The organism is Variovorax sp. J2L1-78, assembly GCF_030317205.1.
Classification (GTDB): domain Bacteria; phylum Pseudomonadota; class Gammaproteobacteria; order Burkholderiales; family Burkholderiaceae_C; genus Variovorax; species Variovorax arabinosiphilus.
Genome location: NZ_JASZYB010000003.1, coordinates 507,446 through 564,131 on the forward strand (window position 1 = coordinate 507,446; position 56,686 = coordinate 564,131).

At 63.5% G+C, this 56,686-nt stretch carries 54 protein-coding genes (2 of these 54 cut by a window edge); 21 read left to right on the forward strand and 33 right to left on the reverse strand.

The features are described 5' to 3' along the window. From QTH86_RS20880 to QTH86_RS20890, 3 genes are all read right to left on the reverse strand, one after another. Positions 1-329 carry the 5' portion of an aminotransferase-like domain-containing protein gene (locus tag QTH86_RS20880; protein ID WP_286648064.1) on the reverse strand. It extends 913 nt beyond the left edge of the window, so only the first 329 of its 1,242 coding nucleotides appear in the window; its start codon is at positions 327-329; the stop codon falls past the left edge of the window. Positions 330-394: 65 nt separating this feature from the next. Next, entirely contained in the window at positions 395-1,330 is a 936-nt protein-coding gene (locus tag QTH86_RS20885; RefSeq protein WP_286648065.1) for a DMT family transporter, read from the reverse strand. After that, entirely contained in the window at positions 1,327-1,926 is a 600-nt protein-coding gene (locus QTH86_RS20890) for a LysE family translocator (RefSeq protein ID WP_286648066.1), read from the reverse strand. The genes QTH86_RS20885 and QTH86_RS20890 overlap by 4 nt, the downstream gene beginning before the upstream one ends. 97 nt (positions 1,927-2,023) lie before the next feature. Here QTH86_RS20890 and QTH86_RS20895 point away from each other — a divergent pair, with 97 nt between their 5' ends. Then, positions 2,024-3,454, forward strand: a complete 1,431-nt coding sequence (locus QTH86_RS20895) for an aminotransferase-like domain-containing protein (RefSeq protein WP_286648067.1) — start codon at positions 2,024-2,026, stop codon at positions 3,452-3,454. Positions 3,455-3,469: 15 nt separating this feature from the next. Here the strand turns inward: QTH86_RS20895 and QTH86_RS20900 are convergent, their stop codons facing one another. Next, a complete protein-coding gene (locus QTH86_RS20900; protein WP_286648068.1) occupies positions 3,470-4,594 on the reverse strand; it encodes an ABC transporter substrate-binding protein in 1,125 nt (374 codons plus the stop codon). 85 nt (positions 4,595-4,679) lie between these two features. Here QTH86_RS20900 and QTH86_RS20905 point away from each other — a divergent pair, with 85 nt between their 5' ends. Both QTH86_RS20905 and QTH86_RS20910 read left to right on the forward strand, forming a co-directional pair. Then, positions 4,680-6,731 carry a molybdopterin-containing oxidoreductase family protein gene (locus QTH86_RS20905; RefSeq protein ID WP_444814007.1) on the forward strand — a complete coding sequence of 684 codons (2,052 nt, stop codon included), beginning with the start codon at positions 4,680-4,682 and terminating at the stop codon, positions 6,729-6,731. Between the two features lie 128 nt (positions 6,732-6,859). Then, entirely contained in the window at positions 6,860-7,954 is a 1,095-nt protein-coding gene (locus QTH86_RS20910; protein ID WP_286648070.1) for an aminopeptidase, read from the forward strand. Here QTH86_RS20910 and QTH86_RS20915 read toward each other — a convergent pair. The 9 genes from QTH86_RS20915 to QTH86_RS20955 all read right to left on the reverse strand — a co-directional run bounded on the left by QTH86_RS20915 (position 7,940) and on the right by QTH86_RS20955 (position 15,965). Continuing rightward, positions 7,940-8,197 (reverse strand): acyl-CoA-binding protein, encoded by a 258-nt coding sequence (locus tag QTH86_RS20915; RefSeq protein ID WP_286648071.1) that lies wholly within the window; start codon positions 8,195-8,197, stop codon positions 7,940-7,942. The two genes, QTH86_RS20910 and QTH86_RS20915, sit on opposite strands and share 15 nt — an antisense overlap. Before the next feature lie 66 nt (positions 8,198-8,263). After that, positions 8,264-9,100: a tetratricopeptide repeat protein gene (locus tag QTH86_RS20920; protein ID WP_286648072.1), complete on the reverse strand. Its 837-nt coding sequence runs from the start codon at positions 9,098-9,100 to the stop codon at positions 8,264-8,266. Positions 9,101-9,140: 40 nt separating this feature from the next. Continuing rightward, positions 9,141-9,815 (reverse strand): TetR/AcrR family transcriptional regulator, encoded by a 675-nt coding sequence (locus tag QTH86_RS20925; RefSeq protein WP_286648073.1) that lies wholly within the window; start codon positions 9,813-9,815, stop codon positions 9,141-9,143. A gap of 125 nt (positions 9,816-9,940) precedes the next feature. Continuing rightward, positions 9,941-11,965, reverse strand: a complete 2,025-nt coding sequence (locus tag QTH86_RS20930; RefSeq protein WP_286648074.1) for a hypothetical protein — start codon at positions 11,963-11,965, stop codon at positions 9,941-9,943. 14 nt (positions 11,966-11,979) lie between these two features. Next, the gene (locus QTH86_RS20935) at positions 11,980-12,573 is read right to left on the reverse strand and encodes a hypothetical protein (protein WP_286648075.1); all 594 of its coding nucleotides are present in this window, start codon (positions 12,571-12,573) and stop codon (positions 11,980-11,982) included. Next, complete coding sequence (locus QTH86_RS20940; RefSeq protein WP_286648076.1) at positions 12,570-12,980, reverse strand: GtrA family protein; 411 nt, start codon at positions 12,978-12,980, stop codon at positions 12,570-12,572. The genes QTH86_RS20935 and QTH86_RS20940 overlap by 4 nt, the downstream gene beginning before the upstream one ends. Next, positions 12,977-13,933, reverse strand: a complete 957-nt coding sequence (locus tag QTH86_RS20945; protein WP_286648077.1) for a glycosyltransferase — start codon at positions 13,931-13,933, stop codon at positions 12,977-12,979. The genes QTH86_RS20940 and QTH86_RS20945 overlap by 4 nt, the downstream gene beginning before the upstream one ends. 117 nt (positions 13,934-14,050) lie before the next feature. Further along, a complete protein-coding gene (locus tag QTH86_RS20950) occupies positions 14,051-14,515 on the reverse strand; it encodes a phasin family protein (RefSeq protein ID WP_286648078.1) in 465 nt (154 codons plus the stop codon). Between the two features lie 16 nt (positions 14,516-14,531). After that, positions 14,532-15,965 carry a mannose-1-phosphate guanylyltransferase/mannose-6-phosphate isomerase gene (locus QTH86_RS20955; RefSeq protein WP_286648079.1) on the reverse strand — a complete coding sequence of 478 codons (1,434 nt, stop codon included), beginning with the start codon at positions 15,963-15,965 and terminating at the stop codon, positions 14,532-14,534. Positions 15,966-16,220: 255 nt separating this feature from the next. Between QTH86_RS20955 and rfbB the strand changes: the two genes are divergently transcribed. The 11 genes from rfbB (at position 16,221) to QTH86_RS21010 (ending at position 25,448) form a co-directional block, all read left to right on the forward strand. Continuing rightward, complete coding sequence (rfbB, locus tag QTH86_RS20960; RefSeq protein ID WP_286648080.1) at positions 16,221-17,300, forward strand: dTDP-glucose 4,6-dehydratase; 1,080 nt, start codon at positions 16,221-16,223, stop codon at positions 17,298-17,300. Continuing rightward, entirely contained in the window at positions 17,297-18,187 is an 891-nt protein-coding gene (rfbD, locus tag QTH86_RS20965) for a dTDP-4-dehydrorhamnose reductase (RefSeq protein WP_286648081.1), read from the forward strand. The genes rfbB and rfbD overlap by 4 nt, the downstream gene beginning before the upstream one ends. 16 nt (positions 18,188-18,203) lie before the next feature. Then, entirely contained in the window at positions 18,204-19,091 is an 888-nt protein-coding gene (gene rfbA / locus QTH86_RS20970; RefSeq protein ID WP_286648082.1) for a glucose-1-phosphate thymidylyltransferase RfbA, read from the forward strand. Continuing rightward, a complete protein-coding gene (gene rfbC, locus QTH86_RS20975; protein ID WP_286648083.1) occupies positions 19,088-19,636 on the forward strand; it encodes a dTDP-4-dehydrorhamnose 3,5-epimerase in 549 nt (182 codons plus the stop codon). Before rfbA ends, rfbC begins: the two co-directional genes overlap by 4 nt. A 52-nt stretch (positions 19,637-19,688) precedes the next feature. After that, on the forward strand, positions 19,689-20,771 hold the full coding sequence (gene rfbG / locus QTH86_RS20980) for a CDP-glucose 4,6-dehydratase (RefSeq protein WP_286648084.1): 1,083 nt from the start codon (positions 19,689-19,691) through the stop codon (positions 20,769-20,771). Continuing rightward, positions 20,768-21,601 (forward strand): NAD-dependent epimerase/dehydratase family protein, encoded by an 834-nt coding sequence (locus QTH86_RS20985; protein ID WP_286648085.1) that lies wholly within the window; start codon positions 20,768-20,770, stop codon positions 21,599-21,601. The genes rfbG and QTH86_RS20985 overlap by 4 nt, the downstream gene beginning before the upstream one ends. 4 nt (positions 21,602-21,605) lie before the next feature. Further along, positions 21,606-22,577: a glycosyltransferase family 2 protein gene (locus tag QTH86_RS20990; RefSeq protein ID WP_286648086.1), complete on the forward strand. Its 972-nt coding sequence runs from the start codon at positions 21,606-21,608 to the stop codon at positions 22,575-22,577. A gap of 11 nt (positions 22,578-22,588) precedes the next feature. After that, on the forward strand, positions 22,589-23,359 hold the full coding sequence (rfbF, locus tag QTH86_RS20995; protein ID WP_286648087.1) for a glucose-1-phosphate cytidylyltransferase: 771 nt from the start codon (positions 22,589-22,591) through the stop codon (positions 23,357-23,359). Further along, on the forward strand, positions 23,349-24,074 hold the full coding sequence (locus QTH86_RS21000; RefSeq protein WP_286648088.1) for a class I SAM-dependent methyltransferase: 726 nt from the start codon (positions 23,349-23,351) through the stop codon (positions 24,072-24,074). The genes rfbF and QTH86_RS21000 overlap by 11 nt, the downstream gene beginning before the upstream one ends. Further along, entirely contained in the window at positions 24,071-24,466 is a 396-nt protein-coding gene (locus QTH86_RS21005; protein ID WP_286648089.1) for a GtrA family protein, read from the forward strand. The genes QTH86_RS21000 and QTH86_RS21005 overlap by 4 nt, the downstream gene beginning before the upstream one ends. Positions 24,467-24,551: 85 nt before the next feature. Next, positions 24,552-25,448, forward strand: coding sequence for an FkbM family methyltransferase (locus tag QTH86_RS21010; protein WP_286648090.1), 897 nt, complete (start codon positions 24,552-24,554; stop codon positions 25,446-25,448). 591 nt (positions 25,449-26,039) lie between these two features. Here QTH86_RS21010 and QTH86_RS21015 read toward each other — a convergent pair. From QTH86_RS21015 to QTH86_RS21030, 4 genes are all read right to left on the reverse strand, one after another. Further along, positions 26,040-27,572 carry a hypothetical protein gene (locus QTH86_RS21015; protein ID WP_286648091.1) on the reverse strand — a complete coding sequence of 511 codons (1,533 nt, stop codon included), beginning with the start codon at positions 27,570-27,572 and terminating at the stop codon, positions 26,040-26,042. A gap of 1 nt (position 27,573) precedes the next feature. Next, positions 27,574-28,134 carry a hypothetical protein gene (locus tag QTH86_RS21020; protein WP_286648092.1) on the reverse strand — a complete coding sequence of 187 codons (561 nt, stop codon included), beginning with the start codon at positions 28,132-28,134 and terminating at the stop codon, positions 27,574-27,576. Between the two features lie 266 nt (positions 28,135-28,400). Continuing rightward, entirely contained in the window at positions 28,401-29,546 is a 1,146-nt protein-coding gene (locus tag QTH86_RS21025) for a glycosyltransferase (RefSeq protein ID WP_286648093.1), read from the reverse strand. Positions 29,547-29,549: 3 nt separating this feature from the next. Then, a complete protein-coding gene (locus QTH86_RS21030; protein ID WP_286648094.1) occupies positions 29,550-31,139 on the reverse strand; it encodes a glycosyltransferase in 1,590 nt (529 codons plus the stop codon). 616 nt (positions 31,140-31,755) lie between these two features. On the opposite strand from QTH86_RS21030, the gene QTH86_RS21035 reads away from it, so the two are divergent. Next, complete coding sequence (locus tag QTH86_RS21035) at positions 31,756-33,327, forward strand: hypothetical protein (RefSeq protein ID WP_286648095.1); 1,572 nt, start codon at positions 31,756-31,758, stop codon at positions 33,325-33,327. Positions 33,328-33,457: 130 nt separating this feature from the next. Here QTH86_RS21035 and rffA read toward each other — a convergent pair whose 3' ends face one another. The 12 genes from rffA to gmd form a co-directional block, all read right to left on the reverse strand. Beyond that, a complete protein-coding gene (gene rffA, locus QTH86_RS21040) occupies positions 33,458-34,615 on the reverse strand; it encodes a dTDP-4-amino-4,6-dideoxygalactose transaminase (RefSeq protein ID WP_286648096.1) in 1,158 nt (385 codons plus the stop codon). Positions 34,616-34,646: 31 nt separating this feature from the next. After that, positions 34,647-36,734, reverse strand: coding sequence for a hypothetical protein (locus QTH86_RS21045; protein WP_286648097.1), 2,088 nt, complete (start codon positions 36,732-36,734; stop codon positions 34,647-34,649). 19 nt (positions 36,735-36,753) lie between these two features. Continuing rightward, the gene (locus QTH86_RS21050) at positions 36,754-37,629 is read right to left on the reverse strand and encodes a class I SAM-dependent methyltransferase (protein WP_286648098.1); all 876 of its coding nucleotides are present in this window, start codon (positions 37,627-37,629) and stop codon (positions 36,754-36,756) included. After that, positions 37,626-38,009, reverse strand: coding sequence for a GtrA family protein (locus tag QTH86_RS21055; protein WP_286648099.1), 384 nt, complete (start codon positions 38,007-38,009; stop codon positions 37,626-37,628). The genes QTH86_RS21050 and QTH86_RS21055 overlap by 4 nt, the downstream gene beginning before the upstream one ends. Before the next feature lie 44 nt (positions 38,010-38,053). Next, positions 38,054-38,965, reverse strand: coding sequence for a glycoside hydrolase family protein (locus QTH86_RS21060; RefSeq protein WP_286649393.1), 912 nt, complete (start codon positions 38,963-38,965; stop codon positions 38,054-38,056). A 5-nt stretch (positions 38,966-38,970) separates the two neighbouring features. After that, positions 38,971-39,636: an acetyltransferase gene (locus QTH86_RS21065; protein WP_286648101.1), complete on the reverse strand. Its 666-nt coding sequence runs from the start codon at positions 39,634-39,636 to the stop codon at positions 38,971-38,973. Next, positions 39,633-40,271, reverse strand: coding sequence for a class I SAM-dependent methyltransferase (locus QTH86_RS21070; RefSeq protein ID WP_286648102.1), 639 nt, complete (start codon positions 40,269-40,271; stop codon positions 39,633-39,635). The genes QTH86_RS21065 and QTH86_RS21070 overlap by 4 nt, the downstream gene beginning before the upstream one ends. Continuing rightward, positions 40,264-41,145, reverse strand: coding sequence for a phytanoyl-CoA dioxygenase family protein (locus QTH86_RS21075; RefSeq protein WP_286648103.1), 882 nt, complete (start codon positions 41,143-41,145; stop codon positions 40,264-40,266). Before QTH86_RS21075 ends, QTH86_RS21070 begins: the two co-directional genes overlap by 8 nt. Beyond that, positions 41,142-42,086 (reverse strand): glycosyltransferase family 2 protein, encoded by a 945-nt coding sequence (locus QTH86_RS21080; protein WP_286648104.1) that lies wholly within the window; start codon positions 42,084-42,086, stop codon positions 41,142-41,144. Before QTH86_RS21080 ends, QTH86_RS21075 begins: the two co-directional genes overlap by 4 nt. Further along, positions 42,083-42,781: a WbqC family protein gene (locus QTH86_RS21085; RefSeq protein ID WP_286648105.1), complete on the reverse strand. Its 699-nt coding sequence runs from the start codon at positions 42,779-42,781 to the stop codon at positions 42,083-42,085. The genes QTH86_RS21080 and QTH86_RS21085 overlap by 4 nt, the downstream gene beginning before the upstream one ends. Positions 42,782-43,038: 257 nt before the next feature. Continuing rightward, a complete protein-coding gene (locus QTH86_RS21090) occupies positions 43,039-43,689 on the reverse strand; it encodes an FkbM family methyltransferase (protein WP_286648106.1) in 651 nt (216 codons plus the stop codon). Between the two features lie 17 nt (positions 43,690-43,706). Further along, positions 43,707-44,744 (reverse strand): GDP-mannose 4,6-dehydratase, encoded by a 1,038-nt coding sequence (gene gmd, locus QTH86_RS21095; RefSeq protein ID WP_286648107.1) that lies wholly within the window; start codon positions 44,742-44,744, stop codon positions 43,707-43,709. A 399-nt stretch (positions 44,745-45,143) separates the two neighbouring features. Here gmd and QTH86_RS21100 point away from each other — a divergent pair, with 399 nt between their 5' ends. Genes QTH86_RS21100 through QTH86_RS21115 form a run of 4 tightly spaced genes read left to right on the forward strand, consistent with a single transcriptional unit; the run spans position 45,144 to position 51,816 of the window. Next, a complete protein-coding gene (locus tag QTH86_RS21100; protein WP_286648108.1) occupies positions 45,144-47,546 on the forward strand; it encodes a glycosyltransferase in 2,403 nt (800 codons plus the stop codon). Between the two features lie 5 nt (positions 47,547-47,551). Continuing rightward, the gene (locus QTH86_RS21105) at positions 47,552-48,670 is read left to right on the forward strand and encodes a glycosyltransferase family 4 protein (protein ID WP_286648109.1); all 1,119 of its coding nucleotides are present in this window, start codon (positions 47,552-47,554) and stop codon (positions 48,668-48,670) included. A 46-nt stretch (positions 48,671-48,716) separates the two neighbouring features. After that, the gene (locus QTH86_RS21110; RefSeq protein WP_286648110.1) at positions 48,717-49,673 is read left to right on the forward strand and encodes a GDP-L-fucose synthase family protein; all 957 of its coding nucleotides are present in this window, start codon (positions 48,717-48,719) and stop codon (positions 49,671-49,673) included. Continuing rightward, positions 49,666-51,816, forward strand: coding sequence for a glycosyltransferase family 4 protein (locus tag QTH86_RS21115; protein ID WP_286648111.1), 2,151 nt, complete (start codon positions 49,666-49,668; stop codon positions 51,814-51,816). Before QTH86_RS21110 ends, QTH86_RS21115 begins: the two co-directional genes overlap by 8 nt. A 22-nt stretch (positions 51,817-51,838) precedes the next feature. Here the strand turns inward: QTH86_RS21115 and QTH86_RS21120 are convergent, their stop codons facing one another. The 3 genes from QTH86_RS21120 to QTH86_RS21130 are packed head-to-tail and all read right to left on the reverse strand — an operon-like array spanning position 51,839 to position 54,822. Continuing rightward, a complete protein-coding gene (locus tag QTH86_RS21120; protein ID WP_286648112.1) occupies positions 51,839-52,540 on the reverse strand; it encodes an ABC transporter ATP-binding protein in 702 nt (233 codons plus the stop codon). A gap of 12 nt (positions 52,541-52,552) precedes the next feature. Continuing rightward, positions 52,553-53,356, reverse strand: a complete 804-nt coding sequence (locus QTH86_RS21125) for an ABC transporter permease (RefSeq protein ID WP_286648113.1) — start codon at positions 53,354-53,356, stop codon at positions 52,553-52,555. Continuing rightward, complete coding sequence (locus tag QTH86_RS21130) at positions 53,353-54,822, reverse strand: mannose-1-phosphate guanylyltransferase/mannose-6-phosphate isomerase (protein WP_353506011.1); 1,470 nt, start codon at positions 54,820-54,822, stop codon at positions 53,353-53,355. The genes QTH86_RS21125 and QTH86_RS21130 overlap by 4 nt, the downstream gene beginning before the upstream one ends. Before the next feature lie 25 nt (positions 54,823-54,847). Between QTH86_RS21130 and QTH86_RS21135 the strand changes: the two genes are divergently transcribed. After that, positions 54,848-55,849: a glycosyltransferase family 2 protein gene (locus QTH86_RS21135; protein ID WP_286648115.1), complete on the forward strand. Its 1,002-nt coding sequence runs from the start codon at positions 54,848-54,850 to the stop codon at positions 55,847-55,849. A 1-nt stretch (position 55,850) separates the two neighbouring features. On the opposite strand, the gene QTH86_RS21140 is transcribed toward QTH86_RS21135, so the two are convergent. Next, positions 55,851-56,633, reverse strand: a complete 783-nt coding sequence (locus QTH86_RS21140) for a glycosyltransferase (RefSeq protein WP_286648116.1) — start codon at positions 56,631-56,633, stop codon at positions 55,851-55,853. 47 nt (positions 56,634-56,680) lie between these two features. Here QTH86_RS21140 and QTH86_RS21145 point away from each other — a divergent pair, with 47 nt between their 5' ends. Next, a protein-coding gene (locus QTH86_RS21145; RefSeq protein WP_286648117.1) for a glycosyltransferase family 4 protein crosses the window boundary here: on the forward strand, positions 56,681-56,686 show its 5' end (the start). 1,089 nt of this gene lie beyond the right edge of the window; 6 of the gene's 1,095 nt are visible here — the first part of the coding sequence; its start codon is at positions 56,681-56,683; its stop codon lies beyond the right edge, outside the window.

The following is a 56,686-nucleotide window of genomic DNA, read 5'->3' on the forward strand; positions in this document are numbered from 1 at the left end:
ATCAGCACCTTGGCGACCAGGTCGAGGCCCTGCTGCGAGCCGGTGGTGATCAGTACCTGCGCCGGGTCGACGTCCCAGGGCAGCATGTCGGCCACCGCCTGGCGCAGCGGGCCGTAGCCTTCGCTCGCGGCGTACTGCAGCGCGGCCGCGCCGTCGTTGGCCAGCACGTGGGCGCAGGCGTCGGCGAAGGCGCTGATCGGGAAGGTCTTGGGCGAGGGCAGGCCGCCGGCCAGGCTGATGATGCCGGGCAGATCGGTCACCTTGAGGATCTCGCGCAGCACCGAGGGGTTCATCTTCTCGGCGCGTGCGGCCATCTTCCATGTCGTCATGATTTTTCCTGGAGGCGAGGGGGGAGGGTTGTCGTGGTCGGAGGGGAATCGAAAAGTGTGCCGCGTCAGCGCGGGCCTTGCGAGAGTTTCTTGCCGATGAGCACCGTGGCGACCACCGCGAGTGCGAAACCCAGTGTGACTGCATCGAGCGGCTCGCCCAGCAGCGGCACCGCCGCGAGGATCGAGAGAAAGGGTTGCAGCAACTGGGCCTGGCTCACTCGCAGCGCACCGCCCATGGCGAGGCCGCGGTACCAGGCGAAGAAGGCGATCCACATCGAGAACACGCCGACGTAGGCCAGGCCGGCCCAGGCTGTCCACGCGACCGGCTGCGACGGCCAGGTCAGGAGTGCCCCGGGCAGCGTCACCGGCAGTGCCATCACGCAGACCCAGCAGATCACCCGTTCGGCACCGAGCGCGGGCGTGACCTGGGCGCCGTAGATGTAGCCGAACGATGCGGCGAGCACCGCGCCCACCAGCAGCAGGTCGGCCCACTCGAAGCCGAAACCGTGGCCCTGCTGCCCGGCCCGCAGCAGCGAGAAGGCCACCACCAGCCCGCTGCCGACCACGGCGCAGACCCAGAAGCCCAGCCGCGCGCGCTGGTGCAGCACCCAGGCCGCGATGGCGGCGGTGGCCAGCGGCAGCAGGGCGGTCACCACGGCCGCATGGCTGGCGGTGACGGCGCGCAAGGCAAAGCCGAGCAGCAACGGGTAGCCGATCACGTTGCCGAGCACCGCCATGCCCAGCGGCTTCCACTGGTGGCGTTCGGGCCGCGGCGCGCGCGTGGCGAGCAGGAACAGGATCGACAGCGCCCCGGCCAGCGCCGCGCGGCCGAGGGTCATGAACCAGGGCGAGAGCTGCGGCGCAGCCTGCGTGCCGGTGGCCAGCCGTGTCATCGGCAGCGTGACCGCGAACAGCGCGACGCCGAGCACGCCCAGCCACATGCCCAGCGTCTCGCGGCGCATGCCGAGGGGGCGGTCTTGATCGACCGGCAAGGCGCTCATACCTTCACCATCCAGGCGGCGGTCAGCACCAATACGGCGGCCATCGCGCGGTTGAACCACAGCAGCCGGCGTCCGGTGGCCAGCCAGCCGCGCAGCAGCGCGCCGACCAGTGCGTAGGTGAAGTTGCTGGCGAAGGCGTAGACGAGCATCACCGAGGCGACGATGGCGAAGCGTTGCAGCGCATCGGCGTGGCCGGCGATCCATCCCGCCACCAGCGTCAGCGCCAGCAGCCACGCCTTGATGTTGAGGAACTGCAGCATCACACCCTGCACGAAGCCCACGCGGACGGCGGCGTCGCCGGCTTTGCCGAGCGTGGCGCTGCCGCTGAGCTTGAAGGCGAGCCACAGCAGGTAGGCGATGCCGAGCGCCTTGATGACCCAGCGCAGCGCGGGCACCGCCACCACCAGCGCGCCGATGCCGGCCGTGCACAGCGCGAGCAGCACGGTCCAGCCGATCGGCACGGCCAGCACGAAGCGCATCGCGCGCGGCAGGCCGCCGTTGGCGGCGAGGGCGGTGGAGAGCGTGGTGTTCGGTCCGGGCGAAAAACTCATCGCCGTGGCCAACACCAGCAGCGCCATGAATTCTTGCCAGGTCATGGCACACACTCTAGACTGATGACCATTACAGTGCCAATACAGTTAGTCGGACATGGACGTCGACTGTATCGGCCGACTGCACGACACAGAGCCCCCGATGCTGACACGAACCTCCACCCAGTCCCTGACCAGCCAGTTGGCTGACCGCTTCGCCGAGCGCATCCGCACCCGGCTGCTGCCGCCCGGCGCGCGCCTGCCGTCGGTGCGCGAATGCGCGCGGCAGCAGGGCGTGAGCCCGCACACCGTGGTGGCCGCCTACGACCAGTTGCTGGCGCAGGGCCTGGTGGAGGCGCGGCGCCAGCGCGGCTTCTTCGTGCGCGACGCGGCACCGACGCCCTCGACATCGGCTTCCGCGATGGCGCCCCGGCCCGCGCGCGACGGCGTGCCGGCCAGCACCGTCCGGGTGGGAGGCGTGCCGGCGGATGCCAGCTCGCTCATCCGCGGCATGTTCCACCGCCAGAGCGACAAGCCGCAGCCCGGCATGGGCGTGTTCCCGCCCGACTGGATGGATTCGACCTTCATGCCGACCTCGCTGCGGCGGCTGACCGGCACCCGCGCGCTGCAGGAGATCTCGCTGCAGTACGGCGAGCCGGCCGGCGACAGCGCGCTGCGCCGCAGCCTGTCGCAGAAGCTGATGGGCATCAACATCCCGGCGGCACCGGAGCAGATCCTCACCACCATCGGTGCCACGCACGCGCTCGACATCGTGAGCCGCACGCTGCTGCGCGCCGGCGACCCGGTGATGGTCGAGGAGCCGGGCTGGGCCATCGAGTTCGCACGGCTCGAAGCGCTGGGCATGCGCATCCTGCCGGTGCCGCGGCGGGCCGACGGGCCCGACCTGGCGGTGATGGCGCAGTACTGCGAGACGCACCAACCCAAGCTCTTCGTCAGCGTGAGCGTGCTGCACAACCCGACCGGCTACAGCCTGTCGCCCGGCAGCGCGCACCGGGTGCTGCAACTGGCCAACCAGCACGACTTCCACATCGTCGAGGACGACACCTACAGCCACCTCGCGCCCGAACACGCCACGCGCCTGTGCGCGCTCGACGGGCTGCAGCGCACGATCTACGTGAGCGGCTTCGCGAAGATCCTCGCGCCCAACTGGCGCATCGGTTTTCTGGCGGCGGCGCCGGCGCTGTTCGGCCGGCTGCTGGAAACCAAGCTGCTGGCCACGCTCACCACGCCGGCGCTCTTCGAGCGGGCGCTGGCCTGGTGCATCGACCAGGGCCAGCTGCGGCGGCATGCCGAGCGCGTGCGCGTGCGGCTCGACGGGGCGCGCGCGCGCACGGTGAAGCTGGCGCTGGCGCACGGCTGCCGCTTCGAGTCGGAACCGGCGGGGCTGTTCGGCTGGGTCGACACCGGCGTCGACACCGACGCGCTGACCCAGCGCATGCTCGACGAGGGCTACCTGCTGGCGCCCGGTTCGCTGTTCCATGCGCGCCGGCCGCCGAGCACGCTGATGCGCATCAACTTCGCGACGGCGCAGGACGCCGCCTTCTGGAAGGTGTTCGCGAAGGTGCGGGGCTGAGCCGCGCAGGGCCGATCAGGTGCGGATGCGCCCGTCGCCCGTGATCATCGACAGCTCGACGAACTTCGACGCCACATGGTTCTTCGGCGAGAACGACACCTCGAAGCCGCCGAACTGCTGGCGGTCGATGCTCTCCAGGCCCTGGATCAGCCCGTCGCGCGTGAGCTTGCCCGGCGCGCGGCGCAGGCCTTCGGTCAGCACCTTGGCCGCGAGATAGCCTTCCATGCTCGAGAAGTTCGGCTTGGTGGCGCCGCCGGACTTTTTCGCGGCGTCGCTGAATTCGCGCGTGATCGCGTTGGCCGGGCTGTAGGGCGAGGGCACCACCTGCGTGACGACCACGCCGGCGCCGTCCTTGCCGAGCGCGTCCGCCAGCGCCTGCGTGCCGACGAAGGACACGTTGTAGAAGGTGCCGCCGAAGCCGACCTTGCGCGCCTCGCGGATGAAGGCGGCGCAGGAGTTGTAGGCGCTGACCTGGATCACCGCGTCGGGCTTGGCGGCGGTGATCGTCTTCACGGCGGCGGCCACGTCGACCGAGTTGCGCTCTACGGTCGCCAGGGCGGCGGGCTTGAGGTCGAGCTGCGCCAGCGCCAGCGTGGCGCCGTCCAGGCCGGCCTTGCCGTAGGCGTCGTTCTGGTAGAAGACCGCGATCTTCTTCAGGCCCAGGTTGGTGAGCTGCTTGACGATCAGCGCGGTCTCGTCGTTGTACGACGCGCGCAGGTGGAACACGTTGCGGTTGAAGGGCTCGCGCAGTGCCATGGCGCCGGTGAAGGGCGCGATGAAGGGCACCCGGTCCTTCACGGCCAGCGGCAGTGCCGCCAGGCTGGTCGGCGTGCCGATGTAGCCGAACAGCGCGAAGGCGTCCTCGGTGATCAGCTTCTGCGTGTTGGCGACGGTGCGGTCGGGCTCGTAGCCGTCATCCAGGAACTTGATCTCGACGTCGCGGTGGCCCGGCACGGCGTTGTACTGGTCCAGGTACAGCTTGGCGCCTTGGTAGAACTGGATGCCCAGTTGCGCGGCCGGTCCGCTGAACGGGGCCGACTGGCCCAGCACGATCGGCGTCTCGCTCTGCGCGCGCGCCAGCTGAAAACCACCGAGTGCGGCCGCACCGGCCGCCATCGAGAAATGCCTGCGATTGATCATGGGTCGAACCTCCGCGCGTGCTCGCGCCAACAACAAGGACTGGAACTAGACTCGGCCGATGGTCGCTGCCACCGCTTCTTCTTCGATGTCTCCCACCCCCTCGGTCACCGTGCTCGGGGCCTGTCCGCACGACTGCCCCGACACCTGCGCACTGGTCACCACCGTGCAGGACGGGCAGGCCGTCAAGCTGCAGGGCAACCCGGACCATCGGCATACGGGCGGCGTGCTGTGCACCAAGGTGTCGCGCTACCTCGAGCGCACCGCGCACCCCGATCGGCTGCTCTACCCGATGAAACGCGTCGGCCCCAAGGGCGCCGGCCAGTTCGAGCGCGTCAGCTGGGACACCGCGCTCGACGACATCGCGCACCGGTTGCAGAATCTAACCGAAGGTAACAGTTCTGAAACTATTTTGCCTTACAGCTACGCCGGCACCATGGGTTTGGTGCAGGGCGAATCGATGGACCGTCGTTTTTTCCACAAGCTCGGCGCCTCGCTGCTGGACCGCACGATCTGCTCCACCGCCGGGGGTGAGGCCCTAAGTCTTACCTTGGGCGGCAAGGTGGGCATGCGGGTCGAATTCTTCGCCGAGTCGAAACTGATCCTCATCTGGGGCAGCAACTCGATCGCCAGCAACCTGCACTTCTGGCGCCACGCGCAGGCGGCGAAGCGCGCCGGGGCGAAGCTGGTGTGCATCGACCCGCGCAAGACCGAGACCGCCGACAAATGCGACGAACACATCGCGCTGCTGCCGGGCACCGACGGCGCGCTGGCGCTGGCCCTGATGCACGAGCTGATCGTCCACGACTGGCTCGACCACGACTACATCGCGCGCCACACCGTCGGCTGGGACGCACTGCGCGCGCGCGCCCTGCAATGGCCGCCGGCCCGCGCCGCCGCGGTGTGCGGCGTGCCCGAGGCGCAGATCGTGGCGCTGGCACGTGACTACGGGCAGACGAAGCCCGCCGCCATCCGGCTGAACTACGGCATGCAGCGGGTGCACGGCGGCGGCAACGCGGCGCGCGCCATCGCCTGCCTGCCGGCGCTGGTCGGTGCCTGGCGGCATCGTGCGGGCGGCCTGCTGCTGAGCAGCTCGGGGGCGTACCCGGTCGACCGCGCCGCGCTGCAGCGGCCCGACCTGCTGGCCGGGCGCCGGCCGCGCACCATCAACATGAGCTGCATCGGCGATGCGCTCACCGGCGACGCGCCTGCGCTGTCGAACGGGCCACCGGTGAAGGCGGTGGTGGTCTACAACAGCAACCCGGTTTCGGTGGCGCCGGAGTCGGGCAAGGTCGCCGCCGGCTTTGCGCGCGAGGACCTGTTCACCGTGGTGCTCGAGCAGTTCCGCACCGACACCGCCGACTACGCCGACTACCTGCTGCCGGCCACGGTGCAGATCGAGCACTGGGACATCCACACCAGCTACGGCCACACCGACGTGCTGCTCAACCGCCCGGCCGTGGGGCCGCGCGGCGAGGCGCGCAGCAACGCCTGGGTGTTCCGTGAGCTGGCGCGCCGCATGGGCTTCGACGAGCCCTGCTTTCGGGACGACGACGAGGCGCTGTGCGCCGCCGCCTTCGCGCCCGGCGCGATCGATGTCGCGCAGCTGCACGCGCAAGGCTTCACCACGCTGCGCCTGCCCGACGCGCCCTACGCCGAGGGCAACTTCCCCACGCCCACGGGCCGCTGCGAGTTCTTCAGCGAACGCCTGGCCGCGCAGGGCATGGACGGGCTGCCCAACCACGTGCCGAACCACGAGGCGGTGGGCAGCTCGACGCAGTTTCCGCTCGCGATGATCTCGCCGCCGGCGCGCAACTTCCTCAACTCGACCTTCGTCAACGTGACCAGCCTGCGCGCCATCGAGGGCGAGCCGCTGCTGGAAATCCACGCCGACGACGCAGCCGCCCGCGGCATTGCCGACGGCGCGATGGTGCGGGTGTTCAACCAGCGCGGCGAGCACCGCTGCCGCGCCGAGGTGTCGCGCCGCGCACGGCCGGGCGTCGTGCACGGCATGGGCATCTGGTGGCGCAAGCTCGGCTTCGACGGCACCAACGTCAACCAGTTGACGAGCCAGCGCCTGACCGACATCGGTCGCGGGCCGACCTTCTACGACTGCCTGGTCGAAGTCGAGCTGGCGTGAAACACCCCCGAAGCGCCTGCGGCGCCACCCCCTCGAGGGGGCGATACCAGCGGCCCGGCAAAGCCGGTTCCGCGGTATCCCTGGTATGGAGTCGTACCAGTTTCGTGCGCTGTGTATCTCGCGTTGGCGTGGTGGCGTTGGCCGGCTTTGTGCTCGCCGGCTGCGCCGACCTCGGCTACTACTGGCAGTCGGCCAGCGGCCACCTCGGCGTGATGCGCGCGGCGCGGCCGGTGCCGCAATGGCTCGACGACCCTGCCACGCCCGCCGCGCTCAAGGCCAAGCTCGAACTCACCCAGCGCATCCGCCGCTTCGCCGTGACGGAGCTGCACCTGCCGGACAACCCCAGCTACACCGGCTACGCCGACCTGCACCGCAGCGCGGCGGTGTGGAACGTGGTGGCCGCGCCGCCGTATTCGCTCACGCTCAAGACCTGGTGCTTCCCCGTGGCCGGCTGCGTCGGCTATCGCGGCTATTACGACGAAGCGCAGGCGAAGGCCGAGGCCGACGCGCAGCGCGCGCAGGGGCTGGAGGCGGCCGTCTACCCGGTGCCGGCATATTCCACCCTCGGCTGGCTCAACTGGGCTGGCGGTGACCCGCTGCTGAGCACCTTCATCGGCTACCCCGAAGGCGAGCTGGCGCGGTTGATCTTTCACGAGCTGTCGCACCAGCTGCTGTACGTGTCGGGCGACACGCTCTTCAACGAGTCCTTCGCCACCGCGGTCGAACGCATCGGCGGTGCACGCTGGCTGGCGACCGAGGCCGGCGACGCTGCACGCGCCGAGTACGCGCAGTACGACGCGCGGCGCCAGCAGTTCCGCGCGCTCACCTTCGCCACGCGGCGGCGGCTGCAGGCGGTCTACAACTCGCCGCAGGCCGAGGCGAAGGACTGGGCAGCGGTCGAGGCGATGAAGCGCGAGGCGATGGCGGCCTTCCGCGCCGACTTCGCGGCATTGCGCAACGGCTGGCCGCCGCAGCGGCAGGCCGCCTACGACGCGTGGGCCGCACGCGCGAACAACGCCACCTTCGGCGCCCAGGCCGCCTACGACGACCTGGTGCCGGGCTTCGAGGCGCTGTTCGAGCGCGAGGGCCGCGACTGGCCGCGCTTCTATGCGGCCGTCAAGGCGATGGCAGCACTGCCCAAGGACGAGCGCCATGCCGCGCTGCAGGGCGTGGCCCCGCCGGCGCGTACCGCTGGCACGGCGCAGCCTTCAGCCGCGCAGTGAGTCGATCAGCTCGACGTACTTCTGCTTCGCCTCGTCCGCCGACAGGCCCTTCTGCGCGGTCCAGGCGTCCCACTTGGCGCGCGCGACCACGTCGCTGAAGCTCGGGCGCTTGGCGGCGTTGTCGCCTTCGGTGGCCTGCTTGAACAGGCCGTAGATCTTCAGCAGCGTCGGATTGTCCGGGCGCTCGGGCAGCAGCTGGGCGTTGGCCTGGGCGGCCTCGAAAAGGGATGACAGGTCGGACATGGAACGGCACTCGCAAGAAGGGCTGGCACAAGGGCTGGGCATCTTAAGGGAGCCCGCCCTGGGCCTTCAATCCGCCAGGCCCGCCCGCGCGAGTTCGACGTCCAGGCGCTCGCGCGCATCGGCCGGTACCACGGCCGCCGCCTTCTCGTAGAGCCGGGTGGCTTCGGGCAGGCGGCTGTCGCCTTCGAGCATCAGCAGGCCGCGCGCGTATTCCATCCATCCGCTGGCCGACGACGGGTTGAGGGCCAGACCGCGCTCGAACAGCGCGACGGCGAATTCCGCGCGCACGCCATAGGTCATGCAGCCGACCAGGGGGCCGACCTTGTCGATCACCTCGGCATGGAAGGCGCCCAGCGCGATGTGGGCATCGGCGTGGTGCGGCTCCAGGGCGATCACGCGCTCCAGCACCGTCTTCACCTTGGTGCCCAGCCCCTGCGCCAGCGCGCGGGCCACGCTGATGCCCTGGGCATAGCGGCCCAGGGCATAGGCTTCCCAGAAAAGCGCGTGGGCGTTGCCCGGTTCGACGGCGGCGTGCCCCGCGGCGCGCTCGGCCACCTGCAGGAAAAGCGCCAGGCGCACCGTTTCGCGGGGCTCGAGGTAGTTGGCATAGATCGCGGTGGCCTGGTTGGCCAGCATCAGGCCGTCGGTGCCGTGCTGCAGCCCGATGGCGGCAGCACGCTCGAACTCGCCGTTGTGGTAACAGACCCAGCCGTCGGCCAGCGGCCCCGGCGCGGGTGGCGGCAGCGGGTTGCCGGCATGCAGGCGCGGCCAGGCGGCCAGCAACCGTTGCGTGTCGAAGCGCGGCATGTCGGCATAGGGCAGCGGCGCCCACCGGCCGGCCTGTGCAGTCGGCGCGTGGCAGCCGGGTGGGAGCAGCGACACGGGACGCAGATCGGGAGTCATGGCGTCTTGCTCCTGGTGGGGGCGGGTGGATCGGAATCGATCAGGCGGCCATCGCCAGATCGTCGCGCTCGTAGGCGCTGCTCAGCGACAGCAGGTGCCGCCGCTGGTCGGGGGCGAGGTAGGGCGCCATCAGGTGCAGCGTGTGGTGCGCACCGCGCATCAGCGCGCTCTGCGCATGGGCCGGCTCGAGCGCCTCGCGCGGATTGCGGACGTACTCGTAGCTCAGCCAGTAGGTCAGCACCACCACCATGCTCTGCGCGAGCATGTCGACCTCGCGCGGGTCGATGTCCAGATGGCCCGCTGCGCCCAGGCTGGCCAGCAGCGTCCGGATGGCCGCGGCCTTCTTCTGCAGCACCAGCTGGAACTGCGTCTCGAGGTGGCGGTTGTTGCTCAGCAGGTCGTTGAGGTCGCGGTAGAGGAAGCGGTAGCGCCACAGCAATTCGAACAGGCTGTGCATGAAGAACCAGGCGTCTTCCACGTCGTGCACGCCTTCGCTCGCGTGCAGCAGTTCTTCCAGCTCCGTCTCGTACTGGCTGTAGAGCCGGTTGATCAGCTCGTCCTTGGCGGGGTAGTGGTAGTAGAGGTTGCCGGGGCTGATGTTCAGTTCACCGGCCACGAGCGTGGTCGACACGTTCGGCTCGCCGAAACGATTGAACAGGTCGAGCGCTGCTTCGAGGATGCGCTCTGCAGTGCGGCGCGGCGCCTTCTTGGCCATGTGGAAGCCCCGGTTGTCTCTTGGGGGTCACTCTAGCGCAAAGGGGCGCCGCGCGGATCATGTTGTCGCTCTCGATGGGCAGCGGCGTGTCAGGGTTTTCCTTCGGGCGCGTTGCCCGCCACAACTCAAGGCAAGACGACAGGTGTGTGCGACACCGGCATTCCCAGCGTGTGAAACCACTCGTATCCCTCGGCGACGATCGAGAACTGCAGGTCGTAGCGGCCCGCTTGCGTCGGCTTCGGAATGGTCAGGGCGATGTCTGTCTGCTCGCCCGGTGGCAGCGAGAAATGCGAATCTGCGCGGTTCGTCCAGTCCGGTGCCGGACCATCGCCGGCCGCCGGCGCGAATCGCCAGGAAAAGCGGAGCGGCGAGCCGACGCGCGAGAGGGTGTGCAAGGCCGCCACGCCATCGTTTCGAACATGCACGGAAACCTGCAGACCGGTCGGCCCGTCGCCGGTGACCGTGGCCCCGAGCTGTACATGCGTGGCGACCTCTTTGCTCGGCAGCGGTGCCGCGTCCACGGGGGGGTAAGACGACGGGCACTTGTCGAAGCTGATCCATCGTGTCCTGGCGAGAAGCGACTCGGGCGTGATGCCCTGTTTGGCGAGGATGGTGGGCTTCAGCGCATAGATCCTCAGAGCCGGGGTGGTGCAAGGGGCCGACGGCACGTAGCCTGGCGGGGCATTGCCCGAATAGCCGTTCAGCGTTGCCATCTCCCGTTCCTGCGCAAACATCATGGCGTCCAGTTCGGGCAGGTAGAAGGGCTCTGCGGCGCGTCCACTGAGGTACAGCACCGCATCGCTGGGCACTGTCGAGTCGGCCAACTCCTTGGACAGCGGCGTCAATCGGTCGTGCCACTGCGTGATGGGCGTGTGAGTTGGCTTGAAGGCGAGCGTTTCCAGACAGAGCGCAAGGACGATCAGCCCGAGGACGGCCCACCGTACGCCCCGAAGGCGCATCAGGTGCTCGACCCCGATCGCCGCCATGACGGCAACGGGCAGCAGCATGACCAACACGATGCGCGTGACGGCGCGAATCGACGACACGCCGGGCAGGGCTGCCGCGATCCTGTAGAGCGACAGGTTGCCGATGCACAGCGTGACGAGAACCAGCATCGCGAGCGTGGCGAGACACTGCAGCAGCAACTGTCGGCGCGGCGCGAGGTCCGGGCTGCGCACCATCAGGATCGCCCACAAGCTCAGCAGCAAGGGCGCGAACCCCAGGAACAGTTGGTGCTCGTTTCGTGCAGGAACGCCCTGCACCATGTTCGTCATCCACCCATACGCACGGACGGCATCGGCAACGAGGTAGCTCTGCGGCCGGGGCAGCATGCTGATCAGGTCCGACACCGAAGGGCGAAACCCGTAGGAACGGCTGATCAGGTGGTACTGCAGCAGCAAGGCGGCCGTGGCGAGCGCGCACGCCAGTGCGATGAACAAGGCCACCTTTCTGGCGCGCGTTGTCTCAGGAGCCGTCGTCGTCGTCGATCGAAGCGGCCGCAGGCTCGGCAGGCGCATCGCCAAGGCGGTCGCAGCCAGCAGGTAGGCCATGAACACGCCCAGATAGATCGAGCAGAAGAACTGAAGCGCGCCCCACGCAGCCACCCGCGCCAATTGGTCCATGCGCCGTTCCCGCATGAACTGCACGAGGTACAGATACGCCATCGGGATGGCGAAGCGGTACCCGAGTTGCGCGTGAGCCTCTTGTGCGAGTGCCGGCAAGCCGAAGGTGTAGATGAAGGCCGCCACCGAGGCCGGCAAGGCGGAGAACGCCAGCCGACGCATCACGAAGTACATCGCCGCGAAGTTGAGGGCGAAGCCGATGGCGAACCAGCCGTCGAATGCCAGCTCCCGGCTCAGTCCGAGGAAGCGCAGGAGCACGTAGATCGGTCCCGAGCCGAAATGGTTGTCGCTGAACGCGAGCGTGCCGGTGGTGGGGTAGAAGAAGCTCGGCGTCCAGAGCGAAGCCGCGTCACCGCGCACCCACTGAAACAGGTGTTCGAGGATCACGCTGTTGAAGCGCGGGTCACCGAGGTCGCCCGGCACGGACGTGAATCCGGCGGTGGCCCGGAGAACATAGAAGACCAGCCCCGCGAGCAGCAGCAGCGCGGGTGCCAGGACCGATCCGAGTCCGCGCGTGGTGGCCTTCATCGATGCGCCTGCCGTCAGCACGTGTAGTCGATCTGTGCGGTGCTGTGCCGGAACGGGTCGGTCAGGTCGTCGCTGTACTGACCCCGGAGCAGCCGCTTCTTTGGCAGCAGATGCTGGCGGAAGAAGCGGCTGAAGGTGGTGAGTTCGCGGCCCTTCTCCGTCAGGCGGACGCAGCCGTTCTCGATCCGGATGGTGCCGGACTCCAACTGCTCGGTCAGCCGCACGTCGACCAGCCGATGCTCCTTCAGGTATTCCTGCGTGAAGACTTCGGAGAAGCGGTTTTCCTGAATGCCGCCGCCGCGCTGCTGCAACTTCTCGAGGATGTAGAAGGACAGCGACCGGTCCAGCACGGTGGGCACCGAAATGGCCAGCGCATAGGCGGTCAACAGCCAGATCAGCAGCATCTGCCACTTCTCGAAGGCGGTGAACACGGCAAAGGGGCGAAGGCGCCAGGCGAACAGGCCGGTGAGCAAGGCCGCGAGCACGCCGTCGAAGATGGCGCTGTAGAAAACGACGTTGACGGGAAAGAAGGTGATGTGCGTCCAATAGATGGCGCAGGTCAGCACGACGAAGAGCCCGGAGGCCGAGACGAATTTGGCGAGTTTCATGAGGCGGTGAAGACGAACAGCTTGTTTCCGAGGTAGCTCAGCACCGTCTGTAGCGCGGTGGCCAGCACGAAGCCTGCGGTGTAGTCCAGGTGAAGGACGTCGGTCCACGCGAACAGCAGCAGGCCGTGAAGGCCGGCCATGGCGGCGTAGAGGGCCAGGAAGCGGACGGCCTGACGGGCGACGGGGGCGGTCCGGTGCGGAAACACGAAGAACCGGTTGCCGATGAACGAGGCGCCGATACCGAACCAGGCGGCGACGAAATTCGCGACGCCCGCCGAAGGCATGCCCAGCACCCGCAGGTTGAACGTCAGGACGGCGTAGTGAACGGCGGTGGCGACCAAGCCGTTCGCGATGAAACGACCGATTTCCGCGACGCGTGGGTCATCGAGTCGAAGCCGCCGCATCATGCCGACTGGCCGTTGCTGTGCTCGATGAAATCGATGGCATGCGCGTAGTCCGCAGGGGCGGGCGCGCCGGCTTTGCTGACGCCGGTCAGCATGAGGCTCATCAGTGCCAGCGTCCCGGTCTGTAGGAAAACGATGAGCAATACGCCCAGCGCCACCGAGAACCAGCCTGGCGTCGCGAAGCCTGAGATCTTGAGCACGATGGAGGCCAGGCTGCCGACGATGGCCAGACTGCCGATCAGTGCAGACGCAATGCCCACCCGCACGAGAACGTCTTCGGCAAAGACCATGACGCCGCGAAACCCGTGCAACGCCAGGCCGACGAAATTCATCTTGCTCTTGCCCGCGTAGCGCGGGCCGCGGTCGAGCGCACAGGTGGCGATGCGAAGCCGCGATGCGAGCACGCAGCTGGCCACGTGCGTCCAGAGTTCGTGCATCGCCGTCAGCCGCTTCACAGCGGCCGGCTTCAGGGCCATGAAGTTCCCGAAGCTGATGTCGCGCCCCGTGAGCAGTTTGAACAGGCGCTTGTAGATCGCGTAGAAGGTCTTGAAGCGGAGCGTTTCGACCCGCGTCTTGCGCTGCGCGACGACCAGGTCCACATCGTCTGCCGTCAGTTGTTCGAGCAGATCGGGGATGGAGCCGGGGAGGTCTTCGCCGTCGGAATCCATCACCACAACACGCGGCGTCGTCTGCATGTGCTCGGCGACGTAGCTCAGCCCGACCGCGATGGCGCGCTGGTGGCCGATGTTGCGGCGCAGGCGGATGACCGTGCCCATGAGTCCGGCCGTCTTCATCACCTGGGCGTCCATGGGCTGACGGACCGAGCCGTCGTCGACGGCGACCACATGGACCTGGTGACCGAAGGTGGTAGCGAGTTCCTGGAACAGGCGGGTCGCGGCTTGCACGTCCTCGAAGACAGGCGTGACGACAACGAAGGCGGGGGGAATGGCGCTCATGGAGGGGACTGAATCAAGGACGGGAATTCTCGCCTGGATTTCTTTCGCCCTTGCGCAGCGGCCACCGGCATGCGACGGGGCACCCGCGCATGCCGCTCCTGGCGCGGCGCGGAGCTTTCAGCGCTCGCTGCGCCGGCGTGGCCGCTTGGGTGCTTCGGCGGCCGGGGCGGTGCGCGACGCGGTCTTGCGCGGCGCGGGCGCTTGCCGGGCCTTCAGCTGCGCTTCGAGCGCTTCCACACGTGCACGCAGCGCTGCGACCTCGTCGGCGGACGGAACGCCCAGGTGTTCCAGCGCCCGTGCCACCCGTTCCTCGAAGATGTTCTCGAGCTTGCCCCAGCCGGCGCTGGTCTTGGCGCCGAACTCGCTGGCCAGCCCGGCCATACGGGTCTGGGCCTGGCTCAGCGTTTCTTCGGCCGCCTGCTGCGTCTTCTTCTGAAGACCGGCGCCGTCCTTCACCAGCGCCTCGAAGGCCTTGCTGCCCTCTTGCTGCATCTTGGCGAAGGCGCCCAGCCCGGCCAGCCAGATCTGCTGGGCCGAGTCCTTGATGGGGTCGCGCGGCTTGTCGTCGTCGTGGGTGGCCATGGTGGGTTTTGCGGGGTCAGTGGTCGCCGTCGGCGGAGATCTGCACGGTACCGGCCGCGTCGTCGAAGCGGACGATGTCGTCGGCGTCGAGGTAGCTGCCCGATTGAACCTCGATGATCTCCAGCGCGATCTTCCCGGGGTTTTCGAGGCGGTGGATCACGCCCTGCGGAATGTAGATCGATTCGTTCTCGCGGACCAGGGTGTTCTCCTGGTCGCGGATGACCTGGGCCGTTCCGCGGACCACCACCCAGTGTTCGGCGCGGTGGTGGTGCATCCGGAAGGACAGCTTGGCGCCCGGCTTGAGCGTGAGCCGCTTGACCTGGAACCGGTCGCCGAAGTCGAGCCCGTCGTAGGCGCCCCAGGGCCGTACGACGCGCCGGTGTTCGGTCGCTTCCGGGCATCCGTCGTCGCTGAGCATGCTGACGACCTGCTTGACCTGCTCGACGGACGACCGGCGGGCGACCAGCACCGCGTCCTGCGTGTCGATGATGATCAGGTCGTCGGTCCCGAGTGCGACGACTGGCCGGAAAGGCGCATGGATGAAGGTGTTGCGCGCGTCCATGGTGCTCGCCTTGCCGTTGAGCCGATTGCCGGCGTCGTCGGCCGGATAGAGGTCGGCCACCGCATTCCAGCTGCCCACGTCGCTCCAGGCACCGTCGAACTTGACGACCGCGATCTGTTGGTGCTTCTCGAGCACCGCGTAGTCGATGCTCTCGCTGCGGCAGTTCTCGAAGGCCTGGCGTTCGAGCCGCAGGAAGCTGCCGTCGGTGGTGCGGTGGTCGACCGCCTGCTGGCACGATTCCAGGATGTCGAGCGCGTGGGTGCGCAACGCGTCGAGCAGGACCTTGGCCTGCACCAGGAAGATCCCCGCGTTCCAGAAGTAGCCGCCCTTGAGCAGCAGCGACTGGGCCACCTCGGCATTCGGTTTCTCGACGAAGCGCAGCACCGTGCGTGCCACCTGGGTCGGCAGCGGCAGGGGGGCGCCGGACTCGATGTAGCCATAGGCGGTGCTGGGCAGCGTCGGCACCACGCCGAAGGTGACGATGTTGCCTGCGAGCGCGGCTTCGACGCCCGAGCGCACCGTCTCGGCGAACAGGGCCGCATCGGGGATGTGGTGGTCGGCCGGCGCGAACAGCAGCAGTTCGTCGGGGTCGGCCAGCAGCACGGCCGTCGCCATGGCCGCCGCCGTGTTCCGGCCCATCGGCTCCAGGATCTGGCGCCCGGTCACCTGGGCGCTGTCCATGGCTTCCTGGGCCAGGAAGCGATGGTCTTCCGATGCGATGCAGGTCACCTCGGTGTTCAGGGCGCGCAGGCGTTCCAGCGTGAGCTGAAGCAGGCTCTTGCCGTCGATCAGCGGCGCGAATTGCTTCGGCAGGGCTTTGCGCGACAGGGGCCACAGTCGGGTGCCGCTGCCGCCGCAGAGGACGATCGGGTGGATGGAAGGGGTCATCGAGATCAGGTCGGGTGGTCGGGCCGGTGAATGGATTGCCGCCTGCCACAGGCGGAATTGTCAAAAACGAAAACTAAAGGATGCGTAAATGTAATCCGGCGATAGGCATGAAGCATGCCTGATGTTCGGGGTAAATGTGCCTTTGTGCGCATGGCGGCCATGCGTCAGCGGCGGCTTCGGACACCCTCCGGACGCGATGGATAATCGAATGTTCAGCGGATCCGCATTGGCGACGCTTAACAAATGGGGCTCCCAATGATCCTGGTCACCGGCGGCGCCGGCTTCATCGGCGCAAATTTCGTCCTCGACTGGCTGGCGCAAAGCGATGAAGCGGTCGTGAACCTCGATAAGCTGACCTACGCCGGCAATCTGGAAACGCTCGCCTCGCTGGCGGGCGACCCCCGCCACGTCTTCGTGCGGGGCGACATCGGCGACAGCGCGCTGGTCGACCGCCTGCTGGCCGAGTACCGGCCGCGCGCCATCGTCAACTTCGCCGCCGAATCGCATGTCGACCGCTCGATCCACGGCCCCGAGGATTTCGTGCAGACCAACGTGCTGGGCACCTTCCGTCTGCTCGAGTCGGTCCGGGGCTACTGGGCCGCGCTCCCGGCACAGGAGAAAACAGCCTTCCGCTTCCTGCATGTCTCGACGGACGAGGTCTACGGCTCGCTGTCGGCTACCGATCCGGCCTTCACCGAGGACAACAAGTACGAGCCCAACAGCCCGTATTCGGCGAGCAAGGCGGCCAGCGACCACCTGGTGCGTGCCTGGCACCACACCTACGGCCTGCCGGTGCTCACCACCAACTGCTCCAACAACTACGGGCCGTTCCATTTCCCCGAGAAGCTCATCCCCCTGATGATCGTCAACGCCCTGGCCGGCAAGCCGCTGCCGGTCTACGGCGACGGCATGCAGGTGCGCGACTGGCTCTACGTCAAGGACCATTGCAGCGCCATCCGCCGCGTGCTCGACGCCGGCCGCCTGGGCGAGACCTACAACGTCGGCGGGTGGAACGAGAAGCCGAACATCGAGATCGTGAACACGGTCTGCGCACTGCTCGACGAACTCAGCCCGCGCGCCGACGGCCCGCCCTACCGCGCGCAGATCCGCTACGTGACCGACCGGCCCGGCCACGATCGCCGCTATGCGATCGATGCCCGCAAGCTCGAGCGCGAACTGGGCTGGAAACCCGCCGAAACCTTCGATACCGGCATCCGCAAGACCGTTGCCTGGTATCTGGCCAACGGCGAATGGGTGCGCAACGTGCAGAGTGGCGCCTACCGGGCGTGGGTCGAGAAGCAGTACGACGACGTCGCCGCGAAGGCCGCGACATGAAGCTGCTGCTGCTGGGCAAGGAGGGGCAGGTGGGCTGGGAGCTGCAGCGCAGCCTGGCGCCGTTGGGCGAGGTGGTGGCGCTGGGCTCCGACAGTACCGACTTCCATGCCGACTTCAGCCGACCCGAGCACCTTGCAGAGACGGTGCTGAAGGTGCGACCCGACGTCATCGTCAACGCGGCTGCCCACACCGCCGTCGACAAGGCGGAGAGCGAACCGGCGTTCGCGCGCAAGCTCAATGCGACCTCGCCTGGCGTCGTGGCGCAAGCCGCGCAGCAGGTCGGGGCCCTGATGGTCCACTACTCCACCGACTATGTGTTCGACGGCAGTGGCACCCAGCCTTGGCAAGAAGACGACGCGCCCGGCCCGCTCAGCGTGTACGGCCGAACCAAGCTCGAGGGTGAGCAGCTCGTCGCGCAGCATTGCGCCCGGCACCTGATCTTTCGCACCAGCTGGGTCTACGCGGCGCGGGGCGGAAACTTCGCCAAGACCATGCTGCGCTTGGCGAAGGAACGCGAACGCCTCACCGTGATCGACGACCAGGTCGGCGCGCCCACGGGTGCGGAGCTGCTGGCGGATGTCACTGCCCATGCCATCCGTGCGACGCTTGCGGACCCCGCCAAGGCCGGGCTCTATCACCTCGTGGCCGGTGGCGAAACCACCTGGCACGGTTACGCCCGGTTCGTGCTGGCGCAGGCGCTGGCCGCCGGTGTCGAACTGAAGGCGCGGGCGGACACGGTGGATGCCGTCGCGACCAGCGCGTTTCCCACGCCTGCGGCACGCCCCCACAACTCGCGGTTGAACACGTCGAAACTGCAATCCACGTTCGGTCTGGTGCTGCCGCCGTGGCAAGCTGGCGTGGCACGCATGCTGCGCGAAACCTTTTGAACCCGAGATAAACACAATGACCCCACGCAAGGGAATCATCCTGGCCGGCGGCGCCGGCACGCGTTTGCACCCGGCCACGCTGGCCATGAGCAAGCAGCTGCTGCCGGTGTACGACAAGCCCATGATCTATTACCCGCTGACCACGCTGATGCTCGGCGGCATGCGGGACATCCTGATCATCAGCACGCCGCAGGACACGCCGCGTTTCCAGCAGCTGCTTGGGGACGGTAGCCAGTGGGGCATCAGCCTGCAATATGCCGTGCAACCGAGCCCCGACGGCCTGGCGCAGGCCTTCATCATCGGCGAAACATTTCTCGGCGGTGCGCCCAGCGCGCTGGTGCTGGGCGACAACATCTTCTATGGCCACGACCTCGTCACGCTGTTGGCCAGCGCGGACGCCAACCCCGAAGGCGCCACCGTCTTCGCGTACCACGTGCATGACCCCGAACGCTATGGCGTGGTGGCCTTCGACAGGCAGGGCAAGGCCAGCAGCATCGAAGAAAAGCCGGCCCAACCCAAAAGCAGCTACGCGGTCACCGGTCTGTACTTCTACGACCACCAGGTCGTCGACATCGCCAAGGCCACACGGCCGAGCGCGCGCGGCGAGTTGGAGATCACCGCCGTCAACCAGGCCTACCTGGACGCTGGCCGGCTGCGTGTGGAGATCATGCAGCGTGGTTACGCATGGCTTGACACCGGCACGCACGAGAGCCTGCTCGAGGCCAGCCAGTTCATCGCGACGCTCGAACATCGCCAAGGCCTCAAGATTGCCTGCCCCGAAGAGGTGGCCTGGCGCAATGGCTTCATCGACCGCGAACAGCTGGAGAAGCTTGCGGTGCCGCTGGAGAAGAGTGGCTACGGCAGGTACCTGCGGCATTTGCTGAACGAAGGGGTGCGTTCGTGAAGGTGACGCCCACCGCCATCCCCGAGGTGCTCGTCATCGAGCCGCGTGTTTTCGGCGATGCGCGCGGCTTCTTCTACGAGAGCTTCAACCAGCGGGCGTTCGACGCGGCCATCGGGCGCCACGTCGCGTTCGTGCAGGACAACCATTCCCGGTCGGGACGCGGCGTGCTGCGCGGTCTGCACTACCAGATTGAGCAGCCGCAGGAAAAGCTGGTGCGCGTGGTGCGTGGCGCCGTGTTCGACGTGGCGGTGGACATCCGCAAGTCGTCGCTCACCTTCGGGCAATGGGTGGGTGTCGAATTGAGCGAAGAGAACGGCAAGCAGATGTGGGTGCCGCAGGGCTTCGCCCACGGCTTTCTGGTGCTGAGCGAGTCGGCGGACTTTCTCTACAAGACGACCGACTATTACGCACCGGCGCATGAGCGCGCGATACGCTGGGATGAGCCGTTGATTGGCATCGTCTGGCCGGATCTTGGCGTGGCGCCGACGCTATCGCTCAAGGACGTGAGTGCGAGCCCTTTGGCGACGGCACAGACATTCGACTGACGCGAACACAGTTCACGAGCTCCAGCGATCAATGAATCCCGAAGGAAACGCCATGAGTGGAAGCTTTGATTTCGAACAAGCCCTGCGCAGCAAGCGCGTGTTCGTCACGGGACATACCGGTTTTACTGGCACGTGGGCCTGCTTGTGGTTGCAGCAGATCGGTGCCGAGGTCGGCGGATACGCACTCGCACCAGAAACCGAGCCCACAATCTTCCATGCGACGCAGGCCGATCAATCCATTCAGGGCACCATTGCCGACATCTGCGATTTCGCGCGCCTGCAGGATGCGATGGCTGCGTTTCGACCCGATGTCGTGCTGCATCTGGCGGCCCAGCCGCTGGTGCGACGCTCGTACCGCGAGCCGTTGCGCACCTTCGAGATCAACGCGCAGGGGACGGCGCACGTGCTCGAGGCGGCACGGCATACCGGCGTACGCGGCGTGGTCTGCGTGACGACCGACAAGGTGTACGCGAACCGCGAATGGCTCTGGCCCTACCGCGAGAACGACCCGCTCGGCGGGAAGGACCCTTACAGCGCATCGAAGGCTGCGGCCGAGATGGTGATCCAGAGCTATGCCGCGTCTTTCTCGTTCGAACGTGGTGAGGGGCCCGCAATCGCCACCGCCCGCGGCGGCAATATCGTGGGCGGCGGTGACTGGTCAGAAGACCGATTGATTCCCGACTTCGTGCGCAGCCTGGTCACAGGCCGCACCCTCACTCTGCGCTATCCGGATGCGACGCGGCCCTGGCAGCACGTGTTGAGCCTGGTGCATGGCTACCTGATGCTGATGGCCAAATTGCTCGGCCCGCAGGCCAAGGACTTCGCGCGGGCGTGGAACCTCGGGCCGCAGGATCCGCGGCACTACTCCGTGCGCGAGGTTTTTGAACTGATGGGCGAGGAATGGCAGCGCCCTTCCATCGAGTACATGAACGACCCGTTGCCCGAGGCCGGCGCTCTGGCTTTGGACAGTTCGATCGCGCGCAATCTGCTCGGTTGGACTCCCCCCTGGGACACGCCTCGCGTGATTCGAGAGACGGCCGGTTGGTACAGGCAATTTGCTGAAGACCCGTCGAGCGCCAGGTCGGCGACGCTGGCGCAGATCGACGCCTACCGAGAGGCCATGGCACGCGCATGATCTACGTACTGGGTGGCCGGGGACGGCTGGGGCAGGCCATCGCCGCTGCTTACGCACCGAACGAAGTCACGCTGCCAGAACGATCCGTCTACGAGGCGTGGTGGCCGCCTGGTGCGGAGCAGGATGTCCGTCGCTTCTTCGCATCCGCGCCATCCGGTTCGATCGTCCTGGTCGCCGCAGGTGTGCTCGACCCTGTGTTGTCCGAGTCGGAGCACCAGCGTGTGAATGTCGACCTGCCCCTGCGCGTGATCGACGGCGCATGCAGTGCCGGGTTGCGTGTTGTCACCGTGGGCACGGTGATGGAGCGGCTCGCGAGCCATTCCAACCGTTATGTCGCGGCCAAGGTGAAACTAGCCCAGGCCGTTGCACAGCGCGCAGCCAGCGGGCTACCCGTGGTTCATGCGCAGGTGCATACCCTCTACGGCGGCGGAGCGCCCTCGCCGCACATGTTTCTGGGCCAAATGTTGGCGGCGCTCAAGAGCGGGCAATCTTTCGAGATGTCGCCAGGCCAGCAGTTGCGCGAGTACCACCACGTCGACGACGACGTCGCTGCCATGCGCACTCTGTTTGCCACGCCTCTGACCGGCGTGCTGGCATTGAGCCACGGCGAGCCGTGCACGCTACGCGACTTGGCCTCGTACGTTTTCGAGGAGCTCGGCGCTATGCATCTCCTAAGACTGGGTGCGCGTCCCGAGCCGCCGGACGACAATTTCGCCACCGTGCTGCCTCGGCCTGCTTTCCTGTCGCACGTCGAGTTTCGTCCCGCGCTACCGGGCGTTGCCCTGTACATGAAGAATCTGCTGACGAATGCCATCATCGCCCATGACTAGCCCCTTGCCGTCCGACCCCGTGCGTCGACCGTTGGTTTCTCTCTCCATCCCCGTTCTGAACGAGGCCGACAACCTGGGGGCGCTGTATGCACGCCTGGTTGCTTTGGGCGAGCGCATGGCGGATCGCTGCGACCTAGAGTTCGTCTTCACCGACAATCATTCCGACGACGCCACTTGGATGATGCTGGAAAGGCTCGCGGCTGCCGATCCGCGCGTGCGGGCGCTGCGCTTCTCGCGTAACTTCGGATTCCAGAATTCGATCCTGACCAACTACCTGCACACACGCGGCGATGCTGTGCTTCAGATCGATGCTGATCTGCAGGACCCCCCGGAGCTGCTGGAGCAGTTCTTCGACGAGTGGCAGCAGGGGCATCACGTGGTTTACGGTATCCGCCGCAAGCGCCCCGAGGGGTGGGCGGTCAATACTTTCCGCAAGGTCGGCTACTGGGCAATCGACAAGGTCAGCGAGTTTCCGATCCCACGCGATGTCGGTGACTTCCGACTGGTGGACCGCGCTGTGATCGAGGTGCTGAGCAAGATGCGCAACCCCAATCCCTACCTGCGCGGGATGATCGCGGGCCTCGGTTTCAACCAAACGGGCATCGCATACGATCGAGACCCGCGAACGGGTGGCATCAGCAAGTTCAATGTGGCGCGCCTGATGCGCTTGGGCCTCACGGCGGTGCTGAACCACTCGACCGTGCCGTTGCGGATGGCCTCGTTCTTTGGCATCGTCATGCTTTTCTTCAGTCTGGTGGCGGCGCTGTATTACGTCGTGCTGCGCTTCACTCAGCCCGACCTGCCGCGCGGTTTCGTGAGCATCCAGGTCATGATTCTTTTCGGCTTTGGCCTGAATGCCTTTTTGCTCGGCATCATTGGCGAATACCTTCTTCGCATCTATCGCGTCATCCGTTTAGACCCCATCGCGATCGTCGAGAAGAGCCTCAACATTCAAGCTAGCGAACTCAAACTCTAGTCGACATAAATATGAAAGCAGTCATTCTTGCCGGTGGTCTCGGTACACGCATCGCGGAAGAGTCAGACACAAAGCCAAAACCGATGGTTGAGGTCGGCGGGCGGCCGCTCCTGTGGCACATCATGAAGACTTACGCCCGCCACGGCGTGAGAGATTTCGTCATATGCCTCGGGTACAAGGGCTATGTCATCAAGGAGTTTTTCTTCAACTATTACCGCCACATGTCGGATATGCAGATCGACCTTCGCACCGGTGATCACCAGATCCTGAATTCCCAGTCAGAAGATTGGCGCATCACATTGGTTGACACGGGCGCCGACACCATGACGGGCGGGCGTCTGAAGCGCGCCGCCAAGTACCTTGATGGAGAGACCTTCTGCCTCACCTACGGTGACGGCCTCGCCGACGTCGATATCGGCGCCGAAATCGCTGCCCATCGATGCCATGGCAAGTTGGCCACCGTGCTCGCCGTCCAGCCACCTGGGCGTTTCGGCGTGCTCAACATCGATGCATCGCAGCACGTCACCAGCTTCGTGGAAAAGCCGAAGGATGAAATCGGATGGATCAACGGTGGCTTCTTCGTGCTCGAGCCGGGCGCTATCGACTATGTGAAGGACGATGCGACCTCCTGGGAGAAGGAGCCGCTGATGAAGCTCGCCGAGGACGGGCAGCTGAACGCGTTCAACCACCTTGGCTTCTGGCAGCCTTGCGATACCTTGCGGGACAAGCGTGAGCTCGAAGCCCTTTGGGCAACGGGAAAGGCACCTTGGCATGTCTGGTGATACGAAAAAAAAGCTGCCTATCCAGGCAGGCCCACAGGCGGGTGAGAAGATCGACTTCGACGACTACTCGGCCAACTACGATGAACTGCTGCACGAAAGCACCAAGCTCTATGCCGAGGATTCTGAGTACTTCGCCAAATACAAGGTGGACCTAGTCCGCCAGAGCATTCGGTCGCCGGTCAAGCGCGTGCTGGAGTACGGTTGCGGCACGGGCCGAAACATCGGCTACCTTCAGGCGGCTTTTCCAGAGGCGAAGATATTCGGCACGGATGTCTCTTCGGAAAGTCTTCGAATGGCGCGCGCCAACAATTCGAATGCGGAATTCGAATTGGAGGCGCCGGGTCTGGACATGGGGCGTTTTGACCTGATCTTCATCGCTAGCGTCTTCCACCATATTCTGCCCATCGATCGTAAAGTGGTCATGAAATCGTTGGCAGCGCGACTAGCGCCTCAAGGCACAATCGATGTTTTCGAGCACAACCCGTTCAACCCGGTAACCCGAAAAATCGTTAACGATTGCCCTTTTGATGCAGATGCGGTTCTTCTCAAGCCGGAAGAGTTGCGAGGACTCTTTCGCCATGCCGCGATCCGACTCGACCGGGTGTCGTATTGCCTGTTCGTCCCGCCTCGCCTGTCATGGCTTATTCCGCTCGAAAAGTATTTGCGTTGGTTTCCTCTTGGTGGGCAGTACTGGGTTCGGGGAACAGGTTCTTGATCGATTACTTACTTCGCTTTGCGACGGTCGGCGTTATTAACACGGTGATCGGCTATGCGGTGATCTTCTTTTGCATGTACGGGCTCAGCCAGAGTCCGGTGCTGAGCAATGTCATTGGCTATGCTGTCGGGTTGATTGTCTCATTCGTTCTTAATCGCTCCTATACATTTCGCAGTACGGCGGCTGTTGCTCCGCAAGCTTTGCGTTTCGCCGCATTCTTTATTCTCGCCTATCTGGTAAACCTTGGCATCCTGATCTGGTTGACCCGGTATCTGGGGGTCCGTAGTGGCACCTCTCAGATCGTTGCCGGCATAGCTTATTTCGTCGTGTTCTTCATCATCAGCAAGTACTTCGTCTTTGCAGGCGGGGGGCGAAACGATTCGCGGAATTGAACGTAACCATGGTTCCCCGAAATCGAAGAAGTATTTTTTTGGGAGATTGTTGGTGATATCTTTTGCTCAAAATTTTGAAGACGTCATGATCGCCCGGCTCTTTCCACCCGGCCATCAGGGCTTCTACATCGACATCGGCGCAGCGGACCCCGTGTATCTGTCGGTGACCAAGCATTTTTACGATGCTGGCTGGCAAGGCATCAATGTCGAGCCGCTGCCGCGTTTCTTCGCACGCATAGAAACTGCACGCCCTCGCGATATCAATCTCAACGCCATCATCGGTAATGGCGAAGGGATGCATCACTTCTTCGAAATTGAGGAGCTGCCGGAGAACTCGACAAGCGACGAGCAGGTGATGGCGCAATTGAAGGAGCAAGGGCGCACCGTTCGAGATCACGAGGTTCAGGTAATCAGCCTGAAGGCGCTCTGCGAAAAGTATGCGACGGGTCGTGAGATCGACTTCATGAAGATCGATGTCGAAGGGGGCGAACTCGCCGTCCTGGAAAGCGCCGATTGGCAGCGTTTCCGTCCTGTCCTGCTGGTGATCGAAGCGGTGGTGGTGAACGGGCGAGAGGAAACCTGGGCGCAATGGGAGCACATGGTCACTGAACAAGGCTATGCCAAGGTATGGTTCGACGGGCTGAATAATTACTACTTGCGCCAAGAAAGTCTTCACTTGCGGGAGCACTTCCGGCTGCCGCCGAATGTATTCGACGCAATCGAGTTGGCCCATCTCGATTTTCAGGGCAACGGATGGGAAGATTTGTCCGCCACAGTTAAGCGCATCGATGCCGATCGCATTGCCAAGCAGGAAGCGCTGGATCGGCTTATTCCCGACCTCACCGCGGCCAATGCAGATCGCGAAGCGAAGCAGGTGGAAATCGATCGCCTGGTTACCGAACTAGCGGCCAAGCAGCAGACGATCGATGAACTCAGCACACGTGTTGCCGAGCTGGATGCCAGGCGATGGTGGCGGCGCTAGCACTCAGGCACGCTTACGAGGTCTTTCCGCGGATGCATATGATTTATGCGTTTGCCTCAGATGGCGAGGTCGACGTTGATCTCGCTTTAAATCACTCCCAAACGTTCATATGTCGGAGAAGGTCTTGTGCATACCACCTCATGCTCGAGGTGATCTTGTAGATAGTTCGCGTCAGCGCATCGACCATCGGCGCCAGTGAAGATGCCGCGCCTCCTAAAGATCTGCTGCTGAAAGCCGACTTCTATTGCGAGGGAGCGTAACTGTGCACGTCGCTTCAAACAGCGAGCAATCACTGATCGTCCGGACGACACTTTCGCAGACATCCAAAATAAGCTCGATCAAGCACGCGGCCAACCTTCGGGATCTTTTCGAGAGATGGGGTGTTTCCAAGATTTCATATGAATTTGCCACCCAGAAGAATTGAGAAAGTGGACGAAGTTTTCAGTTTCGGCAGTAAATTTCAAACGCCAATGCCTCTTCGTCGGCCAGCGTGGTCTGTAGGCTGATATGTGATCGCATGAATCAGTGGGTTGCCTTGACGCCGGCATGAGGAAAATACAAATTTTGCAGGTAATCGCCCTTCGGCAGATTTTATTTGCGGCGCAGCCCAGCAAATGCAGCGAAAGTTGATGCCAACATAACTGATAGCATCGGTTGGACCCACCAATAGGAAACTTCGGCAAAGAAATTCGTTGATCCCTGTGGGACCGAGAGTATAAGACCAGGCGCGATCGATATCAATGTGATGATAATAATCAATTCAACGTCGCGTGGTACCGCGTTCAGAATTGCTATGGCCCCTGGCGCGTTCGGTAAAGAGAATCGGTGCAATCTTAAGATGGAAAAGACGATCATCGGCCCAAAAAAAGCGAAGAAAGATGGCAGCCAGCGTTCTGGCGGAAGGACGTCTTTAATAAAAGCAAACGGCTTGATCATCTGCATAAGGCCAGGCCCGGCATTCGCTCCCTGGGCAGCCACTTGGGTAGCGAAATATCCGTAGACCAAAGCGGATGACATGGCCAGCCAAGCCAGGCTGCGTTGTATCAAGGTCAGTGGCAGCCGTAGAGTGATGTAAGCAAGTAGGCAACCGACGACGGCACCAACGCTAATTTTCAAAGAACAAAGTGCAATAAGGTATACCCCAATCGCGGGGTAGGAGTACCAGCGAAGCCCGACCGAAATTTTGTGGCCCAGTTGATCAAGAATCCATATGCCCGCAAGATAGGAGGCAAGGATTGCAACGCCGAAAGATTCACTATGAAAAGCGTTGTCCCACACGCCGAGATTCCTCCGATCGGTAGCCGGAATAAGTCCGACAAACACTAAAAAAAAGGATATCCAGAACCATTTGGAATAAATAATTTTCCGTTCTCTTGCGGTTGTGTATTCTGTTCGCGATAGAAATAATAGAAATGAAGTTGAAAAAAAGAAAAAAGACAAAATAAAAAGAGGGCCGAAAAGTAAGGTGAATGCTATTGCATAAAATTTTATTGCGCCAATCCCGAGGAGGTGGCAAAAAAGCGCGGCAATTTTATGGCTTCCAAAGTGGTATGGAAAGGGTGTCGTTCCATCAATTCCAAGAGACGGTGCATTGAATTCGGATATCATATTGACGATGGCTGCGTGGAATAGCATGTCCACATGCACTGTCCCCGTCGCTACTGCCTCATTAATCCAGGGTGTTTTGTAGCCGTCCACATAGGTCAGCAAAAACACCCAGTATCCGATCATGGCACTAGGAAGAACGACGGCCAAAAGGCTCCGGCTTCGAATTCCCCGAGAGATGACGATTTGTCGAATCAGAACCATAGCAGTCGCCGCCCAAGGGAGAATGCTATGAAACGCAAAAATCCAGACGAATGCTGGCGTGGCGACAATTCCAACTATCAAGCTGATGAAGGGCGAGCGTGTTGCCCGGGAAATATAGACCTCAAACGACATGCATATAGCACACAGGCTCGCCGTAACTGACACCAGCGCCGCGTTTATGATTTCGCTGTCTTGACCGGTAAATAGCAGTGGCGAGCGTAGCGTCAGGAACATCGCGACTGCCAAGCTCAAGGTCGCCACTAAACAGCCAAGATAACCCGTGCGCGCAAATATATTCTCTTCTTCCAACGCCATGCTATTGTTTTTCACAGTTCAGCCTGCTCTCCATAAACGCATCGCCCGTCCTGCTAATTACGACAACATGGGTGAAGCTTCTCGCTCTAGCCAACTCGCAGGGATTGGATTTTTCGTCGTTTCCGGCAGCATGTCTTGTGGGGAGGTACTGATAGCCGTATGACTCGTAGCTGCAGGTTCCGGAATCGGATGCGAAAGGACTCAATAGTGGCAAACGCGTTAGTGCAGGCACACTGAAAGGCTGGATTGCGCAAGCCTCGAGAATTGAATCTCCAAATTTTTCGGTGTAGGTGCCGCGGTAAAAATCCGGATCTAACAGGATGATGCCAAACCGAATTTCGGAATGCAACGTTTTATCGTTCCCCAGTGAATTGAGTAGGGAGTAAAATTTCAGGCGTGTCGTGAGTCGGCGCGACTCCTGAGGGTTGTCGAAATTTTTTGGGGTCGCCGCTGCTAGAATTGAGTCGGCTTTGTTTTTTGCTTGAATTCGCTTGGTGGCGAGCTGTCGGGTGTAGTTGATGATGTTCTGAGCGGCGAGTACGCACAAAATCGCCGTTAACATATAAGCGCAAAAATTTCGCCACCTGTTCAATTTAGTTATTCCAATATAAGCCGCAATGATCTCTCTCTGCGCAGCGTTTCTCTAGTCATCAAAAATAAGGAAGGAAATTCCATCCCGCAAGTGGCGAGATTTCTTGCCTGTGTGAATGGCTTCCGTAGACGACGGCTGGGACCGATTGATCTGTCGGCGCCGGTTAAACGTTGAATTAACCAGCAACCCGAAACGGCGTATGTCGTTCTGCGGTGGCTGTGGATCGCGTTCGTACGTCAGGGTACGACGTCGACGTCACCCTGAATAGTTCGTAAACGTGTCCAGGTGTCGTAGAAGGTCTTGTGAACGCCGGCGCGATGCTCGGTGGAGATCTCGTGGACCGCTTGCCTCAGCGCGTCGGCCAGCGGCGCGCAGCGTAGACGCGCCGCCTCTTGAAAACCCGCTGCCGAAAGCCGGTTTCGATTGGCGGGGTCGCGAACGGCACGCATTGCTTCAACGAGCGAGGCTGACGAGGGATCGCCGATTGTTAGGACCGCATCCCGCCCAACGTCCGCGGCCAGACGGCCGCTCGATGTCGTGATGATGGGGCAGCCGTATGCCATGGCCTCGACAGCAGATTGGAGCAACCCGTCGCTCCATGGATGGAGCAGTGCGGCCGCACCTGCGTAGGCTGGCGCCAGACTGGCGTCATCGAGTATCACTCGGACGATTCGGCTGCCATTGGCGAGCAAGGTCTGTGTAGGCTCACCGCCGCTTGCATCGATGCAGAGCAGGTCGAACGCGTCGCTATCTGTGGCGGTCAATGCGTCCGACAGCAGCGCCATGTGAGGCTGGTGGGCCGTTGCGGATGCCACGAAGTAGGGCCGCTTCAGGTCGTACTGAGCTCTGAAGGCCGCGATTGCCGGCTGCGTGGGCGGGATGGGCTGGCCGGGATCGGCCTTGGTTGGGTAGTGGGCCTGCCGAATAGTGCGCGGGTTCAACTCTGGATAGAACGCCAGCAGATCGTCACGTGTGTCGCGCGATGTGCAAACGAACCTGCGAGCGTGTGCGACGGCCACTTCCTTTTCCTGTTGTTCGCGTGTTGCGAGTTCGATGCCTGCCCGCTCCGGTTGCATGTCGTGGACGAGGAGCGCCGAGGGCGTCTGCAAGGGTGTAGTGAAATGCGTAGACACGAAGGCGCTCGCGCCATAGTGCCGACAGACGCGCTCAAGCAAGGCCGAATCGTGTGTGTTGAATTTCGGCTTGTAGCTCGGATAGGGGATCACCTCGATGCCAGCGATTTGCTCGCGTTGGCCGCCCCGATCGAGCAATACGATGGGAATGTCGAGATGGCTCGCCAGGAGCGGCAGCAGCGGGCGCCACAACTGGGTCGATTCTGGGCGTTGCAGTTGCAGAAAGACACCGTCGATTATGAGGGTCAAGGCCTAGTCTTTCAATGTGTGCGTTGCGCGGTCTGCGATGGATGCCCGACGCAAGGCCTTCTGCGCGGCCATGTAGCGCCATTCCGCGGTGGCGGCCTCCCGCTCCGTGATCGCCAGGTCTTCCCCGAGTGCTTCGCGAAGGCCATCCATGAAGGCTTCGTCGGAAGAGAGTAGTCTTGGCGACATGAGCTTCCGGCCGTGCTCCTTCGTCGTTCGCCGACCTTCTTCCACGCCGCGGGAGTTGGGTCGGGTTGACAACCCTTCTGGGTTGACGAAGTAGACGACATGGGGGTCGTTGACCTTGTAGAACACCTTGCCCGCCTCCATGCAGCGCAGCCAGAAGTCGTGGTCACCCGCAGAGCGGTAGGACGCGTCGAACAGGCCCACGTCGTTGTGGATTTCGCGTCGCCACATGGGCGCATTATGTGGAGAGTTCGAACGCACCAGGTTGTAGGGCGTGACGATCGGCAGTTCGCTCTTGACGCCCACTGTGGCCGTCTTCGCGACGCTTGCGTTGCCATCGAAGGAATAATAGAAGTCTTGGTAAGTCACATCCACGAACGGGAATTTTTCGAGGATTTCCGCCTGCCGCTCGAAAGAGTCTCGCCGACGCAGATCGTCGAGATTTGCATTCGTGAGATAGCGCCCGCGCGACATCTCGACACCCACGTTCCAAGCCTCGTAGATGCCGATGCGCGTGGCTGCTCGGTGATAGACGATGTTCGGAAAGCGCTTCATGTAGGAAGCGATGACCTCGAACTCGTTCTCGGGCGAGTTTGCATCGACGATGATCAGCTCACAGCGCGGGAAGAGGGTCTGAGAGGTCATGTTCTCCAGGAACTGCTCGATGTAGTCGCCGCCGCAATAGAGGCTGGCGATGACCGACACCAGTACGTCAGAGCCTGGGGCGATCGCCAAGCTGGGGTAAGGCTTGATCTCTGGTTCTGCCGGGTTCTGCGGGATGGCTGCGGCGCGTTCTTGCCATTCCCGCACGCTGATGAATCGATCAGTTCCCATGATCCACGCGCTGGTCGGGTCGTGAAGATCCGGTTCGCCGTCTCGTACCAGCATCTGGTTTGCGCGTTGCGCAAACAGATTGGTCACCAGATGCCCTCGGCCCAGAATGCCCTGCGAGATCCGATGGTCCCAATGGGCGATTTCTTCTACCAGTGGGCCCCGGCCCAGTAATTCTTCGAAGGTGTACTGGATGAACTTGCCGTTGGGCACCTCCGGCACCAGTTCGTCGGTGGCTCGCACCAGTTGTGCCTCGGGCGAGGTCACGATGGCTTCGATCACCGCCTCCATTTGAAGGCTGCCTGTTGTGACTTGGCTTGACCATATCGCGCACTCGTCCTCGCCGGGCGTGCGATGCAATGCCATCTGGTAAATCTTGACTATAGCGGCCTCGGTCTCTTTGACCGACCGCCCGGTGTCAGATTCGTTGGCGACTCGCATCAGTTGCGCCTCGGGCGAGGTCACGATGGCTTCGATCACCGCCTCCAATCGAAGATAGCCTGCTGTGACTTGGCTTGACCAGATAGCGCACTCGTCCTTGCTTGGCGTGCGATGCAATGCGAGTTGATAGATTTGCATGACGGCGGCGTTGATGCCGTTCTCTCGCCAGTGAGGGGCCTGGCCTTCGGTCCCGTCTGCGGGCCTTGGTGGACTCAATATGACCCACCGGACAAAGCCCCAAGCTCGGCGGAGTACTTCGGAGAGGGTCCGTGTCATGGCTGCGGGAGGTTGGAGATCATTCACTTGCATAGTTTCGATGCCACTATCGATAATCCTCGCTCCGCTGAATGTACGAGAGGGGGCCGTGCTGAAACGGGGTTCGCTGAGGCTACGCACCACTGTCCGCGTCACGATGAGGGTGCGGCATGCCCGTTGATTTCTACAAGGAATGACGAAATCGCTGAGCACCAACGCCATACTCGCGGCTCGTTGCAAGCTTAGCAGACCCTGCCGCTGCTCACGGGCGCGTCGACACCATCCAGCATTACGCGATGTGCTTGCGCGGGATGGTCGGAAAGAGCAATTGAGGCAACCTAGAATCTCCGCATCTCACTGTAGCAGGCCGAAGCCAGGGCAATCGGTCGGCCAAGATCAATGACATCAGTTCAGCGCGGGCGCTCCAATGTCCGACTACTACGACCGCTGAGCGGAACCGATGCAGATAGTTCGAGACCCACCAATACATGAAACCTGAATGACTCGCAACAAGTACCTCGCCATCGGCGCCGTTTTCTGTGTCTGTCTCTTCCATGTGCTCGCGGTCATGGGATATCTCGTGCGCGAAGGTCGTCTTTCGATGGTTCCGGTCTACGACGACGTGACCTATCTCATCGACGGCCTGAGCCGGCTTGCAGTGTTGGACCGCGCGGGAATTGGCGGTTTTGTTGCGGACTTGCGCGCGCATTCGGCTCATGCGCCGTTTATGGCTGCGACCAGCGCCTTCGGTTTTCTGTTGAGCGGCGGCGCCGTTTGGGGGCCGTACCTCTTGAACTCGCTGTGGGTCTTCTTAGTGGCGGCACTGGCACTGCAAGCTCTGCGTGACATCCCCGTCAAGAGCCGTGTCGGCATCGTGGTCGCGCTTATCGCCGTACCATTGTTTGGTGCTGCAATCGCAGAGTTCCGTCCTGATCCTGTCTGGGGCTTGCTGGTCGGCTTCTCGGTTGTGCTGCTGGTCTCAGTTGACATCGCTCGAGCGACGCGGCTCCAGTTGTTGACGCTAGGATTCCTCATCGGTGCCGCCATCATTGCAAAGCCATCGGCAGCGCCGGCTTCGCTGGCCGTCATCAGCGCTACGTACCTCACGCAACTGGGATCGTTTCTGCTTTTGCGAGTTCAGCTTTCGAAGCGTGCGCTTGTGCGCAACTCGCTGCTTGTCGCGCTCGGCGCGGCGGTGTTCGTTGTCCCGTATGCCATCACCAGTGGCGCTGAAACTTATGCATATATCAAGTGGGTGATGGGCACCAGCAACAGCGTGTGGCGTACTGAGACCAGCACGCTGGGGCACATCACCTACTACCTGAACCGCAGCTATGGTCCTCTGATGCTCGGATGGGTCTGGTACGTCGCTCTCCCAATCCTGTTGCTCTGTTTGGGTCTTATCCTGCGTGCAAAGGATCGGCGTGATCTGTGCGCCTTTACCGCCACGGTTTGCGGTCTGGTCGTGGCCTACATCATCGTGACGGTCAGTTCGGTGAAGTCGCCGATGATCGGAAGTATCCTGTACGGGACGATCATTGCCGCAGTCACATGGGCGTTGGGGCGTATCGTCTTTTATGTCCCGATACGCGGCGTGCTGATCTTGCTGATTGGCGCGGGGATCTTCTGTACGCAATGGATCCCCAAGGCGGGCATGGTGAGTCGCACCGATGCGGGCATGCGCGCGACAGATCAAGCGACCAAGGCTGTTGCGCCAGTTGTGTTGGAGGCACTAGGAAAGAGCGCAAACAAAAGAGGGCTGGTGACCGTACCCGGCCCTGTTTTTGGAGGCACGCTTGATTTTCTGGCTAAACAGGAAGGTATGGCGAGCAGTATCAGGCAGGCATACGCTCTCGATTCCTTGGACAAGTTCCAGGAGCCAATCCAATGGGCTGACGTCATCATCCTCAGCGAATCAGGAATGCTGGGTCAATCCAATGGATTTAACTTCCCCAGCATAAAGTTTCAAGCGCAACTGCTGCAATTGATGCGAGGCGACGCGACCCTCTCCGGGCACCCCGTGTTCACGGATGAACAAGGACGCTCGGTCTGGGTTTTCATTAGAAAGTAAGGCTAGGCTTTATCAGCGGCACGACGCCTTCAACATGAAAATGCATCAGAATCGTCGCTGACGGTGCCATCTCTGGGCAGCACAGCCCTGCGGAGGCGGGGCTGTTCGGTAGGCGCCATGGCGTCACCGTTCAGCGCAGTTGGCGCGCGGCGCTCGTGGCATCACGCAGCACCTCGATTACCGTGTCCTGCTGTACCTCGGACAGTCCGACCCAAAGCGGCAAGCGAACCAGTCGCTCAGACTGGCTCACGGTCACGGTCAGACCGCCGTGCGTCCGACCGTACCGCCGTCCTGCAGGGGACGAGTGCAGTGGCACATAATGGAAGACGGAGGCCACGCCGGATGCCCTGAAGCGATCGAGCACCTGCTGCCGGTCGATGTCGGGGGCCAGCACCACGTAGTACATGTGCGCGTTGTGGCGGCATCCCTCGGGCACCACCGGCCGCCGCAGCACACCCTGTGACTCAAAGTCTTCGAGCAGCACGTGGTACCGTTGCCATGCGGCCAGGCGAGCCTTGGTGATGCGCTCGGACTCTTCCAGCTGCGCCCACAGGAACGCGGCGATGAGTTCACCCGGCAGGAATGACGAACCGACCTCCTGCCAGGTGTATTTGTCGACCTCGCCCCGAAAGAAGCGGCTGCGGTCGGTTCCCTTCTCGCGAATGATCTCGGCTCGAAGGCTGAGCGCTGGGTCGTTGACCAGCAGTGCACCGCCCTCGCCGGAGATCACGTTCTTGGTCTCGTGAAAGCTGTAGGCGCCCATCTGCCCGATGCTACCGAGCGCACGGCCCTTGTAAGTGGCCATGACGCCCTGGGCTGCATCCTCCACGACCATAAGCCCATGACGTTCGGCGATGGCCATGATGGCGTCCATCTCGCAGGCGACACCGGCGTAGTGAACCACGGCGATGCCGCGGGTGCGCGGCGTGATGGCGGCTTCGATCAGCGATTCGTCGAGGTTCAGCGTGTCGGCGCGAATGTCCACGAAGACAGGAACGCCGCCGCGCAGCACGAAGGCGTTGGCCGTCGACACGAAGGTATACGAGGGCATGATGACCTCGTCACCCGGCTGGATGTCCATCAGCAGTGCGATCATTTCCAGGGCTGCCGTGCATGAATGCGTGAGCAGCGCTTTGCGGCAACCGGTGCGCTCCTCGATCCACCGATGGCAGCGCGCGGTGAAGGGTCCGTCGCCGGCCAGCTTCCCGTTGAAGTGGGCCTCGGCTATGTAGTAGAGCTCCTTGCCCGTCATGTGGGGCCAGTTGAACGGGATGTGGCTATCTTTCATCTCGGATTCGTGTGTTGCAGGGATGGTCGGTTTATCGGCAGCGCTCGGTCGGCGGTTGGGCGCCCGGGGCTCGCGCACCGGCGTCGTAGACCGACAGACCGCTGCTGGAGAAGACTGCAGCTTGTCGCGTCGGGTCCCATGCGACCGATTGGTCGGCCCGTACGACGAACCAGCGTATCGCATTGTCTCGCATGCGTTGGCGTGCCTCGGGCCAGTCGATTGACTGCGCAACGCTCTCAAGGGCCTCCGTACGCATTTCGACCGTGCGCTGTACGCAGGGCGCCCGCGTCATTCGGATCTCCGAGCGCGCGAGGAAGGCCGGCATGTTTGTCACAGAGATGAGGTTGACAATCGGCCGGCTGAATCCCAGCACAGCGTCGCCCCCCATGGCCAGAATATCGCCTTCTCCCATATGAGCTCGCAGGTAGCGGGCCCCATCGAGAAGACCAGGCGCCAGGCGCTCATTGTAGAAATCAGCGGACCAGGGCATGGCCACTAAGTCGGGTTTTGCGGGGTTGGTCCCTCGACTGGCGAGGGTCGCCGTACCAAGCACCGCCACTGCAAGCAAGGCAGCACCTCGCTGAGGCCAGGCCGCGGCTGGCCTCAGCTCGACAATCAATTGGTACGCGCAGATTACGCAGAGCAGCACCACCATGGCATACATGAGCGGAAAGTGCCGGTGCTTGTATTCAGTGAAATCGGCATTGTTGGCAGTCGGTGCAAACCACATCAGAAGCACGTAGCTGAGCAGCAGGAACGGGACGAACAGGTACTCTCGCCGCCTGCCCAGCCGCAGGAAGGCGACGCCAGCGAGTACCGGATAGGCCAGTGCGTAGACGCCGAGCAGGGCAACCAGCGTTAATACCGTTTTGAAGACAAACACCAGCGCAACGGGATGTGTCGGCAACTGCAGCGGTTGGCCGAGAAAAAGCGTCTGGTTCAAAACGCCGTCCAGGTACTGACTCGGCGCCGGTTGCGCCAGCACCCATGCCTTGAGCGTCGGCATCGACCATGTCGCGGCCGTGAGTACCAGCGCCGCGACGCATACGACGGTCAGTGTCTTGAGGCCGTACATCCAGCGATGGCGCAGGCCAACATACATCACGATGGCTGGCGCAAGCAACATGAAGAAATGCACCCGTACCAGAATGATCGATGCCAACAACAAACCCATGAACCAAAACGTGCGTGCGCCACCACGTTCGACATACAACATGGCTGTGCTGCAGACCACCATCGACAAACCGATCGCGTAGCCAGCGCCGGGTGTGGCGAGCAGCATCCAGTAGAAGTCGAGCAGGCCGGAGTGAAGCGGAATGCGGTAGCCAGGCACTGCTGCTACGACCATGACTGCCAGCAAGCCAACGGCCCTGTCGCCCAGTTGAACGACAAAAACATAGCATCCAAGCGCCGCTGTCAAAAGACCCAGCGGCAGCAGCAGCGATGTCGCGATCGTCAGTGGCGTCACATCGACAAAGGGCTGGAGCGCCGCCGGCAGCATGAAGGGAGCGTAGTGATAGAAGGCGAGCCCGACACCATAAGCCTCCAGTTCGGTGTTGTTTGCGAACGGGCCGCCGAACGAGGAGATCGAGATGCCGTGCAGAAAGTAGTCGCTCCAGATCGGCAGCGCGCCGGTGAGTTCCAGCGCGCGTGCGCTGGCGGCCGGCACGCGTGACAGCACGGCCACGGTGACTGCGAGAACGGCGGCGGCAAGGACGTCAGCGCCGACTGGCGATTCCCCGTTCAACGTGCGTACGCTTCTGCGTGTGGCCGGCATCAGGAACACCAACCACACGATGGCGGCGCACGCTACGAAAGCCCATAGCGCAGGAATAGCAAGCAGCGAACTCACAACATACATTGGCAAGGACAGGCAGGCAAAGCCGATACAAAACGCCGCAGGTAAGCGTGCCTTGATATCTTCCATGCCTCCTGCGCGCAGTGCCATCAAGCCCGCTACCGTCTGGGTCGGCGCGACCACCAGTGCGAAGAGGAAGAGTTCAACGGAGAAGGCATGCGTACCGATCCATAGCTCCGACGAAATGAAAGCAGCCACCACGAGCGAGAAAAGGGCGGCGCCGCGTACCCCTGTGAGAGAAGGCAGGCGCAGGCTGTTCATTCGCAAACTCTTTGGCTCATCAACTGGACTTGCGCGCTACCACCAGTCGCGAACCTCCGATAGGCAAACGGACACCTGCGCGGATCAGGCCCCGTTCCAACCCGAGAATGGTTTCGAGCGTGGCGTTGAGCCAGGGCGGAATATTGAACTCCGCTACCGGATCGAAGGCCTGCCCCGGTGACTTCCTGCGTGCGAGCCTCGATGCCATCATGGCGGGCAACAGTGCGCTCACGAAGGAGGTGCTCCGCAGGAGCTTGAAGCCTGCAGCCTCGACCTTGCGATGCAATTCCGCTGCGTTGTAGCGACGGACGTGGCAAGCATATTCGTCGGCATCGCTCCACAGCCACGAATGCTGCGGGACCGTCAGCAGGATGTGCCCGCCTGGTTTCAGCGCGGCATGCATCTGGGACAACACGCGCTCATCCTCCTCGATGTGCTCGATGACGTCGAAGGCGCCGATCACGTCGAACTCATCGCGATACGGGATTTCGCGTGCATCCATCTGGACGAAATCGGCGGCAGGGAGGCGCTCCGCCGCGAAGCCAAGGCCTGCGACGAAGATTTCGCTACCACTGAGGCGGGCTCTAGGGTAAGCCGCTGCCACACCAGAAAGTACGTAGGCCGTGCCACAACCAATCTCCAGGAAGGACTGGAATGGAGCGCAATATTTTTGGATGGCCCACAGGATCAGCGCGTTCCTGGCACGAAACCAGAAATTCTCGCCCTCCATCCGTGCGAGTTCTGTGTAGTAATGCGCCTTGAAGCCACCGCCGCCTCTTGCAAGCGCGGACGCGTAGGCGACGAAGCCGTCAACTTCCGACGGACCTTGGCCGCACGCTGGACAGCGATTGTGCTCGCTGTCGAAGCTTGCGTTGCAGTGAAGGCAACGTTTCATCGGAAGGCTCCTAGCGATCGCTTCGGATCAGGAAAGACAAAATACTTGAAGGCCACGAAGAGAAATCCTGCGACGACGAAGATGGCGAAAGCCTGCACAAGTTGGTGGGCGTAGCCCAGTCTGTCGCCGAGTGTGTACAGCAATGTGAGGTTGATCAGATAGCCCACGCCGTGCGCGAGGATGTAGCGCAGACCCACGGCCAGCCCTTTCTCGTGATGCCTGAATGTGATCGTTCTGTTGCCCCAAAAGCCGAGCGTGGCGCCGGTAACGTAGAGCAAAGTCATCGTGACCTTCGGGCCAAGACCGATGTAGGTGATCAGAAGATAAACCAGATAGCCAATGAGATTGGTGGAGACGCCTACGAAGGCATAGCGCAGCAATTGTGCCGCCAGTGTGCGTAGCCGCGTGGCAACTGGTGCCCCTGTCATCCAGTGAGCATGGCGAGGCCGAACCCGGTCTTGCCATAGCCATTTCCGTTGTAGAGCATGTAGCGCTCGCCCCGGTGCTCAAGGACGAACGGGTACTCGATCATTTCCGAATCCCACCCCTCGTTGGATACGTCGATGCCGACTGCATCAGGCCGCAGATCCCAAGCACGGCCGTCGAGGCTGGAGGCGTAGCCGATCCGGTAGGCCTCGCCTGCGCCACTTCGAAAGGAGAACCACATGTGCAAGCCAGACGAATCCCTGAACACCGTCGGTCGAGAGAAGGCTTGTGCAACGCCGACGGCATAGGGGACGGCCAGCCCCTCCTTGTGCCAGTGCTCGCCATCGTTGGAGGACGCACGCTTGATGACGTGGACCATTTCGCCGTTGCCAGCGTTCCACGTCAGTGTGGAGCCGTACCACATGGCATAGCCATTTTTTTCGTCGTCCTGCTGTACCCAGGGATAAGACAGGCTTACGGCATCCTCATCGTCGAGCGGCATGAATGGTCTATCACCATCGAGCGAGAGGGTCAGATCAGCCGCAACGCGGAGCCTGCCGACCTCGCCGCGCCAGTGCGCGTTCTCTGGGCTGCGCCAACCCATGAACAGCATGTAGCGACCCGAGGGCGTGTCGTAGCAATTGCCGATGCTCACGCCGTCCGCATAAAAACTGCCTACTGGACCGTGCTCGAAGAACGGAGCGTGGTGCTCCTTCACCACATGGCGCTTCACGATGTCAATGTCGACGGCGCCGACCGACGAGCGATTGAGGGCATCCCGGCCGCTGAAGAACACGCGATAGACGTCGCCATCGAGTTGCACTGGCAGCGGATTCGCCGCGTGCGTCAGCAGCTTGGGGTGGCGCTGCGAACCCTGCGGGCTGAAAAGCTGCCCGAGCTTGTGCCACACTCTGCTCATATGCCGCGCAGTCGAGTGCTCGGTACCTTCGAACGTTCGGTTGCGGCGCCGATGTAGACGCCTTCAGCCTCTGCGTCGGCGAGCAACAATGCGCCTGCGCCCAATACGCAGCGATCACCGATTCGGATGTGGTCACGCAAGGTGGCGTTGACGCCGATGAAGCATTGCTCGCCAATGGCCACGCCGCCGGAAACCACAACATGCGATGCGAGGAAGGTGTGGTCGCCGATCGTGGCGTGGTGGCCGATGTGATTGCCGCTCCAGAGCGTGACGTTGTTGCCGATCCGGACGAAGGGCTGGATTGTGTTGTCCTCGAAGATGAAGCAGTTCTCGCCGATCGCGCCGTCGTTTAGTACCGTTGCAGCCGAGCTGACGTAGCTCGGTAGCCGGTAGCCCTTGGCTTTGGCTGCCAGATACTTCTCTTTGCGCACTGCGTTGAGCTTCGAATAGCTCAATGCTACGAAGAGGTCAAAGTCCGTGACCGGGAAGCGATCGACAACCTCTTCGAACGGGACCACTGGCAACCCGCAAAACTCAGGGGTCTGGATGAACGCGTCGTCGACAGTGAAACCGGCAACCTCGTAGTCGGAGTCGGCGCTGAAGTAGCGATGCGCAAGCTGAGCGATGTCGCCCGCGCCGAAGATGACGAGGCCCCTCTTCATGGTGCTTTCCTGACCAAGATCGTGAATTCGTAGAGACCGTAGTCGTGAAGCAAGGCGACGTTGCGCGAGTAGCGACGTTTGCAGAGATCGAACAGGCGCAACGGATCGGCGTAATAAAGGTCCGGCCGCATCCGGTCGGTATCGGAATACGAGGTCAGGCAGTTGAACGAGAAGCCGAGGCGGCTGCTTCGGTCAAGCGCATCGAGCGTCTGCTCGACGTAGGCTTGCCACTCGGCGTCGGTGCGGCCAAGTCGGACATTGAAGATGCCACTCGCGACGCCGTAGTCGTTGACGGCGTCCGGCGCACCAGCGTGGATGAGCCGCGCGTTATCGCGGCCCGCGAGCCGTGTGCGTGCAGCCTCGACCATGCTCCGCGACACATCTACGCCGAGATAATCAAAGACGACTTGCTGCGAAGAGAGGTGGTCATACAGCGCGCCATAGCCACATCCCAAGTCGGTCACGGAGAAGGTACGCGTGAAGTCGATGACGCGACAGAGCTCCTTGAAACGAAGCACTTGTCCCTCTTCACCGTTCCAGTCCACGCCGCGTGGACTCTGGCCGTGCCGTGAGAGCTTGTCCGAGTAGTAGCCGGCAACCTCTGCCAGCAGGCCTGTGTTCTCGATCTCAGCCATTTGCCATCTCTGTCTTGCTCGTTACGACCATGTTTGAGTCTCCATTCTGATTGGGGGCACGCGAGGCCAGATAGTCCGCCACGGTGACGGCCTCTTGGCAGTCGAACCCCAGGACGTCCCGCGCCTTCTCCCGGAGGCCGGACGCATCGACATTGCCCGGAATGCGAATCTGCTGCTTGAAGTAAGGGATGTTGAACACGTGGTTCACGGCTCGGCGCGCACGGTTGCTTGCGTTGTAACCGCCCGTATGAAACAGCATGCAGTCGAGCAAGATGAATTGTCCGGCCTTCGCCTCCACCTGTAGCGCATGTCGTTGCACGAAGTCTTCGGACGGAAAAGCCGACGACTTGTGGGACGCCGGTAGCACGAAGGTCGCCCCGTTTTCTCGGGTGAAGTCGTCGATGCAGAACAGTGCATTGATGGCCAGCGGCGTCGACGAGATGAAGTGCTGATAGGGCAGATCGCGATGCCAGGCCCCTTGGTTGTACGTCTGCCTCGACGGGTTCACGATGCCGTTCTGCTGATTCAGTATGAACTTGCCTGCGATCAGATGTGAGACTGCCGCAATCAGATGCTCGTTGAGTGCGAGGCGCAAAAAAGCATCGTCCCACGCCAGCAAAAGCCGCACACTGTTGTGCTCGTCAGCAGCTTCGAGTACCGATGCACCATATGTTTGCGCATAGCGTGAGCGCGCGCCGTCAAAGGCGACCGACAGGGCGATGAGTTCGGCTGCCGAGTAGCCGGCGTCGAGGACGGCGTAGCCCAGTGTCCGCACGTCTTCCACGGCGGAGGCGAGGTCCGAACAACCGTTATTCGTGCGTTGCAGCACGCCGTAGGAAGCCGTTGGTACGGTAGGGAGTGCAGCAAAGGTCATGACGCGCTTTCCTGATTCACACGTCGGCCATATACCTGCCGCACGATGGTGTAGGGTCGCTGCTTCACTTCCAAGAAGATTTTCGCGATGTAGATACCCTGCACGCCCATGAAGAAGATGATGAGCCCCGAGAAGAGCCAGATAGAGGCAACGATCGAGGTATAGCCATCGGGCGGCGACGAACCGGAGAAGTACCGGCTCAGCAGATGGGCGATGTAGATCAGTGCGGTGAACGATATCAGCAGGCCGGCATAGAAAGTGAAGACCAGGGGCAGGCTGCTGAACGAGGTCACCGCATTCACCAGATGACCGACCTTCCGCGACAACGAATAGGTCGTCGGGCTGGACGAATGCTTCTGAACCTGTTGGGGGGTTTGTTTGAAGCCGGTGAGGAGCCAAAGGCCGCCGATGTTGAGTTCGCGCTCGCGGTGCAGCAGCAGGGCATCGACGTAGCGGCGGGTCATCAAACGCGCCGTCACGATGTTGTCGGGCTGGACAATGCCGGTCAGAAGGCGGAACAGCTTGTAGAAAATGTTCCCCGAGAGTCGCTCGATCACGCCGCCTCGGCGGGCATCCTGTACGCCGTAGACGACGTCGGCGGTCTGTTTTTCAATGATCTCGGCGAACAACGTCAGCCACTCGGGTTCTTCCTCGAGGTCACTGTCGATGAGGAACACACGCTCGCCTTGCGCTTGGGCCAGGCCTGTCATCATCGCCTTGTGGTGGCCGAAATTTCTAGAAAGATCGACCACGACCACGTGCGTGTCTGCAGTCGCGATCTGGACCGCTACATCGAGGCTTTCATCGGGCGAGCCATCGTTCACCAAAACGATTTCATAGTCCTCGCCCACGAGCGCTCGTGCCGCGGCGGCCACACGCGTGCAGAACTCGGAAATATAGGGTGCCGACCGATAGAGCGTTGCAACGACAGAAAGCTTCATGCCTTCACGTACCTCATGAACTCAGGTGCTCTCTTGCCGCAGTTGAAGAGGAGATCAAGTACGGTCACGCCATGGATGAAGTCACCCCAGAGCTGCGGATACTCGGGGTAGCCGGCATAGTCGAACCAGCGCAAGGTAACCCCCCGATCCGCGAACACCGCTGCATCGACATAGTCGCGCGCTGCGGGCCCCGAGATGTACTCATCGGCTCCCGCCTGGACGCACAGGTCGGCGAGCCGCTCGGTCTTGCCGTCGGACAGCGCGTAGTCGGACGAGCTGGTGATGCGTGTCTCGATGCCCAGGTAGGCGCATACCGCCTCCAGCAGACGGCGGTTCAGTGTCGACAGGTGCGAAGGGGTGCTGGTCGACTGATAGATCGGCGCGAGCCAGCCTGCAATCTCTTCGAAGTGCGGGGCCCGGCGGTAGTTCTGCTCAAACGCCCTCCAGTGCAGCGCCGCCCAATCAGTGCCGTCGATCTCCGTTTCGTTGATCTTTTGCGTGTACTTGCCCTTGACGAGCACTGGCACCGTCAGCCACTGGACGCCCTGCGGCGTCTTGATCTGGTTGCGGTTGCGCCAGTCTCGGCGGGTGTACTGCATGTCGTCGAAAAGCACGAACTCATCGACCAGCGCGATGAGGTCGAAATACCCTTTCCAGGGGATGTAGTTGGATTGGACGATGGCGATTTTCTTCATGCAACTTTCTGGGCGACACGGGCCTGTCAATTTCGAGCAGAGCCGTGAGTTCTCTTCGCCGCGGATTCGATGGTCGCCGTATGGGACAACTGCGGCAGTTAACAATGTGAGTGTATGTCGGGCAGCGGCCCAAACAGTACAGGCGCCTGAGGGACGCTCCATGTTTTCCGAGAACTGGACGTCCACACCTTCGCAGGAGCAGTCGACGCCGCACTGACCTGACCGCCCCTGTTTGTACTAACAGACCCTTGCCCGCTTTACTTGCGGGCAAGCATCAGGTCCATCTGCAGCAACTCGCCCGTCTCGGGGTCGCTCCAGCCGGGCTCGACGGCCACGATCCTGAAGCCTAGGAAGTCCAAACTTTTCACCATGTCCCCGATCAAGGGCTCACCCGCATAGACGAGCAGCAATGACGTCTCGATCTGGATCAGTTTCACGCGATCAAGAATAGCGAGTGCGCCAAGCAGAACCTGTGTCTCATACCCTTGCACGTCGAGCTTGAGGAAGATTGACTGGGTGTTTGGGCAAAGTTCGCGAACTAGCGCGTCCAATCGGCGAATGGTCACATCCTGTTGGCCGATATAGCCGATAGATGGCTCGAACCCCAGGCTCTTGGGCATCACGTCCAAGAGAGAACTACTCCAGGAGTTGGCGGACACATTGATGACCGACATGCCCTCGGCATCGCCAAGTGCTGTCTTCACGCACTGCCACTGCGGATCCCCGCTTGCCGTCTGTGCCAGCCGGGCGTATGCATCGTCGAGCGGCTCGAAAGAGATGATCTTTCCCGCGTACCGATACCTCTCGCGCAACAGCGTTCCGAACTGACCGGCGTTCGCACCGACATCCAGCGCAAGGTCGATGTCCCTGGCGGCGATAAGTCTGGCCGCTGATTGCGCGAAGTCCATGCTGCCGTGACTAATTGTCAGAAAGAATGCCCCTCTGTATTCCGGCGTAGATCGGCTTTCACCATCATCGCGCACAGTTCCTCGAGCGTGGTCTTCGGCTCCCAGCCCAGCTTCTCCTTGGCGCGCGCCGGATTGCCGATCAGCAGATCGACCTCCGCGGGGCGGTAGAACTTGGGATTGACGCGTACCAGGGTCTTGCCGGTTGCGATGTCGATACCGACTTCATCCTGCTCTTCCCCTTCGAAGCGCAGCTCATAGCCGGCCGCCTTGAACGCCATGTCGACGAACTCGCGCACCGTCTCGGTCCGGTTGGTCGCCAGCACGAAGCTATCGGCTTCCTCGGCCTGCAGCATCATCCACATGCCCTCGACATATTCCTTGGCGAATCCCCAGTCTCGCTGCGAGCCGAGGTTGCCCAGTTCGAGCACGGGGATCTTGCCCAGCTTGATCTTCGCAACGCTGTCGGTGATCTTGCGGGTGACGAACTCGCGTCCGCGCAGCGGGCTCTCGTGGTTGAACAGAATGCCGCTGCAGCCGAAGATGCCGTAGCTCTCGCGGTAGTTGATCGTCATCCAGTGTGCGAAGAGCTTGGCCACGCCGTAGGGGCTGCGCGGGTAGAACGGGGTCTCTTCCACCTGGGGGATGGCCTGCACCTTGCCGAACATCTCGGAGGTGGAGGCTTGGTAGAAACGGATCTTGGGGTTGGTCAGGCGGATGGCCTCCAGCAGGTGCAGTGCGCCCATGCCGGTGATTTGCGCCGTGGCATCGGGCTGGTTGAAGCTCACGCCGACAAAGCTCTGTGCCGCCAGGTTGTAGACCTCGTCGGGCGCCGCTTCCTTCATGAGCGTCATCGAGCTGCCCAGGTCGGTCAGGTCGTATTCGATCAGGTGGAGGTCCGGGTTGTCCTGAATGCCCAGTTCTTCGATGCGCCAGAAGTTGACGGAACTGGTGCGGCGATAGGTCCCATAGACCACATAGCCCTTCTCGAGCAGCAACTCGGCCAGATAGGCGCCATCTTGGCCAGTGATGCCGGTGACTACCGCACGTTTCTTCATGAGGACCTTCCAATGTGAGTCTGGGGACGCCATTTCGATGGCGCTGAACCGCGGGATTTTGCCTGAAAGCCGAAGGCATTCCGTCCGACGGCCGGCTTGGAAACCGGGTCAGCCTACAAGAGAGGCGGATGCGGGTGACTAAAATTCAACTGTCACGGTTTGGTCATTCTTGCCGTGACAGGGGGGTGATCGTTGCGGCAGCATGCGCTGGAGCGACTGCGGGGGCGCTGTAGCGTCTCCGGACTGAAACATTTCTTCGCATCTTTTTTCCTTCATGAAGGGCTGTGTTGCGAGTCGTGTTCGAGGATGTGCCTGAACAAGAAGAGAGGGGCGGGTTTGCTTCCTGTGACGCTGGTCGTCCGGTCGTCGTCTGCATCCGTGACCTGAGAGCGTTCCATGATGAGTGAAAACAAGCCACGTCTCGCGCTGGATCTGTACGTGCTGGCGCAAGGCGTCAAGACGGGCGTTTACCGGGTCTGCGACGAACTGTTCCCGCGGCTGGTCGAATCGTCGCGTTTCGAGCCGTGTTTCCTCGTCCGCGAGGGCGACGACACCAAGGCCGGTGCGTACCTCGCAACGAAGCAGTTGCCGGGCAGGCCGGTGGGCCGCGCGTCGACAACTGCCGACGCGGACATCCTGTTGTCGCCCTTCGGTGTCCCGCCCACCCCCTGGCTTTCCGACGACCGGGTGCTGAAGGCACACATCGTCTACGACCTGATCGCCATCCACCGCCCCGACTACTTCAGCCGTGAAGCGGCCGATGAAGTTCGCAACATCATGTCGAGCCTCGACGAGCACACGGTGATCTTCGCGATCTCCGAGTACACGAAAAGGGAGCTGCTCGATCACCGGCCGGACCTTCGCCCGGAACAGGTCACGGTCATCCCGCTGGCCGCCGGCCCGTGGTTCAAGCCCTGCGACGATGCGGCCGAACGGGCGCGGATGCGCGCGGAGTACGCCATCCCGCCCGATGTGCCCTATGTCCTTAGTCTGGCGACGCTGGAGATCCGCAAGAACCTCGATCAGGTGGTGGGTGCCTATGTCGCCCACATGGAACAGCACCCGCACAGCGACCTGCATCTCGTGCTGGCGGGCATGTCGGGGTGGAAGCTCGAGAAGCTCGAGGGCGCGCTCGCGGCGGCGGGTCCGTGGCGTGACCGCATCGTGCTGACCGGCTTCGTCGACGACGCCGACCTGTCGGCGCTCTACAGCGACGCCCTGTGCTTCGTCTACCTCTCACGCTACGAAGGCTTCGGGCTTCCGCCCCTGGAGGCCATGGCGTGCGGGACGCCCGTCATCTGCGCGGACAACTCGTCCTTGCCCGAGGTCGTAGCCGATGCCGGCCTGAGCTTCGACGCGGACGATGTGCCGGGCGTCGCCCGTGCCATCGAGCAGCTGGCGAACTCCGCAGAGCTCAGGGCCGACTTGTCGCGCAAGGGTCTTCGGCGCGCCGCATTGTTCAGTTGGGACCGCTGCGCGGACATCGTGGCAGAGACCTTGCTGGCGTCGCACGCAGCCTATGCGGCGCTGCCGGCCCACAAGCGACGTCGGTCCGGACCATTGCCGGGTACGCCTGCATGGCAGGCGCAGGTGACCATCGACAGCTTGCCCACCGCCAGCGTCTTCGGCTACCGCGACGGCAGCAGGGGCCCGGTATTCGTGGCCCACGACGCGCCGCCGGCCCCGGGTGGCGATCCTGCTTGGCCCGCCTGGGCCGACCGCCTGCCCGTGCAGGCCGGTGTGGCGCGTGTCGAAGGCGGGCGGCGCACGCAGGGGCATCTCAAGACGGGCGATGCCGCTCGACCGCTGGTGAGCTACGTCACCGTCGTGCGCAACAACACGGCCACGCTCGCCCGAACGCTCGACAGCGTGCAGCAGCAGACCTATGACAACGTCGAGCACATCGTGCTCGACGGCGCGTCGACCGACGGCACGCTCGACCTCATCCGCCGGTACGCCGATCGGCTCGACTACTTCGTGTCCGAGGCGGACGCGGGCCTGTACGACGCCATCAACAAGGCCGTGCCGCTCGCGCGCGGGCAGCTGATCTGCATCCTCAATTCGGACGACTGGCTGGAGCCGGACGCGGCGGAGATCGCAGTGCGCCGCATGCGCGAGGCACTTGACGGGCCGGCGCTCCTGCTGAGCGGTGCGCTGGTGCGCGAGGGCGCGGTGACGCATCCGTGGAGCCCTGCCTTCGTCCATCCCGGGTGCTACTTCACCTGTGCGAACGACTGCCACAACGCCATCTATGCCACGCGCGCGGCCTACGAGCGTTCTGGGCCTTACGACACTTCGTTCAGGATCGCGGCGGACTTCAAGTGGATCATGACCAGCCTCGACGCGGGCTCTGCCTTCGTCTACACGCAGGAGCCCACGGTCAACTACTCGATGGGCGGCACGTCAGGCGACGTGCGGCAGCACAGCGTCGAATGCATGCGGGTCGTGAGCGAACGCTTTCCCTTCCTGTCGTCCGTGGAGGTCAGCGGGCTGTACCACTGCTTCTTCAGGCTGGCCGGTGCAGTCGCGCAGCAGCAGGGCGATCGTCCGGCCAACCACACGGCGTTCCTGCAGCGGGTCTTCGCCATGCATGAGCGCCGTCCCGACTTCCTGAGTGCGCTCAGCTGGGCGTCGATCGCGACGCTGGAGCACCCGGCGGATGTCGCGGCCCGTGCGGGCCCGCTGGTGCAAGGGAGCTCACAGTTGGGCGTCGTGATCAAGGCATCGGCCCGGAAGGCGCTGCTGCAGCATCCCCGTCTCTACGGGTTCGCCAAGCGCGGCTATCGCTGGCTGCGAGGGTGAACCACATGGCGCGCATTGCCTATCTCGATCACTCCTTCCATCGCACCACCCGCTCGACCGAGTTCCTGCCGGAACTCCTGGTGCGCCATGGGCACGTCGTCGACTATTTCTGGGACGATGCCTGGCAGGGCGGCAAGCCCGTCGCATGGGAAGACGTGGCCTCGTATGACGTGGTGATCATGTTCCAGTCGTACTGCTTGCCCGAGAAGCGGTATTTCCGGGAGGCTCACCCGAACGTCGTCTACATCCCGATGCTCGACCAGTTCGGTCTCTGGCAGGGGCCGGTGTTCAACCTGTCGGCCTTCTGGGAACCGTTCCAGGGGTCGAAGGTGCTGAACTTCTCCAATGCCGTGCATGGCATGGCGACAGGCTTCGGTCTTGCGAGCCATTGCGTCCGGTATTACCAGCCGGTACGGGTTCTGCCCGCGCTGCCTCGGGAAGGCCTACACGGGTTCTTCTGGCTGCGCCGGGAGCAGCAGCTGCCCTGGAAGACGATCCGCCAGTTGCTGGGCGAGACGCGCTTCGACAGTTTTCATCTCCACCTAGCGACCGATCCGGGCACGCCGGCGGCCGAATTGCCATCGGCCGACGACATTGCGCGGTACCGCATCACCACCTCCACCTGGTTCGAGAACAAGGCCGATCTGAATGCCGTGATGGAGAAGGCCAACGTCTACTTCGCGCCGCGTGTCGAAGAGGGCATCGGCCAGTCCTTCCTGGAGGCCATGGCCCGTGGGCAGTGCGTGGTCGCGCCCGACCAGGGCACGATGAACGAATACATCCTGCCTGGTGTGAATGGCCTGCTGTACGACCTCCGGAGCCCGAAGCCGCTGGACTTTTCGGCTGCGGCGGTGCTCGGTGCGCAGGCCAAGGCGGGCACGGCGACCGGCCGTGCGATCTGGGAAGAAGCCGAGGCCGATTTGGTTCGCTTTATCCTCATGCCTGCAAAGGCGCTCTATGTCGGCAAGTATCAGCATGCCTTCGAAGGCGCCGGGCCCTCGACCCGTACGCTGGCGTCTGGACTGCGCGGGCTGGCCCGGCGCAACGGACTCATCCGGTCCACGCGTTTCGTCTGGCATCCGATGCTGACGCTGGCCCGCCGGATCGGGGCGCGTCTGCGTTGAGCGCGCAATACATCACCGAACTCGTTTCAAAGCATCTGGAACCCCTATGAAGACAAAGAAGATATTCGTCGCTGGACATCGCGGCCTGGTCGGTTCAGCGACGCTGCGCGTTCTCGCAGGCCGTGCTGATTACGAGGTTCTAACCCGCACCCACGCCGAACTCGATCTGGAGGACCGCTCGGCCACCCGCGCGTTCTTCCTCGAGCATCGACCCGACCACGTGGTCATGTGCGCAGCAAAAGTTGGCGGCATCCTGGCGAACGCGAGCTATCCCGTTGACTTCCTGCACAACAACCTGCGCATCCAGCTGAACGTGTTCGACGCCGCGCACGAGTCAGGCATCGACCGCATGATCTTCCTCGGCTCGTCGTGCATCTACCCGCGCGACTGCCCGCAGCCCATCAAGGAAGAGTACCTGTTGACCGGTCCACTGGAAGCCACCAACCGGCCCTACGCGCTGGCCAAGATCGCTGGGGTGGAATCCTGCTGGTCGTTCAACCGCCAGTACGGCACACACTACGTCGCGATGATGCCGACCAACATGTATGGCCCGGGTGACAACTACCACCCGGAAAACTCGCATGTGCTGCCGGCCCTGATCCGGCGCTTTCATGAGGCCAAGCGCAAGGCAGAGCCCTCGGTGGTGGTCTGGGGCTCCGGCAAGCCACGCCGGGAGTTCATGTACTCGTCGGATCTGGGCGACGCGATCCTCTTCCTCCTGGACATGCCCGACGAGCGCTTCGCGGCACTGACGCATCCGGATTCGACCCCGCTGATCAACGTCGGTGTCGGCGAAGACGTGAGCATCCAGGAGGTCGCCGAACTGGTGAAGGCGACGGTCGGCTACCAAGGCGAGTTGAAACTCGACGCGACGAAGCCGGATGGAACGCCGCGCAAGCTGATGGACGTGAGCCGCCTGGCGGCATTGGGCTGGAAGGCGAAGACGCCGCTCGACGTCGGGCTGAAGCAAGCCTACGAGGACTTCGTGCATCACCATGGCTGAGAAGACCTTGCTGCGGGGGAGACTGAGGCAGGTCGTCAAGGGGGTCTACTGGACCGTGACACCCTGGTGGGTTCGGCAGCGTGTGCAGGCCTTGCGCGTGCGTTTTGCGGCCCGCGCGGTCGATGTCCAGGTGGCTTTTTGGATCGAGCGCGAGGAGGCGCGGATCGCGCTGCGCCGTCGCGGCAGGGCGGTCCCGGTGGTGCCTGGTTTCGACCTGTGCAACGACACCGAGGTGGCGCGCGCCGTGCAGGCTTCTGGTCGGTCAGTGTTTTCGTGGCCGCCTGTGCAGCCTGAAGACGTGACGGACCGATGGTCGGCAGCGCGATGGCTGATCGACCTGTGGCGTCGTCGCGCCGATGTGCGCGCCCGTTTTTCGGCAGCGTTCCTGGCGGGGGGCATCGAGCCCTTCGACGCATGGCTTCGGGGGGCGGCCCCCCAGGAATTCGGTCTGTCCGCCTCTGCCGTTCAGCATCTGGTCGATGCGTTGCATGCCGGGCTCGGCGCTCGGGCCCGCCAGGTATTCCTTGCCAGCGACGGGTTGATGGCGGTGCTCCCGCAGGGGTTGACACCCGTGGGGATGCGCGACCTGCTGCGCTGGTTCTCGGACCACGCCATGAACGATGCCGGTTTGCGCCCCGAGGAGGTGGCCTGGCTGTTCGTGGAGGCTTCGCAAGACCCGCGGCGCGAACTTATGCTGGCCTATTCCTTCGCGCCGGCCTGGCAACAGGCGCACCCCGACGGCATGACGGTGTTCGGCCGCGACGACTTCGCAACCTGGTTCGCGGCCGAGTACGGCGCCGTGGGCGACTGGGTGGATCCGTCCGGGTGGCCGGAATGGGAGACGCCAGCGCTGCAACTGCGCACCAGCTACTGGGCCCGCGACGCGTGGCGCGCAGCGCATCCGAATGCGCTGCTGGACAAAGACGGCGCGCGCGCGTTGCTGGCGTGGTTGTCGTCGCCGGAAGCGGGGTTGTCGATGCCGCTGCGCGACTGGTGCCACCGACTCGACGCCGATGCCGTCGGCGCCGACATGACCCGGCTCGGCGCCAACGTCATCGGACATTTCTGTTATCCATCAGGGCTTCGCATCTCCGCCGAGTCGATGGTCAAGGGGATGGACCTGGCGGGCCTGTCGACCTCACTGCGCGACCTGTGGACGGACGTCAAGGACGACCCCCACCATGTGGACTTCCGGGGCATGGAGTCCAATGACGTCACGATCATCCACGTGCAGCCCGAACCGTATTTCGGCGATGCCTTCCGGCGGGCGCAGTTGTTCCAGCGCAGCCCGCGGACGTACCGCATCGCCTACTGGTACTGGGAGTTCGATTCGATTCCCGAGTCGTGGGTCGAGCATGCGCGCCAGGTCGACGAGGTGTGGGCGGCCACCGAATTCGTCGCGCGCGGCTTGCGCGCGCGACTGTCCGTCCCGGTGCGCACGCTGTTTCCTGGCGTCAAGCTGGCACCCTACGAGAAGCGCGAACGCGCGTACTTCGGCCTGAACGACGAGCCCTTCACCTTTCTCTTCATGTTCCACATGATGAGCGTGATGGAGCGCAAGAACCCGCTGGGGCTGATCCGTGCGTTCAAGACGGCCTTCCGCCCGGACGAGCCGGTGCGCCTGGTGCTCAAGAGCTCCTACGGCGATCGCCATCCCGCGCAACTGCAGGAACTGCGCGACGCCGCGGCCGGCGCCAACATCGTCGTGATCGACCAGGTCTACAGCCCCGACGACGTGCTGTCGCTCATGGACGCCTGCGATGCCTATGTGTCGCTCCATCGCAGCGAAGGCCTGGGCCTGACGATGGCAGAGGCCATGCTGATGGGCAAACCCGTGATCGCCACGAACTTCTCAGGCAACGTGGACTTCATGGACGACAGCAACAGCCTCCTCGTGCCCTACGAGCTGGTGAAGCTCGGTTGGCCGATCCCGCCTTACGACGGTCACCTGGAATGGGCCCAGCCCTCCGTCGAGCATGCGGCGCAGTACATGCGGCGCATGTACGACGATCAGGCCTGGGCCCGTGAACTCGGGGAGCGCGGCAGGCGCAGCGCGGAAACGAACCTGTCGCTCCACGCGGCAGGTGAGCGCATCGCCAAGCGGCTGGAAGAGATCAGGACGCTGCGGCGCGCACGCGCCTGACGCGCCATGGTCGAGCGCTGGCTCAGCGCTCGACGATCCGCCCGTGCTCCAGGTGGATCACGCGGTTGCATTCCCGGGCGATCAGCTCGGGCGAGTGCGAGGCGAGCACCAGGATGCCGGACTTGGACACCACGTCCTTCATGCGTTGCTCGGCCTTGTGCGTGAAGTCGGCGTCGCCCACCGACAGCCACTCGTCCATCAGCAGGATGTCTGCCTGGACGCTGGTCGAGATCGAGAACGCCAGCCGCATCAGCATGCCGGTGGAATAGGTGCGCACCGGCATGTTGACGTATTCGCCCAGCCCGCTGAACTCGCAGATCTCCGGCGTGAGCGCGTCGATCTGCTTCTTGCTCATGCCCATGACCAGCCCGCGCAGCATGATGTTCTCGACGCCGGTCGCGTCCACCTCGATGCCCAGCGATGGGTCGATGAGGCTCGACACCGTGCCCTGGCGGACGAACTCGCCGGACGACGGTTCGTAGACGCCGGCCAGCGCGCGCAGCAGCGTCGACTTGCCGGCGCCGTTGTGCCCGATCAGGCCCAGGCGGTCACCGCTGTTGAGTTCCAGGTCGATGCCGCTGAGCGCCTGGACCACGTTGACGCCGGTCTCCTTGCCGAAGCGCCCCCCGGTGACCGACGCCGCCAGCGTTTTCTTGAGCGACGCAGAACCGGCGCCGTAGATTGGGAAGTTGATCGAGACGTTCTTGAGGGAAATGAAAGCCATGTTCTTTTTCTTTTACAGCCAGTAGACGACGCGACGGCGGTACTTCCTGAAGAGCAGGCTCGACACCACCAGGGTCGCCGCGGTCCAGCCCAGGATGCCCCACCAGTTGTGGGCACTCGACACGCTGCCCATCAACGGCGCACGCAGCAGGTCCAGCGCCTGCGCAAACGGGTTCCAGAGGATGTACTTCGTGCGTCCCGGCAGGCTTTCGGGCAGCCAGAACACGGGCGTCAGGAACATCAGCATCTGCATCACGCTGGTGACGATCTGGGCCACGTCGCGGAATCGCGTGCAGACCAGGCCGAGCGCCAGGCCCAGTGCCTGGCCGTTGACGAGGACGAGCAGGAAGGCCGGCACGAAGAGCAGCGCCGACCACGACAGTGAAATGCCTGCCCAGAGCGCCACCGGGATGTACAGGACGATGTGGTGCGCCAACTGGATCAGGTTGCGCGACATGCTCCGCCAGACGAAGAGGCTGATCGGGAAATAGCCCTGCTTGAGGTAGTTGCCGGAGCCGACGAACGCGTTGCACGAGTCCGTCACCATGCTGGCGAAGAAGCTCCAGAAGATGATGCCGAGTGCGAGGTGGGGGAAGAACTTCGACAGTTCCGTACCGAAGAGCACGCTGTAGAGCGGGCCCATGCCGCCGATCATGGCGCCCATGCTGAGCGTGAGCCAGAGGGGTCCGAGCATGGAGCGGCGATAGCGCAGCACGATGTCGAACCATGCCAGCGTCCACCAGATGTCGGTGCGGCGGGTGCCTTCCCACCAGTCGGCCCAGGCGCTGCGATGAAGGTTGGAGTGCGCTTGACTCATGCGCGACCGTAGGTGTCGGCCAGGCGGACGATGTCGTCTTCGCCCAGGTACCCGCCGCACTGCACTTCGACGAGCACGAGCTCGTCCTGTCCGATGTTCGTCAAGCGATGCTTTTCCTGGAGGGGGATGTAACGGTATTCACCCGGCAGCGTGCGGTGTTCCACCTCGCCGATCTGCACGATCGCCGTTCCTCTGACGACCACCCAATGCTCTGCGCGTTGGTGGTGGTACTGCAGCGACAGCGATTCGCCCGGCTTCACCGTGATGCGCTTGACCTTGTAGCCGTCTTCTTCCTTCAGCGAGGCATAGGTTCCCCAGGGGCGATGCACGGTCGCCGGCAGGTGGACCACTTCGTGCGAACGCGCCCGCAGGTCCTGCACCACGTCCTGCACCTTCTGGGCGCTGTCCTTGTGGGCGACCAGCAGCGCGTCGGGGGTGTCGACGATCACGAGGTCGTGGATGCCGACGGTGGCCACCAGCTTCGGGCCGTGGCTTTCGATGTGGACGTGCGTGCCCGTGGTGTCGATGGAGATGGCATCGGCGGGCAGGGTGTTGCCGCTGGCGTCGCTGGCGTGCGCGTTGGCCACGGCCGGCCAGGAGCCGACGTCGCTCCAGCCGAAGCTGGCCGGGACGAGTTGAACGTTATTCGCCTTGGCAATCACGGCCTCGTCGAGGCCGACGTCGGGCTGCAGGCCGAAGGTGGCCGCGTCGAACTCGATCGCATCACCCGCGGTGCGTGACGAACCGAGTGCCTGGCGGGCAGCCGCCAGCACCGCGGGCGCATGCTGTTCGAAGGCGGCGACGATCGCGTCGGCGGTGAAGCAGAAGATGCCGCTGTTCCAGTAGTGGCGACCGGTGGCGAGGCAGGCCTGTGCCGTCGCCAGGTCCGGTGTCTGCACGAAGCCGGTGGCTGGCTGGGCCTCGCGCGACACCTGCGCCACCTCGACGTAGTCGACATGGGTGTCCGGGGTCGTGGGGCTGATGCCGAACACCACCAGGGAACCCTGGGCCGCCAGGTCGAAGGCCGGTCTGGCACTGGCGGCGAAGGCGTCCACGTCCGGGATCAGGTGATCTGCGGGGAGCACCAGCATGACCGTGTCGCCACCGAGCTGCTGGATGCACTGCAGCGCCGCCAGGGCGATCGCCGGTGCCGTGTTGCGCCCCTGGGGTTCGAGAAGGAGGGTGGCGTCGGGCGCCGCCGTCATCTGGCGCAGCACGCTGCGCGCCAGGAAGACGTGGTCCTTGTTGGTGACCACCATCAGATCACGGGTGCCGCAGGCCTGGCCGCGCTCGATCGCCTGCTGTAGCAGCGGGGCACCTCCCAGCTTCATGAAAGGCGTGGGGAACGTGTGACGGGAAAGCGGCCAGAGCCTGGAGCCGGATCCTCCTGCGAGGACCACTGAAAGAACACGCATCTTTTTGCCTAGAGATTGCTGGGCCGGCAATTTTACCGGCCCGGCCCCCATCGGGCGCTTCGATAGGATCGAAGCCATGGGACTTCAGCGCCTCTCCATCTCGGTCGCCCTGTGCACGCACAACGGCGAGCGCTTCATTCGCGAGCAGATTCGCAGCATCTGCCTGCAGACGCGCCCTCCGTTCGAGATCGTGCTGTCGGACGACGCGTCGTCCGATGGCAGCGTGGATCTGGCGCGCCAGGCCGTCGCGGAATGCAACCGCGCGCGCCCGGAGGCGCCCATCGCGTTGCGCGTGCTGCAGAACGCGGCGCCGTTGCGCGTGACCAAGAACTTCGAGCAGGCGGCGCGTGCCTGCGAGGGCGATCTGGTCGCGTTGAGCGACCAGGACGACGTGTGGCGCCCGGAGCGGCTCGACCTCATGGCGTCGACGTTCGAGCGCCGCGATGACCTGCTGCTGCTGCACACCGATGCGCAGTTGGTCGACGGCGAGCGCCGCGACCTGGGGGGCTCGCTTTTCCAGTCGCTCGAGGTCACGCCGGCGGAGATCGCGCAGATTCACGGCGGCCAGGCCTTCGGTGTGTTCCTGCGCCGCAACCTCGTCACCGGTGCGACCGTCGTCTTTCGCCGTGCGCTGTTGCAGAGCGCCTTGCCCTTTCCGACCGAGTGGCTGCACGACGAGTGGCTGGCGACGATGGCTGCGGCGCTGGGGGGGGTGGACCTGTTGCCGCAGACGCTGATCGACTACCGCCAGCACGGCGCCAACCAGATCGGTGCCCGGCGGCGCAGTCTCGTCGAGAAGGTGCGGCTCGCGACGGCGTCGCGCGGCGACACGCATGCGCGGCGCGTGGCCCGGGCCGAGCGCCTGCTCGAGCGGCTGCGAAGCCTCGGCGACCAGGTCGCACCGGCGCACGTCGAAGAGGCCCGGCGCAAGGTCGCGCACGAGCGCCTGCGCGCCGGCCTGCCGGCCGCTCGCTGCGCCCGCCTGGTGCCGGTGCTGCGGGAGCTGTGGGCCGGCGGCTATGGCCGGTTCGGCTATGGCACCCGGGGCGCCGTGCGGGACATCGTCGAATCGGTGTGAGTCAGCGTGTGGCCGGCAGGCCGCGGTAGCGCCAGAACGTCGGTGAAACCCAGAGTTTCAGCAGGCTGGTGACGTGCCAGTAGAGGTGCCGCGTGCTGCGGTGGCTGGCCCGCCGCGCATCGTGCAGCGCTGTCAGGTCTTCCCCCACCTGCAGCCGCCACCCCGCCAACCGCGTCCGCGCGCAGATGTCGAAGTCCTCCCCATACATGAAGAAGCGCTCGTCGAAGCCGCCGATCGCCGCGTAGGTCTCGGTGCGAAAGAGCATGAACAGGCCAGGGATCCATGCCGGCACCGTAGGCCGCACATAGCCCGGCCGGCGCCGCGTGAGGATCTCCAGCGGCGTGATGATGGCCCGGTGCTGCTCCGGCTCGGCCTTGCCGGGCTCCAGGATGCGCGGGGTGAGCAGGCCGCTGTCGGAGGCCGCCTGCGCGATCAGTGGCGCCAGCACGTCGCGGTCGAAGCGGATGTCGGGGTTCAGCACCAGGAACCACGGCGTGGCGCAGTGACGGAAGGCCTGGTTGTGGTTGGCCCCGAAGCCTTTCGGGGCGCTGTTCTCGATGCGCTCGATCGGAAAGCGGAAGCTGGCGTCGCCCAGCACGTCGGCTTCGGGGATGTTGATCGTGAGGACCACCTTCTCGACCGTGACGTTGCTGAAGCGGTCCAGTTGTTCGAGCAGCGGCCGGATCAGGCCCAGTTGCCCATGGCTCACGATCGAGACGGTGATGGGGCGGTGGTGCGAAGGCGGGACCGTCGAGGGGGGCGGGATGGGCAGGGAAAAGGGCATGGTCTAATTTCGCTCGGGAATTCTAGGTTCCCTCATCCCCTCTCCCCATGATT

Excerpts from the sequence above, each read along its gene's own strand:
- QTH86_RS21100 (WP_286648108.1), top strand. The coding sequence starts at position 45,144 with ATGAGTGAAAACAAGCCACGTCTCGCGCTGGATCTGTACGTGCTGGCG.
- QTH86_RS20895 (WP_286648067.1), top strand. The coding sequence starts at position 2,024 with ATGCTGACACGAACCTCCACCCAGTCCCTGACCAGCCAGTTGGCTGAC.
- QTH86_RS20885 (WP_286648065.1), bottom strand. The coding sequence starts at position 1,330 with ATGAGCGCCTTGCCGGTCGATCAAGACCGCCCCCTCGGCATGCGCCGC.
- QTH86_RS20955 (WP_286648079.1), bottom strand. The coding sequence starts at position 15,965 with ATGACCCCTTCCATCCACCCGATCGTCCTCTGCGGCGGCAGCGGCACC.
- QTH86_RS21020 (WP_286648092.1), bottom strand. The coding sequence starts at position 28,134 with ATGTTAACGGCGATTTTGTGCGTACTCGCCGCTCAGAACATCATCAAC.
- QTH86_RS20890 (WP_286648066.1), bottom strand. The coding sequence starts at position 1,926 with ATGACCTGGCAAGAATTCATGGCGCTGCTGGTGTTGGCCACGGCGATG.
- QTH86_RS21130 (WP_353506011.1), bottom strand. The coding sequence starts at position 54,822 with ATGGGGGCCGGGCCGGTAAAATTGCCGGCCCAGCAATCTCTAGGCAAA.
- QTH86_RS21035 (WP_286648095.1), top strand. The coding sequence starts at position 31,756 with ATGACTCGCAACAAGTACCTCGCCATCGGCGCCGTTTTCTGTGTCTGT.
- QTH86_RS21000 (WP_286648088.1), top strand. The coding sequence starts at position 23,349 with ATGTCTGGTGATACGAAAAAAAAGCTGCCTATCCAGGCAGGCCCACAG.
- QTH86_RS20915 (WP_286648071.1), bottom strand. The coding sequence starts at position 8,197 with ATGTCCGACCTGTCATCCCTTTTCGAGGCCGCCCAGGCCAACGCCCAG.
- QTH86_RS21050 (WP_286648098.1), bottom strand. The coding sequence starts at position 37,629 with ATGAAACGTTGCCTTCACTGCAACGCAAGCTTCGACAGCGAGCACAAT.
- QTH86_RS20985 (WP_286648085.1), top strand. The coding sequence starts at position 20,768 with ATGATCTACGTACTGGGTGGCCGGGGACGGCTGGGGCAGGCCATCGCC.
- QTH86_RS20935 (WP_286648075.1), bottom strand. The coding sequence starts at position 12,573 with ATGAAACTCGCCAAATTCGTCTCGGCCTCCGGGCTCTTCGTCGTGCTG.
- QTH86_RS21080 (WP_286648104.1), bottom strand. The coding sequence starts at position 42,086 with ATGAAGCTTTCTGTCGTTGCAACGCTCTATCGGTCGGCACCCTATATT.
- QTH86_RS21065 (WP_286648101.1), bottom strand. The coding sequence starts at position 39,636 with ATGAAGAGGGGCCTCGTCATCTTCGGCGCGGGCGACATCGCTCAGCTT.
- QTH86_RS21010 (WP_286648090.1), top strand. The coding sequence starts at position 24,552 with ATGATCGCCCGGCTCTTTCCACCCGGCCATCAGGGCTTCTACATCGAC.
- QTH86_RS21105 (WP_286648109.1), top strand. The coding sequence starts at position 47,552 with ATGGCGCGCATTGCCTATCTCGATCACTCCTTCCATCGCACCACCCGC.
- QTH86_RS21120 (WP_286648112.1), bottom strand. The coding sequence starts at position 52,540 with ATGGCTTTCATTTCCCTCAAGAACGTCTCGATCAACTTCCCAATCTAC.
- QTH86_RS21110 (WP_286648110.1), top strand. The coding sequence starts at position 48,717 with ATGAAGACAAAGAAGATATTCGTCGCTGGACATCGCGGCCTGGTCGGT.
- QTH86_RS21030 (WP_286648094.1), bottom strand. The coding sequence starts at position 31,139 with ATGCAAATCTATCAACTCGCATTGCATCGCACGCCAAGCAAGGACGAG.
- QTH86_RS20920 (WP_286648072.1), bottom strand. The coding sequence starts at position 9,100 with ATGACTCCCGATCTGCGTCCCGTGTCGCTGCTCCCACCCGGCTGCCAC.
- gmd (WP_286648107.1), bottom strand. The coding sequence starts at position 44,744 with ATGAAGAAACGTGCGGTAGTCACCGGCATCACTGGCCAAGATGGCGCC.
- rfbD (WP_286648081.1), top strand. The coding sequence starts at position 17,297 with ATGAAGCTGCTGCTGCTGGGCAAGGAGGGGCAGGTGGGCTGGGAGCTG.
- rfbG (WP_286648084.1), top strand. The coding sequence starts at position 19,689 with ATGAGTGGAAGCTTTGATTTCGAACAAGCCCTGCGCAGCAAGCGCGTG.
- QTH86_RS21045 (WP_286648097.1), bottom strand. The coding sequence starts at position 36,734 with ATGAACAGCCTGCGCCTGCCTTCTCTCACAGGGGTACGCGGCGCCGCC.
- QTH86_RS20950 (WP_286648078.1), bottom strand. The coding sequence starts at position 14,515 with ATGGCCACCCACGACGACGACAAGCCGCGCGACCCCATCAAGGACTCG.
- QTH86_RS21015 (WP_286648091.1), bottom strand. The coding sequence starts at position 27,572 with ATGGCGTTGGAAGAAGAGAATATATTTGCGCGCACGGGTTATCTTGGC.
- QTH86_RS21085 (WP_286648105.1), bottom strand. The coding sequence starts at position 42,781 with ATGAAGAAAATCGCCATCGTCCAATCCAACTACATCCCCTGGAAAGGG.
- QTH86_RS21115 (WP_286648111.1), top strand. The coding sequence starts at position 49,666 with ATGGCTGAGAAGACCTTGCTGCGGGGGAGACTGAGGCAGGTCGTCAAG.
- rfbF (WP_286648087.1), top strand. The coding sequence starts at position 22,589 with ATGAAAGCAGTCATTCTTGCCGGTGGTCTCGGTACACGCATCGCGGAA.
- QTH86_RS21090 (WP_286648106.1), bottom strand. The coding sequence starts at position 43,689 with ATGGACTTCGCGCAATCAGCGGCCAGACTTATCGCCGCCAGGGACATC.
- rffA (WP_286648096.1), bottom strand. The coding sequence starts at position 34,615 with ATGAAAGATAGCCACATCCCGTTCAACTGGCCCCACATGACGGGCAAG.
- QTH86_RS20900 (WP_286648068.1), bottom strand. The coding sequence starts at position 4,594 with ATGATCAATCGCAGGCATTTCTCGATGGCGGCCGGTGCGGCCGCACTC.
- QTH86_RS21135 (WP_286648115.1), top strand. The coding sequence starts at position 54,848 with ATGGGACTTCAGCGCCTCTCCATCTCGGTCGCCCTGTGCACGCACAAC.
- QTH86_RS20945 (WP_286648077.1), bottom strand. The coding sequence starts at position 13,933 with ATGAGCGCCATTCCCCCCGCCTTCGTTGTCGTCACGCCTGTCTTCGAG.
- QTH86_RS20940 (WP_286648076.1), bottom strand. The coding sequence starts at position 12,980 with ATGATGCGGCGGCTTCGACTCGATGACCCACGCGTCGCGGAAATCGGT.
- QTH86_RS20930 (WP_286648074.1), bottom strand. The coding sequence starts at position 11,965 with ATGAAGGCCACCACGCGCGGACTCGGATCGGTCCTGGCACCCGCGCTG.
- QTH86_RS21070 (WP_286648102.1), bottom strand. The coding sequence starts at position 40,271 with ATGGCTGAGATCGAGAACACAGGCCTGCTGGCAGAGGTTGCCGGCTAC.
- rfbA (WP_286648082.1), top strand. The coding sequence starts at position 18,204 with ATGACCCCACGCAAGGGAATCATCCTGGCCGGCGGCGCCGGCACGCGT.
- rfbB (WP_286648080.1), top strand. The coding sequence starts at position 16,221 with ATGATCCTGGTCACCGGCGGCGCCGGCTTCATCGGCGCAAATTTCGTC.
- QTH86_RS21075 (WP_286648103.1), bottom strand. The coding sequence starts at position 41,145 with ATGACCTTTGCTGCACTCCCTACCGTACCAACGGCTTCCTACGGCGTG.
- QTH86_RS20925 (WP_286648073.1), bottom strand. The coding sequence starts at position 9,815 with ATGGCCAAGAAGGCGCCGCGCCGCACTGCAGAGCGCATCCTCGAAGCA.
- QTH86_RS21140 (WP_286648116.1), bottom strand. The coding sequence starts at position 56,633 with ATGCCCTTTTCCCTGCCCATCCCGCCCCCCTCGACGGTCCCGCCTTCG.
- QTH86_RS20905 (WP_444814007.1), top strand. The coding sequence starts at position 4,680 with ATGTCTCCCACCCCCTCGGTCACCGTGCTCGGGGCCTGTCCGCACGAC.
- QTH86_RS21125 (WP_286648113.1), bottom strand. The coding sequence starts at position 53,356 with ATGAGTCAAGCGCACTCCAACCTTCATCGCAGCGCCTGGGCCGACTGG.